This is a genomic window from Rhodococcus sp. 852002-51564_SCH6189132-a, from assembly GCF_001665495.1.
GTDB classification, from domain to species: Bacteria; Actinomycetota; Actinomycetes; order Mycobacteriales; family Mycobacteriaceae; genus Rhodococcus; species Rhodococcus pyridinivorans.
Genome location: NZ_LZMJ01000015.1, coordinates 1 through 53,073 on the forward strand (window position 1 = coordinate 1; position 53,073 = coordinate 53,073).

Here is a 53,073-nt window from a genome sequence, read left to right on the forward strand (position 1 = left end):
CCCGTGCCCCCCGCCGCGGGCCCCCCCCCCCGCGGGGGGCCGGCCCCCGCCCCCCCCCCGCCCCCCCACCCCGTGGGGCCGGGCCCCCGGGGGGCCGCCCCCTCCCACTGAACCGGTTTCCGTTACTGCTGTTGCGGCGGCTCGGCCGGCTGCTCGGATGCGTCGTTCGTCATCCAGCGCTGCGCCGGCGGCGTTGCGGGCAACGCCGACTGTCCTTCACCGGCACCCCCCTGCGTCCCCTCCGTGGCGAGACCCGTCCGCACTGCGGGGTCGACCGGCTTGCGCGCGACCGCCTCGGCTTCGGCGACGGCCTGGGCCACCTCGGGGTCGCGCTTGGTCGCGAACCAATCCTCGACCTCGGCACTGTCGTCCTCGGGCCGTTGCAGTTCCTCGTCGACAGGACTCGGCTCGAAGCGGAAGACGCCGTCCTCGCCGGGCGCGCCGAGCGTCCGCGCGAATCCTTCGAGCGCCTTGCCGAAGTCGCTCGGCACCACCCACATCTTGTTCGCATCGCCCTGGGCCATCTGCGGCAGGGTCTGCAAGTACTGGTAGGCGAGCAGCTCCGGAGTGGGCTTGCCGGCCTTGATCGCGGCGAAGACCTTCTCGATGGACTTCGCCTCGCCCTGGGCCTCGAGGTAGCGCGCCGCGCGATCACCCTGCGCGCGCAGGATCCGCGACTGCCGGTCGGCCTCGGCTTCGAGGATCGCGGCCTGCTTCGCACCCTCGGCGGAGAGGATGCGCGACTGCTTGTCGCCCTCGGCGGTCTTGATCGCGGATTCACGGTGACCCTCGGCCGTGAGGATCATCGCGCGCTTCTCGCGGTCGGCCTTCATCTGCTTCTCCATCGATTCCTGGATCGACGGCGGCGGATCGATGCTCTTGAGTTCGACCCGGGCGACACGCAGGCCCCATCGGCCGGTCGCTTCGTCGAGCACACCGCGGAGCTGACCGTTGATGGAGTCGCGGGAGGTGAGCGTCTCCTCGAGGGTCATTCCGCCGACGACGTTGCGGAGCGTGGTGACGGTGAGCTGCTCGACCGCGGCGATGTAGTTGCTGATCTCGTAGACCGCCGCCTGCGGGTTCGTCACCTGGAAGTACACGACCGTGTCGATGCTCAGCGTCAGGTTGTCCTGGGTGATGACCGGCTGCGGCGGGAACGAGACGACACGTTCGCGTAGATCGACCTTCGCGCGGATGCGGTCGACGAAGGGCACCAGGAAGGTGAGCTGACCCGACGCCGTCCGGTAGTACCGGCCGAGACGTTCGATGACCGCGGCCTCCGCTTGCGGTACCAGCGATACCGATTTGGCCACGACCACCACGACCAGTGCCACCACTACGGCGAGCACGATCAGAGCTTCCATCCTCAGACACCCCTCCACACGACGGCAGTCGCGCCGTCTATCTGCATCACTGTCACTGTCGTTCCCGGCCCGTACACCTCGGTGGCGTCCAGCGGCCTGGCGGTCCACACCTCACCGTCGATCTTCACGCGCCCGGAATGCTCCCCCACCTGCTCGAGGACCAACGCGTGCTTACCCGGGAGAGCGTCGATCCCGGTGTGCAGAGCGGGCGGCTGGGAGTACCGGCGCCTCAGCATCGGCCGGACACCGAGCAGCAGAACCAGCGAGGTCACGGCGAAAATCACCGCGTCGACCCAGACGGGCAGATCGGTCACCGCGGAGACACCGCCGGTGACGAGCGCTGCACCGCCGAGCATCAGCAGCGCGAAATCGCCCGTGAGCGCTTCGCCGGCCGCCAACGCCACTCCGGCGATCAACCAAATCAATGCGGCCACGATCACCATCGAACCACAAATCGGACATCCTGGCAGATGCCCTGGTGGAGGAAGCGGTCTTGGCCCCTCGTCCTCGAGGCTGCTTTCCGCAGGGAAGATCTCAGGTCGGTAATTCTATATTCTTCGGCTTTCCGTCCCGACCGGAATGTCACCCCGGCTTCATAAGTGGAGGCAACCGAAACGCATCCTTTTGCCGTTGTGAAATCGGTGATACCGTCCCCGAACTACCGGCATCACCCCCGCGCGTTCGCTCCTCGTGGGAGCTCGATCAGCTCGTCACGCGGTTCCACGCGGCCATCGACGACATCGAGGACCCGTACGAGCGCGCCGTCGAATGGATCGTCGAAGCGGTCCGCACCGTTCGCTACCACCCGGTCGCACGACGATTCGTCGACAACGAAGCCGCCCTCCCCCTCCACCGACAGCTGATGTCCGCATCCGTTCCCCAGGCTTCGCACCCGAGGAGTCCGGCAATGGAAGTCACTCCCGCACAGCGCGTTCGCGCAAACATCGAGGACGATGTACCCGTCGCCGACCGCACCTTCGTCCGGTCGCCGGCAGACCGCCGCATCCGGCCGATGTTCCTGTTCCGGGCGCTGTCGCTCCAGGGCACCCACCCCACCGTCATGGTTGCGCTCGGTCAGCCCTCGTCGGGTTCGGTGACGAAGTCGACGAGGCGCTCCACGGCGCCGATGAGGTGCGATTCGAGATCGCGGAAGGAGTTCACGGCGTTGTAGACGCGCCGCCAGCCGTCCTGCGGCGTGCCCCAGCCGAGTTCACGGCAGACGCCGGTCTTCCAGTCCTGTCCGCGCGGAATGGAGGGCCAGGCGTCGATGCCCACGGCCTTCGGTTTCACGGCCTGCCACACGTCGATGTAGGGATGGCCGGTGACCATCACGTGCGGACCTAGATTCGCGGTGAGATGCTCCTCCTTGGACCCGGTGACGAGGTGGTCGGCGAGCACACCGACGCGTCGGCCCGAGCCGGGTTCGAACTCGGCCAGCCTGGCGCCGAGATTGTCGAGGCCTTCGAGTTGTTCGACGACCACGCCTTCGACCCGCAGGTCGTGCCCCCACACCCGTTCGACGAGGGCGGCGTCGTGCACGCCCTCCACCCAGATCCGGCTCCCCCGCGCCACGCGTGCGCGCAGACCGTCCACCCGGGTGGACCCCGAGGCGGATCTCGTCGGTACGGAGGCGGGACGGATCTTCGGTTTGACGAGGGTGACGGGTGCTCCGTCGACCAGGAAGGCCGCAGGGCGCATCGCGAACAACCGGGTGCGCCCCTGTGCGTCCTCGAGCCGCACGAAGTCGCCGTCGTAGGTCTTCTCGATCCCCACGATCGCGCCGCACCAGCCGGATGCGGCGTCCTCGACGACGACACCGCGCTCCGCCGCGAGTTCGGGGACGGCCTTCTTCTTGGTGCGGACGTGACCGGCATAGATGTCGCCGCCGTAGATATCGCGTGGGCTCACGCCAGTCCACCCTAGGACATTGCGCGGGACCGCTCACGCTGCCACGCCGGACCGCTGCACCGGGTCGCCGTATGCTTTCGGGGTGAGTTCTCCGAGCCTGACGCTGACCGTGTGGGCGGGGTCGTGGCTGTCCGGTCACGCCTCCCCCGACGATGTGATCGATGCGCTGCACGAGTGGGCGCCGATGCATCTCGTGGGTGCCCACGACGCGGCGACGGCCTCCGCGGCGGGTCTGCCCGACCGGGGTGTGGCCGACGGTGCCGCCCTGCTGCTCACCCTGATCCGCCGCGTCGATTCCGCCGCCGGCGCCGGTCTGCATCTCGTCCTTCCCGCCCCGGGCGACGTCCGCGCGTTGCCTGCCGGTACGGCGTTCGCCTCCGCGGCGCTGGCTGCCGGTGAAGGCGTCGTCGTGGGAGCGCCCGGAACCCCGGGGCTGGGTCTGGTACCCGTGATCGAGGGTCCGGACGTCCTACGGTGGAACGTCTTCACGCTGCCGGCGGTACCCGAGATCGCGGTCGACGGTGGTCTCGGTGCGGCCGAGTTCGCGATCCGCGAGGCGGTTCGTGATGCCGCCTCCGCGTTGAGCGGAATCCCGACGGTGGGCACCGACGGGCGCCGCACCGATCCGCGGACGGAGATCGCCGAGAAGGTCGCCGAACTCGCGCGGCACCGCTATCCCCCGTCACTGCCCGCACGTGCCGTGCGCGTCCTCGACACCGCAGACCAGGTCGCGGCGATCCTCACCGTGGCCGGCCGCGGAGGGGGTCTGCGGGCCGGTTCGGTGTCCGCCGCCACCGGCCGCGAGGGCGCGCTGCAGCCGCTGTGGGCCGCGGTCTGCGAGGCCCGCACCGGTGCGGTCGCGGCGGCTCTGCGGGCCGAGCACCATCACTGACCGCGGCCGACAGTGCGCGTCGACTCCAGTGCGCGTCAACTCCGTTGCGCGGTGACCAACAGGTACTCCCAATTCATCGCTCCCCCACCGAGATCGTGACGTTGGGCGAGTTCGAGCAGGTCGAGATCGAGAGCCGCGACCCGATCGTGGTCGTCCGCGATGTTGCGGTACACCGCGATGGTGGGGCCGTAGGCGGACTTGAAGAACTCGCGGAAGTCCTCCCCGGTCGCGAAGCGTTCGACGCGCAGGTTCTCGGTGCGTGCCTGCAGGTCGGTGACACGGTCGCCGATCAGCTCGCGCACGTGCACCTCGTCGCCCCACAGCGGCGGCGGCTGTGCACCCGGCGGGGGCGGTGGCGCATACGGTTTCATCGTCGCGAACATCTGCCCGATGAAGCCGGTGGGGGTCCAGCTCAGTAGCCCGATACGTCCGCCCGGGCGGGTCACCCGGAGCAGTTCGTCGGCCGCGGCCCGGTGGTGGGGCGCGAACATCACTCCCACGCAAGAGATCACGGCATCGAAGCTCGCATCGTCGAACGGGAGCGCTTCGGCATCGGCTTCCTGCCAGTCGAGCGTCGCACCTGCCGCTTCGGCGTCACGGCGGCCGACCTCGAACAGTTCCGGGGTCAGGTCGGTCGCGAGCACCGTCGCACCGGTGAGCGCGGCGGGGATCGACGCATTGCCCGATCCGGCGGCGATGTCCAGGACACGGTCGCCCGGACCGATTCCGGTCGCGGCCACGAGAGCGGGGCCGAGTTCGGCGATGACCTCGGTCGCCACCGCTGGATAGTTGCCGAGTGCCCACATCGCCCGGTGCTTGGCCTTCAGGGCGAGATCGGCGTCGTGTGTCGTGGAGATGTCGGTCATCAGAGGATTCCTCCTGTCGAGGGACCCGGCTTCGGCACCGTCTCGGAAGCGGTCCGGGTCACAGATCGACTGTAGGAACGCGGGCGCAGTGTCCTCCAGTACACAATCTGTACTGCACGGCCGCACATTCGTGCTGGTCACCGCGGTCCGACCGGCCTACGATCCGATCATGGGCCCGCCCTACCACCAGTTCTGTCCCGTCGCCAAGGCGATGGAACTGTTCGACGAGAGGTGGACGCTGCTCGTGGTGCGCGAACTCGTGCTCGGCAGCGAACGGTTCAACGATCTCCGACGCGGCCTGCCCCGTATGTCGCCGACCTTGCTGTCGAAGCGACTGCACCAGCTCACGGCAGCGGGCATCGTGCGGCGCCTCGAGGACGGGGCCGACGTCCGATACGTGCTCACACCCGCGGGACGCGATCTCGAGGCCGTCGTCGACGCACTCGGTGCGTGGGGCACGCGGTGGACCGGGAAACTCGGCGAGGTCGACCTCGATCCGCGACTGCTGATGTGGGACATGCACCGGCACGTCGACCATGCGGCCCTGCCGGAATCCCGGGTGGTCGTGGAGTTCGTCTTCCCGACGGTCACTCACGCGTCGCGCCGGTGGTGGATGGTCATCACGCCGCACGACGTCGACGTGTGCGACGAGGATCCGGGATTCGAGGTCTCGATCCGGGTGACGGCGGGGATGCGGGAGCTGACCGAGATCTGGCGTGGCGAAGCCACCTGGCCGGACGCACTACGTTCGGGCGCCGTGGTCGTCGACGGTCCGAGCGCTCTGCGCCGGTCTCTGCCGCGCTGGTTCGACTCTCCTCTGGCCTCACCGGCCGGGCACGCCACCCGGTGAGGCGGGGGGATCTATCGGTTCGCGGCCGGCCGGGACGGGCGTTTCGGCGGCTCGCAGCATCCCACGGCGCACAGGCTCCCGTTGCACGCGGACCCGAGCAGCGGTTCGGTGCCGCAGCGGCGAGCGGTGACCCCCTCGCGCTGTTCCTCGACGAGTTCGCGGACCAGCTGCGCGAAGCGCGGGTCGGTTCCGGCCGTCGCCGCACGCGAGAAGCCCATGCCCAGTTCGGCCGCACGGTCGCGGGCCTCGGTGTCGAGATCCCACACGACCTCGAGGTGATCGGAGACGAATCCGACCGGCACGACCACGACGGCGCGGACCCCCCGTTCGTGCAGGGCGTCGATGTGGTCGACGATGTCGGGCTCGAGCCACGGCACCTGCGGCGGACCGGATCGCGACTGCCACACCAGGTCGTAGTCGTCCTCGCCGAGAGCCTCGGCCACCAACCGCGCCGCTTCGGCGACCTGCCGACTGTAGAGACGGCCACCCTCCTCCGGCGGACCACCGGTCGCGTCGAAGGAGGTCGGCACGGAGTGGGCGGTGAACACCACACGCGCGGAATCGCGCACCTCGTCGGCGAGTTCGACGCGGGCGGCGCGCACGGCGTCGGTGACGGCGTCGAGGAACAACGGGTGGTCGTAGAAGTGCCGGAGCTTCGTCAGCCGGGGCGCGTTCTCGACGGCATCCCGCGCCCGGGCGATGTCCTCGTGGTACTGCCGGCATCCCGAGTAGCCGCCCCATGCGGAGGTCGCGAACACCAGGGCGTTACGGATCCCGTCGTCGCGCATCCGCGCGACGGTGTCCTCGACCATGGGATGCCAGTTGCGGTTGCCGAAGTAGATCGGCAGATCGATACCGTGCGTGTCGAACTCGGCGCGGACGTCGTCGATGATCGCCCGGTTCAGGGCGTTGATCGGCGAGACACCCCCGAAGTGCAGATAGTGCTGCGCGACCTCGTCGAGTCGTTCCGGCGGGATCCCACGTCCGCGGGTGACGTTCTCGAGGAACGGCCGCACGTCGTCGGGTCCTTCCGGTCCGCCGAACGACAGCAGCAGCAGCGCGTCGTACGCCCCGGGGGTGTTCGTCATGGAAGTGCCTTCCGTGGTGCGGTCAGCTACCGAAGCCGACCTGGGAGTGGAAGCCACCGTCGACGTAGACGATGGATCCCGTGGTCCCGGGTAGCCAGTCGGACAGCACCGCACACACGGTCTTCGCCACAGGCGTCGGATCGTCGACGTCCCAGCCGATCGGGGACGCGGCCGACCAACCCTCGTTCAGTCGGTTCATCTCCGCGCCCGGGCCGGTCGCGTCGCCCGCGATGGCCTTGGCGGCGAGCGTCTTGATCGGGCCGGCGGCGACGAGGTTCGAACGGATACCGCGCGGGCCGACCTCCTTGGCCACGTAGCGGTTGACCGACTCGAGCGTCGCCTTGGAGACACCCATCCAGTTGTAGAACGGAACGGCCCGGGACGGGTCGAAGTCCATTCCGACGATCGAACCGCCCTCGTTCATGACGGGCAGGACGGCCTTGGCGAGCGCGCCGTAGGAGTAGGCCGACACTTCGAGCGCCACCGCGACGTCCGTCCACGGCGCGTCGAGGAACGGGCTGCCCAGGCACGACCGGGGTGCGAAGCCGATGGAGTGGACGACACCGTCGATCCCCTCCGGTGCGAGTTCGCGGATCTTGTCGGCGAGACCGTCGAGATCCTCCTGGTTCTGCACGTCGAGGCTGATCGCCGGCGGCACCGGCTGCGGGAGACGCTGTGCGATCCGGTCGATCAACCGGAGTCGCTCGAAGCCGGTGATGATCACCTTCGCGCCCTGTTCCTGCGCGGCCTTCGCGGTGTGGAAGGCGATCGAGGCATCGGTGATGATGCCGGTGACGAGAATGGTCTTGCCCTCGAGCAGTCCGCCCATGAGTGTGTCGGTCCTCCAGTGAGATTCGGATGTGGTCGCGAGACCGTCAGTGGCCCATGCCCATGCCGCCGTCGACCGGGATCACGGCGCCGGAGACGTAGGCGGAGTCGTCGGAGGCCAGGAAGCTGACGACGGCTGCGACGTCCTCGGGCTTGCCGAGTCGCTGCAGCGGGATGAACTTCTTCGCGGTGTCGCGCAGGTCGTCGGACAGATCCGCGGTCATGTCGGTCTCGATGAAGCCGGGAGCGACGACGTTGGCCGTGATCGATCGCGAACCGAGTTCGCGGGTGACCGAGCGGGCGAGACCGATGATGCCGGCCTTCGAGGACGCGTAGTTGATCTGGCCGGCCTGGCCGGCGAGGCCGACGACGGAGCCGAGGAAGATCATGCGACCCCAGCGGGCGCGGAGCATCGCGCGGTTGGCGCGCTTGGCGCACCGGAAGGCGCCGGTGAGGTTCGCGTCGATCACCGAGCTGAACTGGTCCTCGGTCATGCGCATCAGCAGGGTGTCGTCGGTGATGCCCGCGTTCGCGACGAGCACCTCGACGGGGCCCTGATGCTCCTCGACCTCCTTGAACGCGGCGTCGACCGAGTCGGCGTCGGTGACGTCGCACCGCACACCGAACAGGCCGTCGGGCGCGCCCGAACCGCGGTGGGTGACGGCGACCTTGTGGCCGTCCGCCTGCAGGCGACGGGCGACGGCGAGGCCGATCCCGCGGTTTCCACCGGTGACGAGGACGGATCGGGGGGTGACACCCGCGCGCGTGGACGCTGCGGCACTATCTGCGTCAGTCATGCATTCCAACCTATCTGGTGGCCTGGCCGGGACGGAAAACGCTCCGTGAGCGTGCACAAGGTGGATCAGGGCAGCCGCTGGCGCAACACCATCGCCGCGCCGAGCCCCGCGATCACCGACAGCGCTCCGAGCATGAGCCACGGACGGCTGGCATCGCCACGGGTCGTCTCGAAGCCGATCTGCTCCTCGAGCGTGTTGTAGGCGTCCTCGAGTTCCTCGAGGCTGGCGGCCGTGAAGAAACTCCCGCCCGAGAGATTCGCGATCTCCTTGAGCGACGGATCGTCGACGGGCACGGGGATCCGATCGTCCTCGATGGTGACGGTGCCCGTCTGGGTGCCGAAGGAGATGGTCGAGACCGGAATCCCCTTCTCCGCCGCCTGTCGCGCCGCGGTGAACCCACCGCGGGGATCGTCGGGACTCTCGGGGACGGTCTGCTTGCCGTCGGACAGCAGCACGATCCGCGCGGGCGGCGCCTGGTCGCTGCCGCCGAGCACGGCGGCGAGCGTGTCGATCGACTGCATCGCCGTGAAGATCGCCTCACCGGTCGCGGTGCGCTCGCTCAACTGCAGGTTGTCGATCGCGGACTTGGTCGCCTCCCGATTGGTGGTCGGCGAGACCAGGACCGAGGCGGTCCCCGAAAATGCGACGAGACCGAGGTTGATGCCGGGCGTCAGGTCGTCGGCGAACTGTTTGGCCGCCTCCTGCGCGGCCGCGAGTCGCGTGGGCGCGACGTCCGTGGCCTCCATCGACAACGACACGTCGATGACAAGCACGACCGTGGCCCGGTTGCGCGGCACCCGCTGTTCGGCGGTCGGGCCGGCGAGCGCCACGGTGAGGAAGACGAGGCCGACGAGCAACAACGCGACGGGGATGTGCCGGGCGCGTCCCGGGCGGGCGGGTGCGACCTTCTCGAGCAGCTCGAGATTGGTGAAGCGCAGCGTGTTCGTCTGGCGCCGGCGTTGGACCAGCACGTAGGCGCCGCCGAGGGCAGCGACGACGAACAGCAGCAGCAACCACCACGGTGAGGTGAAACCGGACAGGCTCATCGTCCCCCCTGCCGTGCGGGTGCGCCGAAGCTGTGTCGCCGGGCCGCGACGAACCGGACGACGTCGCCGATCCAGTCGCGGTCGGTGCGCAACGTCAGCACGGGTGCACCGGAACTGCGCAGCGCCTGGTGCACGGCCGCGCGATGTTCGGCGGCGGCCTGCGCGTAATCGGCCCGCAGTTCGGGAGTGGTCGTGAATTCGCGGGTGCGGCCCGTCTCCGGGTCGTGCAGCACCACGTCGCCCAGATCGGGCAGTTCGAGGTCGCGGCGGTCGATGATCTCGACGGCGAGCAGTTCGTGCCGGCCGGACAGCGCCCGCAGGGATCGCTCCCAGTCGAGCGGACCGAGGAAATCACTCACCACGACAGCCAGACCGCGGCGGCGCTGAGGACGTCGCAGCGACTCGACGAGCCCCTGGAGATCGCCACGGGTCCCGTCGGGTGCGTGCGGGGTGGTCGCGACGGTACGCAGCAACGATTGGGCGTGCAGCCGTCCGCCGCGCGCGGGGACGCGGATCGTCTCGCTGCCGGTGGAGATCACCGCGCCGATCCGGTTTCCACCGCCGGTGGTCAGATGTGCGAGCGCGGCCACCGCTGCGATCGCCAGGTCGCGCTTCTCGCACATGCCGGTACCGAAGTCCAGGCTGGCCGACAGGTCGACCGCGAGCCACGTCTCGAGTTCCCGGTCGGCGACCGTCTGCCGCACGTGCGGGTGCGTCGTGCGCGCGGTGACCGACCAGTCCATCTGCCGCACGTCGTCGCCCGGTTGGTACTCGCGGGCGTCCCCCGGTTCGGAACCCGGGCCCGGGATCAGACCGAGGTGGTCGCCGTGCAGGACGCCGTCGAGACGGCGCCGCACGGTGAGCTCGAGGGTGCGGAGCGCGGCGGTGAGCGCGGGATCGCGCAGTTCACCGGAGCGGAACCGCGGTGGCGACCCGTCGTGAGGACGTGTGCTCACCGCGCGCCTGCACCTCCCTGCGGACCGGGTGCACCGACGGGCGCCTGCTGACCGGCAACGGCCCGCGGATCTGCGGGCGCCGGGCCGGGAGTCGCGGTCGGTACGGGTGCGTTGGCCTGCGGGGCGACCTGCGGAAGACCCACGGTCTGCAGGATGCGCGTGATGATCTGGTCCGGGGAGACATCGTCCGCGAGCGCGTCGTAGGACAGCACCAGGCGGTGACGGAGCACATCGGGAATGACGTCGACGATGTCCTGCGGCACCACGTAGTCGCGGCCGCGCACGAGCGCCAGGGCACGCGCCGAGGAGATGATGCCGAGCGTCGCGCGAGGCGAGGCACCGTAGGCGATCCAGCCCTGCACGTCGTGCAGGCCGAGCTCGGCGGGCCGACGCGTCGCGAAGATGACCCGCACGACGTAGTCGACGAGCGCGTGGTGCACGAACACACGTCCGGCGATCTTCTGCAGGCGCAGGAGCTGCTCGTTGTCGAGCACCTGCTTCGGTTCGGGAGCGGCGACACCCATCCGGTAGACGATCTCGCGTTCCTCCTCCACCGTCGGGTAATCGACGAGGACCTTGAAGAGGAAGCGGTCGCGCTGCGCTTCCGGCAACGGGTAGACGCCCTCGTTCTCGATGGGGTTCTGCGTCGCCATCACGAGGAACGGCTCGGGCATCGGGAAGGTCTTGCCGCCGATGGTGACGTGGCGTTCGGCCATCACCTCGAGCAGCGCCGACTGCACCTTCGCCGGGGCGCGGTTGATCTCGTCGGCGAGCACGAAGTTCGCGACGACGGGTCCGAGTTCGGTGTCGAACTCCTCGCGTCCCTGCCGGTAGATGCGGGTACCGACGAGGTCGGTCGGCACGAGGTCGGGAGTGAACTGCACGCGGGAGAACGACCCACCGACGACCTTCGCGAAGGTCTCGACGGCCAGCGTCTTCGCGACACCGGGAACGCCTTCGAGCAGCACGTGCCCGCGCGCGAGCACACCGACCAGCATCCGCTCGACCAGCAGGTCCTGGCCGACGATCACGCGCTTGACCTCGTAGATGGCCCGTTCGAGGAGACGGACGTCGTCGGCGGGGTCGTACGCCTTCGCAGGAGCGTCGCCGGGTTTCCGCATGTTCGCGCCGGACACCTGCGGAGCCGGACCGTTCGCACCGGCCGCCTTCGGCGCCGGCGCGGCACCCGCCGCAGCCTGGTTGTTCTTGCGTCCGTCGTTACCGCCCTGGTCGCCCGGCGTTGCCGAACCGGACGTCCCACCCTCGCGTGAGGTCACCAACAATCCACCGCTTTCGCCTACGTCGCTCCGCTGGAAACACCTGCTGCACCACTATTGCAGGTGCCGGCTCGGTGTGTCGTCGCCCCTGCACCGACCGGGAGACGGCACCCGGAAACGACCGGATGGCACCCGCCCTCGGTGGTACGAGGGCCGCGGCAAACCTCGCCCTCACGACACCATGCGCACCACGTACGGTGTCATGCCGCCCCAGCGTACCGGCGAGATCTTCACGAACGATCCCGACTGCGGCGCCTCGAGCATCTGCCCGTCGCCGAGATACAGCGCGACGTGCTGGCTGGCGTTGGGCCCGTAGAAGATCATGTCGCCCCGTCTCATCTGCGACGACGGAACCTGGGTACCGGCCGTGTACTGGTAGCCGGTGTAGTGCGGGAGCGAGATGCCGATGCCCGCGAACGCGTAGATCATCAGTCCGGAGCAGTCGAAGCCGACCTTGGCGTAGTCGCCGTGGACATCGGCGACGCCGCCGTCGCGGATACCGCGGGTCGGGCCGTTCTCGTTGCCACCACCCCACGCGTACGGGACGCCGATCTGGGACATCGCACGGTCGATGACGATCTCCACCGCAGCGGGACCGGTGACGGACGGACGCGACGGGATCCCGGGCGTCGAATTCGGTGTGGAGGGGCGGGAACCCGATCCCCCGGTCCCCGATCCGGGGGTCTCCACGACGGGGTCGCCCGGATCCGGGTTCTCCCAGTCGATCCCACCGTCGTCGCCGCTGTCCTCGTCTTCGTCCTCGTCGGGGATCGTGCCGCTGTCGGTGCCATCCGGGACGGATCCATCGTCGGTACCGTCTGGGACGGTTCCACCGTCGGTACCGTCCGGGACCGTGGCGTCGTCGGTGTAGTCCGGTGCAGCCGTGTCGGTGCCACTCGTATCGGTGCCACTCGTATCGGTGCCACTCGTATCGGTGTCACTGCCGTCCGGCGCTCCGGATTCGGTGGTGACCTCACCCGGTGAGGCGACGTCGCTCTCGCCGGTCGACGGAGACTCCTCGATCAGCGTGTGGGGGCGACGGCCGTTGGCGAGTTCCGCCGCACGTTCCCGGGCTGCGGCGTCGGCGGCGACACGCTCGGCTGCCGCGGCTGCCGCGACCCGTGCCTCCTCGGCGGCCGCCGCGGCAGCTGCTTCCTCGGCTGCGCGGCGACGGTCCCAGTCCTGGTACTGCGCGCGTTGCCCTTCCAGGCCCGCAACGTTCACGCGGGCCCGGTCGAGTTCGCTCTGCGCGTTCGCACGTTCCTGCTCGATGCGCGACTTCTCCGCGGCCTGCCGACCGAGTTCCGCTCGCGCGACGGCAATCGCGGCCTCGGCCTCGGCCCTGCGCTGCTCGGCGGCTTCCGCCGCCGCGTCGGCCTCGAGCTTGGCCGCGCGTGCCCGCGAGTGGGAGTTGGCCTCCTGTGCCCGGGCGCGCTGGAGCGCATCGAGCACCGCGGCGCGCCCTGCGGATAGCAACCGCATGACCTGGGCGCGGTCGAGCAGATCGTCGGGACCGTCGACGTCGAGGAAGGCCGCGAGGGAGACCGAGTTGGCGCCACGGGTGTAGCTGTCGCGGACGAACGCGTCGAAGTTCTTCTGGGCAGCGAAGATCCGGTCGGCGGCGTCGTCGAGTGCGCGGCGGGAATCCACGACCACCCGTTCGGCGAGATCCGCTGCGTCGCGCGCGCTCTGGAGATCGACGAGGGCGCGGTTGACGTCCTCGCGGCGGATGGCGACCTGCGCGTCGAGCTCGGCGAGCTGCTGATCCGCGCCGGCGATCCGGACGATCAGCTGCCCGACCCGGTCGATGTTGGCCGCGACGGCCGCACCAGCGCGGTCGATCTCGGCGTCCGAAGGGTTCGGCGGCGGGGGCGGTGCGGCGGACGCCGTCGTGGTCACGGTAAGGAGCACGGCTGTGACCAACCCCAAACCGGCGAGGAGCGTGCCGGCGCGCGTCCGCGGGGTGCGACCGGGCGTCGGACCGTCGGGTCGACGGCCTGCAGTGAGCGTCGTGGCGGTGCCGTCCGGCCCCGACCGTCGCGGAATCCCTCCGTGGATACCGAACCGTCTCACTTGCATCTCCCTCGGTCGCACCTGGTGGCCGAGACATCCGGCCGGACGACCCGAGGAAGGCAGGCAGCATCCGCTCGCCGTGGGTGCCCCACGGCTCACACGCTGCAGTCGTACACCGGCTGCGGACAGCGTCCCCACGAGCCGGGTTGTGACACACCTTCCCCAAGAGCGTCATGAAAACCGTACGACACCTCAGGGGTATGTCGCATGACAGTCACGAAGATCGGCCGGAAGAACTCCGAAAGAACACGGTGCGGACACCGAGGAACACCGTGAGGACACCGAACGATCTTCCCTGCCGGATTCCGTCACGGTCGGGGCGAGGACAACCCGGAGACGATCTCCGCGGTGACGGAAAGAGACCTCAGACGTCCTTGGCCGATGACGATCCGTTACCTCCGGCAACGGTCGCGTCACCGTCCGCGCGGCGGCGTTTGGCGAGCCAGGTCGCGCCGGCCGCAAGGGCGACCACTGCGACGATCAGCAGCGTCATCAGCGTCCAGGGCGGTGACGGCTCGAGCACCGAGTCGACGAAGTTGCGTGTGGAGACCACCGGATCGCCGGTGTAGGTGCGATCCTGGGCGGCCTCGAGAGTGACGCGGTCGAGATCCTCGCTGAATGTCCCGACCCATCCCGGACTGAGGACCAGCACCGTTCCGCCGTCCTCGGCGCCGACCTCCGTCGCGAGGTCGCGCAGCTGCGAATCCATACGGGGGTCCCGGTCGAGCACGACCACGCTGAGGTCGATCCCGTTCTCCTGCGCGCGCTGCACCTCGGCGACGAGGTCGTCGACGTACTGCGAGGGCGCCGCCACCTGGTCGTCGGCGAGATCGGCGAGCACTTTTTCGACCGAGACCCCGGCGGGAAGATCCGTGAGCGCAGGGCCCGGTATACGAAGCAGTGGCGCAGACATCTCTCTCCGGTGGTGCTGGGGCAGAAGCCGGGCGATACGGCGATCCGGCCGTGCAGAGACGACACGAAGAGCCACACCCGTGGGCAAGGGAGAACATTACGCGATCGCGCGACGGCGGCTCGAAGCACTCGTCGCGAGCAGGACCGATGCCGGCGGGACGCTTCGTCGACACGACGGACCCGACTTCGGTTCAATACAGGACAAGCGTACTGTTAGAATCGAGGGCGAGACGCCACGACTACTGCATCCGGGCCACGGGCCGCGGGCGGACGTCGTGTGCCTCGCTTCAGCCGTCGACACAGCCCCGTCGGCGGCCAGCCGAAACGACGAGTGGAGCTGACGTGAGCACCAGTAGTGATTCGTTCGGCGCCAAGGGTTCGCTGCAGGTCGGAGACAACTCCTACGAGATCTTCCGCCTGTCGGCCGTCCCCGGCACCGAGAAACTTCCTTACTCTTTGAAGGTCCTGGCCGAGAACCTGCTGCGCACCGAGGACGGTGCCAACATCACGGCCGATCACATCCGGGCCATCGCCAACTGGGATCCCTCCGCCGACCCGAGCATCGAGATCCAGTTCACGCCCGCACGCGTGATCATGCAGGACTTCACGGGAGTCCCCTGTGTCGTCGACCTCGCCACCATGCGTGAGGCCGTGACCACCCTGGGCGGCGACCCGAACAAGGTCAACCCCCTCTCCCCCGCCGACATGGTCATCGACCACTCGGTGATCCTCGACTACTTCGGTCGCGCCGACGCCCTCGAGCGCAACGTCGACCTCGAGTACGAGCGCAACGGCGAGCGCTACCAGTTCCTGCGCTGGGGCCAGGGCGCCTTCGACGACTTCCGCGTCGTCCCCCCGGGCATGGGCATCGTCCACCAGGTCAACATCGAGTACCTCGCCCCGACCGTCATGGTCCGCAACGGGCAGGCCTACCCCGACACCTGCGTCGGCACCGACTCGCACACGACGATGGTCAACGGCCTCGGCGTGCTCGGCTGGGGCGTCGGCGGCATCGAGGCCGAGGCCGCGATGCTCGGCCAGCCGGTCTCCATGCTCATCCCGCGCGTGGTCGGCTTCAAGCTCACCGGTGAGATCCAGCCCGGCGTGACCGCGACCGACGTCGTGCTCACCGTCACCGACATGCTGCGCAAGCACGGCGTCGTCGGCAAGTTCGTCGAGTTCTACGGCGCCGGCGTGGCCGAGGTCCCCCTCGCCAACCGCGCGACCCTCGGCAACATGAGCCCCGAGTTCGGTTCGACCGCAGCGATCTTCCCGATCGACGGCGAGACCATCAACTACCTGCGCCTGACCGGCCGCAGCGACGAGCAGCTCGCTCTCGTCGAGGCGTACGCCAAGGAGCAGGGCCTGTGGCACGACCCGAGCCGCGAGCCCGAGTTCTCCGAGTACCTCGAGCTCGACCTGTCGACGGTCGTCCCGTCGATCGCCGGCCCGAAGCGCCCGCAGGACCGCATCCTGCTGTCCGAGTCGAAGGTCGCCTTCCGCAAGGACATCCACAATTACGTGGAGGAGAACCTCCCGGCCGAGCACACCAAGCTCGACGAGGCCGTCGAGGAGACCTTCCCGGCGTCCGACCCGGCCGTGCTGTCCTTCGCGGACGACGGTGCCGTCGACGTCCACTCGGCCGCCAACGGTGCCCACGGACGTCCGTCGAAGCCGGTCAAGGTCGTCTCGGAGGAGCGCGGCGAGTTCGTCCTCGACCACGGCGCCGTCGTGGTGGCGGGCATCACCTCCTGCACCAACACCTCCAACCCGTCGGTCATGCTCGGCGCCGCGCTGCTCGCCCGCAACGCCGTCGAGAAGGGCCTGTCCACCAAGCCGTGGGTCAAGACCAACATGGCTCCGGGTTCGCAGGTCGTCAACGACTACTACGAGAAGGCCGGCCTGTGGCCGTACCTCGAGAAGCTCGGCTTCTACCTCGGTGGCTTCGGTTGCACCACGTGCATCGGTAACACCGGGCCGCTGCCCGAGGAGATCTCGAAGGCCGTCAACGACAACGACCTCTCGGTCACCGCGGTGCTCTCCGGCAACCGCAACTTCGAGGGTCGTATCTCCCCCGACGTGAAGATGAACTACCTGGCCTCGCCGCCGCTGGTCATCGCGTACGCGCTCGCGGGCACGATGGACTTCGACTTCGAGACCGACGCGCTGGGCAAGGACAAGGACGGCAACGACGTCTTCCTGAAGGACATCTGGCCTTCCGCCCAGGAGATCGACGACACCATCAAGTCGGCGATCAACCAGGACATGTTCCGCAAGTCCTACGCCGACGTCTTCAAGGGCGACGAGCGCTGGCAGAACCTCGAGACCCCCGAGGGCGACACCTTCGCGTGGGACGAGGACTCGACGTACGTCCGCAAGGCTCCGTACTTCGAGGGCATGACGATGGAGCCGGACGCGGTCAGCGACATCAAGGGCGCTCGCGTCCTCGCGCTGCTCGGCGATTCGGTCACCACCGACCACATCAGCCCGGCCGGTCCGATCAAGCCGGGTACCCCGGCCGCGCAGTACCTCGACGCCCACGGTGTCGAGCGCAAGGACTACAACTCGCTCGGTTCGCGTCGTGGCAACCACGAGGTCATGGTCCGCGGCACCTTCGCGAACATCCGTCTGCAGAACCAGCTGCTCGACGGGGTCTCCGGTGGTTACACCCGCGACTTCACCCAGGACGGTGCTCCGCAGGCGTTCATCTACGACGCCTCGCAGAACTACCAGAAGGCCGGCATCCCGCTGGTCGTCCTCGGTGGCAAGGAGTACGGTTCCGGCTCCTCGCGTGACTGGGCCGCCAAGGGCACCCGCCTGCTCGGCGTCAAGGCCGTCATCACCGAGTCCTTCGAGCGCATCCACCGCTCGAACCTCATCGGCATGGGCGTCATCCCGCTGCAGTTCCCGGCGGGCGAGTCGGCCGCGTCGCTGGGCCTGACCGGCACCGAGGTCTTCGACATCGAGGGCATCGAGAAGCTCAACGAGGGCGTCACGCCGAAGACCGTCAAGGTCACGGCGACCAAGGACAACGGCGAGAAGGTCACCTTCGACGCTGTCGTCCGCATCGACACCCCCGGTGAGGCGGACTACTACCGCAACGGCGGCATCCTGCAGTACGTGCTGCGGAACATGATCCGCGGCTGAGAGCAGTGCTCGTGACCCGATCGGTCACATCCGTGTGAAGCGGCGGGCCCGGGACGAGACTCGTCTCGGGCCCGCCGTCTCCATCGAGCCGAAAGGAAGTGGCGCGTGCCCAAGGTCAGTGAGGACCATCTCGCCGCGCGGCGCAGGCAGATCCTCGACGGTGCCCGTCGCTGCTTCGCCGAATACGGTTACGACGGCGCGACCGTGCGACTGCTCGAAGATGCCACGGGTCTGTCCCGTGGCGCGATCTTCCACCATTTCAAGGACAAGGACGGACTGTTCCTCGCCCTCGCCCAGGAGGATGCGAGACGGATGGCCGACGTCGCGGCCAACGAGGGTCTCGTGCAGGTCATGCGCGACATGCTGTCCTCCCCCGACCAGTTCGACTGGCTCGGGACGCGGCTCGAGATCACGCGTCGCCTCCGCACCGACCCCGAGTTCGCGAAGGCGTGGATGCAGCATTCGGCCGAACTCACCGAGGCCACCGTCGGACGTCTCGAACGGCAGCGGGAAGCGGGCCGGCTGCGCGACGACGTACCGACCGAAGTCGTCCTGGGTTATCTCGACCTCGTGCTCGATGGGCTCGTCGCCCGCCTCGCTTCAGGCCACACCGAACAGGACCTCGTCGCGGTTCTCGACCTCGTCGAGGAATCCGTGCGCCGCCGCGACTGACGCGCCGGATCCGTTCCTCACGCCTTCTCGTCGCTCGCTGCCGCCCGACGACGGTTCGGGCCGCCGCGGCCCCTCAGCCGCACCTGCGACTCCACGAGAACGTTGTGCACGAAACCGTAGGATCGACCGGTTTCCTGCGCGAGCCTCCGAATGCTCGCGCCCTCCTCGTAGCGGCGCTTCAGATCCTCCTGCAAGCGGTCCCGCGATTCCCCTGTAACTCGGGCTCCCTTCGCGTAGGTCGTCTCTCCACCACCGGAATTTCGCGCCATCGGATCCTCCCTGCGCCCTCGCCAAAGGTCCCTTTCCCAGGCTAGAGGACTGTCAGGTTGCGCGGACGCAGATCGGACCAGCGGGAGCGGATCGGGGGACGGATCCGACCGGAGGCCCGATCAGGCGAGCTGGATGAGCTCGAGGTATTCCTGGGACCAGTGGTCCTCGGTTCCGTCGGGAAGCAGGATCACACGTTCCGGGTCGAGGGCCTCGGCCGCACCCGGATCGTGGGTGACCAGCACGACGGCACCCTCATAGCTGCGCAGGGCGTCGAGCACCTGCTCGCGCGAGACGGGATCGAGGTTGTTGGTCGGTTCGTCGAGGAGCAGCACGTTCGCTGCGGACGAGACGAGCCCCGCCAGGGCGAGTCGCGTCTTCTCACCGCCGGAGAGTGTTCCGGCCGGCTGCTCTAGCTGCGGACCGGTGAACATGAACGCGCCGAGCAGTCCCCGCAGGTCCTGTTCGCCGGCGTCGGGAGCGGCGTGCCGGATGTTCTCCCATACCGTCGCCGAGTCGTCGATGGTGTCGTGCTCCTGCGCGAAGTAGCCGATCTTCAGACCGTGGCCGGGCACGAGTTCGCCGAGATCCGGCTGCTCCACACCGGCGAGCAGTCGCAGCAGCGTCGTCTTGCCGGCACCGTTGAGGCCGAGGACGACGACGCGGCTGCCCCGGTCGATCGCGAGGTCGACGCCGGTGAAGATCTCCAGGGAGCCGTAGACCTTGGTCAGTTCCTTGGCCATCAGCGGGGTTTTTCCGCAGGCGGCCGGTGTGGGGAACCGGATCTTGGCCACCTTGTCGGCGACGCGCACGTCGTCGAGGTCGGAGAGCAGCTTCTCGGCACGCTTGGCCATGTTCTGGGCGGCCGTGGCCTTCGTGGCCTTCGCTCCGAGCTTCGCGGCCTGCTTCTGCAGGGCGGACGCCTTCTTCTCGGCGTTCGCACGCTCGCGCCGGCGCCGCGCCTCGTCGGTGGCGCGTGCGTCGAGGTACTTCTTCCAGCCCATGTTGTAGACGTCGGCCTCGCCGCGCACCGCGTCGAGGAACCACACCTTGTTCACCACGTCGGCGAGCAGGTCGACGTCGTGGCTGATGACGATGAGCCCACCGTCGTGGTTCTGCAGGAAGCCGCGCAGCCAGGTGATCGAGTCGGCGTCGAGGTGGTTGGTCGGCTCGTCGAGCAGCAGCGTGGTGTCGGACTTCCCGCCGGAGCCGTCCGAGGCTGCGAACAGGATGCGGGCGAGTTCGACACGGCGGCGCTGACCACCCGACAGCGTGTGGAGGGGTTGGCCGAGGACCCGGTCGGGCAGGCCGAGGCTGTGGCAGATGCTCGCAGCCTCGGATTCGGCGACGTATCCGCCGAGCGTCGCGAAACGCTCTTCGAGCGAACCGTACTTGCGCACGGCACGGTCGCGGATCTTCTCGTCGACGGCCTCCGCCATGAGCGCCTGCTGCTTCTCCATGCTGCGGAGGATCTCGTCGAGACCTCGCGCCGAGAGCACCCGGTCCTTGGCGAGGACGTCGAGATTGCCCTCCTTGGGATCCTGCGGCAGGTAACCGATGTCTCCGGAACGGATCACGGCGCCGGCGTAGGGTTCGCCTTCACCCGCGAGGATCCGCAGGGTCGTGGTCTTGCCGGCACCGTTACGTCCCACGAGGCCGATCCGGTCCCCGGCCTGCACCCGCAGCCCCGAGCCGGGGGCGGTGAGCAGCGTCCGCACGCCGGCGCGGACTTCGAGGTCGGTAGCGGTGATCACGCACGGGCTCCTAGAACGAAGGACGATGGATGGGTGCCATGTTGGCAAACAGCCGGGCACACGAATCACCCATTTTACAGTGACAGCACCTCTCTCCCACGGTGAGATGCACTACCCCTCGCCACGCGCGGCCGGGTTCTCCCCGTGCGCAACCTAGGCTGGCGCCCGTGACCCACCTTCCCTCCACCGACCTCGTCGTGGCCGGACTCGGCCCCGCCGGCCGTGCATTGGCGTTCCGTGCCGCCGCGGCCGGGTTGTCGGTGACGGCCGTCGACGTGCGTCCACAGCGTCGGTGGACCGCGACCTACGCGGCGTGGGCCGACGAACTGCCCGCCTGGCTGCCCGACGAGGTGGTGGCAGCACGCATCGACAGGCCCGCGGCGTGGACGACCGAGCCCCGGATCGTCGATCGTGCCTACCGGGTGCTGGACACGGCGTGCCTGCAGGACTTCCTCGCCCTCGACGCCGTCACGGTGGTCACGGGTCGGGTACGCGACGTCGATGCGGACGGCGTGGTCCTCGGCGACGGACGCCGGGTGACTGCCCGCTACGTCGTCGATGCCCGCGGGGTTCCCGCCGAACCGGAACGTGCCCAGCAGACGGCATTCGGGCTGATCGTCGACGATACGACCGCAGCTCCGGCACTCGACGGCCACGACGCCTGGTTCATGGACTGGCGCCGCGACAACGGCACGGGCCCCGACGACGTGCCGTCCTTCCTGTATGCGGTGCCGGTCGGCGACGGACGCACGATCCTCGAGGAGACCTGCCTCGTCGGTCGCCCGGCGCTCGGTCTCGGCGAACTAGAACGGCGCCTGCACATCCGCCTCGCGGCGCGAGGCGTGCGCACGACCGGCGACGAGCAGGTCGAACGGGTGCGCTTCGCCGTCGAGAGCGCACCGACGGCACCCGGGGTGATCGGCTTCGGCGCTCGCGGTGGTCTCATGCATCCGGCCACGGGATACGCGGTGGCCACCGCCCTGTCCACCGCGGATGCGGTGATCGACGCGGTGCGCCTCGGCGAGGACCCCCAGCGCGTCCTGTGGCCGGTGCGCGCCCGCTCGGTGGCGACCCTGCGGCAGATGGGACTGCGGGTCCTGCTGCGACTCGACGCACGCGGAGCGATCGAGTTCTTCGACGCGTTCTTCGCTTTGCCGGTCGAGCAGCAGCGCGCCTACCTGTCCGGTCGCGACGACGCGACTGGCGTGGCGGCCACGATGTGGCGGCTGTTCCGGGTGCTGCCGACGGGTGCGCGCGGAACCATTCTGCGTTCGCTCCGCTGATCCGCCGGGTGCGGCGTGTGGCGAAGGGCTCGGCGAACCGCCCGGTGAGTTTCGCAGCTTTCCAGCGTGCTCCCGAGGTGTCGATCATGATGGACACATGCGGTCGATCTGGAAAGGCTCACTCGCGTTCGGCCTCGTCAACGTGCCGGTGAAGGTGTACTCGGCGACCGAGTCGCACGACATCTCCTTCCACCAGGTGCACGCGAAGGACGGTGGACGGATCAAGTATCAGCGTGTGTGTACCGAGTGCGGGGAGGTCGTCCCCTACCAGGAGATCGACAAGGCGTACGACTCCGAGGACGGCGAGCGGGTCGTGCTCACCGACGAGGACTTCGAGAAACTCCCCGCCGCCGAGAAGCACGAGATTCCGGTGCTGCAGTTCGTGCCCACCGAGCAGATCGACCCGATCCTGTTCGAGAAGTCCTACTATCTCGAACCCGATTCGTCGTCGCCGAAGGCCTACGGCCTGCTCGCCGCGACTCTCGAGCAGAGCGACCGGACGGCGCTGGTGCATTTCACCCTTCGTCAGCGCACCCGGCTGGCGGCCTTGCGTACCCGTGACGGTCTGCTCATCCTGCAGACCCTGCTGTGGCCCGACGAGGTTCGCGCAGCCGAGTTCGAGTCGCTCGACGACATCGAGAAGCCGAAGCAACGCGAACTCGCGATGGCCGAGACCCTCGTCGAGTCGATGTCCGACGATTTCGATCCCACCGAGTTCACCGACGAGTACCAGGTGGAACTGCGCACGCTGATCGACGAGGCCCTCGCCCGCGGCGGCGAGAAGGTCTTCCAGGTCGCCGAACACGACACCGGCGAAGAGGACGCCGAGGTGCTCGACCTCGTGGCGGCCCTGCAGCGCAGCGTCGACGCGGCGGGCAAGAAGGTCCCGTCCGGTTCGTCCTCCGGCGGGAAGAAGTCCTCGAAGAATGACGAGGATGAAGACGAGGACGCGAAGAAGGCCCCCGCGAAGAAAACGGCGTCGAAGAGTTCGGCGGCCAAGAAGAGTCCCGCCAAGAAGAGCACGGCGAAGAAGACCGCGTCCAAGAGTTCGGCGTCGAAGAGCACGGCGAAGAAGAGTCCCGCCAAGAAGACGGCCGCCAAGAAGACCTCCGGCGAACGCAAAGGCGCCTGACCTCCGACGAGAAGTCGAAGATCAGGCGCCGAGGCTCGGAGCCGGAGACAGCCGGATCAGACGGTGAAGCCGAGTGCGCGCAGCTGCTCGCGTCCGTCGTCGGTGATTTTGTCGGGACCCCACGGCGGCATCCACACCCAGTTGATGCGCAGCTCGTCGCAGAGGCCGCTGCGCACGAGTGCGCCCTTGGCCTGCTCCTCGATGACATCGGTGAGGGGGCACGCCGCCGAGGTGAGCGTCATATCCACGGTCACGGTCTCGTCGACCTCGGAGATCCCGTAGATGAGACCGAGATCGACGACGTTGATGCCGAGCTCGGGGTCGACGACGTCGCGCAGCGCTTCCTCGAGTTCGTCGAGGCGGCCCGGATCCAGCGGCGGGGCCGTGGCCGCGACCAGCGTCGAGGTCTCGTCCGCGCCGGCGTCGGCCGTCGGATTCTCGTCGGTGTTCACGGTGCCCGGTGCGGGTTCGGTCATCAGTTCTGTCCTCCGCTCGAAAGGGTGTGCGCGCCGCCCGCCAGGTCGGCGGGGGCTGCGTCCACGGTCTGCGCGACCGCGTCCTTGAAGGCCATCCAGCCCAGCAACGCGCACTTCACGCGCGCCGGGTACTTCGCGACGCCGGCGAACGCGATGCCGTCGCCGATCAGGTCCTCGTCGCCTTCGACAGTGCCGCGACTGCCGACCATCTCGACGAACCCCTCGACGATCTTCAGTGCATCGCCGAGCGGAACGCCGATCACCTGGTCGGTGAGCACGGACGTCGACGCCTGGCTGATCGAGCAGCCCTGCCCGTCGTAGGAGACGTCGGCGACGGTGTCACCGTCGATGTGCACGCGCAGGGTCACCTCGTCGCCGCAGGTCGGGTTGACGTGGTGCACTTCGGCGCCGAACGGTTCGCGCAGTCCGCGATTGTGCGGGTGCTTGTAGTGGTCCAGGATCACTTCCTGGTACATCTGCTCCATCCGCATCGGATCACGCCTCCCCGAAGAACTTCTGGGCGCGCCGGATCGCCGCGCCGAGTGCCTGCACCTCGTCCGGCGTGTTGTACACGGCGAACGATGCGCGGGCGGTCGCGGCCACCCCGAAGCGGCGGTGCAGCGGCCAGGCACAGTGGTGTCCGACCCGGATCTCCACGCCCTCGTCGTCGAGGATCTGGCCGAGATCGTGCGCATGGATTCCGTCCACGACGAACGACACCGCCCCGCCCCGCTGTTCGGCGGTCGTGGGTCCGATGATGCGCACGCCGTCGATGCCGCCCAGCTCGGCGAGCGCAGCAGCGGTCAGCTCGTGTTCGTGTGCAGCGACGGCGTCCATCCCGATGTCCTGCAGATAGCGCACAGCGGCACCGAGGCCGACGGCCTGCGAGACCATGGGCGAACCGGCCTCGAATCGCTGCGGCGGTGCGGCGAAGGTCGTGGCCTCCATCGTCACCGTCTCGATCATCGAGCCACCGGTGATGAACGGCGGCACGTCGGCGAGCAGGTCGCGGCGACCGTAGAGAACGCCGACGCCGGACGGACCGAACATCTTGTGTCCGGAAAATGCGGCGAAGTCGACTCCGAGGGCGCGGAAGTCGACGGCCATGTGCGGCACCGACTGGCACGCGTCGAGCACGACGATCGCGCCGATCTCCTTCGCGCGTCGCACGATCTCCTCGACGGGGGCGACCGCGCCGGTCACGTTCGACTGGTGCGTGAACGCCACGACCTTCACAGCGTCGGTCAGCGTCAGCGAGTCGAGATCGATGCGGCCGTCGTCGGTGACGCCGTACCAGCGCAGGGTGGCACCCGTGCGCCGCGCGAGTTCCTGCCACGGAACGAGATTCGCGTGGTGCTCGAGCTCGGTGACGACGATCTCGTCACCGGGTCCGAGCCGGTGCGGGAACCGGTCGTCGGCGAAGGCGTAGGCGACGAGGTTGAGCGACTCGGTGGCATTCTTGGTGAACACCACCTCGTCGACGTCGACCCCGACGAAAGACGCGATGACAGCGCGGGCGTCCTCGTACGAGTCGGTCGCCTCCTCCGACAACGCATGCGCACCGCGGTGCACGGCCGCGTTCCGCGTCGCCAGGAACTCACGCTCGGCGTCGAGCACCTGCACCGGACGCTGGGAGGTGGCCCCCGAGTCGAGGTAGACCAGGGGTTTGCCGTCGCGCACCGTGCGCGCGAGGATCGGGAAATCCGCCCTGATCCGGGCGATGTCCAAGGTCCGCACCGGCACCGTCATCCGATCACGCTCCTTGCGTTGCTGCCTGGGTGAAACGAACGTAGCCGTTGGTCTCGAGCTCGTCGGCGAGCTCGGGGCCACCGGACTCGACGACGCGGCCACCCACGAAGACGTGCACGAACTGCGGCTTGATGTAGCGCAGGATGCGGGTGTAGTGGGTGATGAGCAGGACGCCGCCGTTCTCGTTCTCCTGGTAGCGGTTCACGCCCTCGGAGACGACGCGCAGCGCGTCCACGTCGAGGCCCGAGTCGGTCTCGTCGAGGATAGCGATCTTCGGCTTCAGCAGACCGAGCTGCAGGATCTCGTGGCGCTTCTTCTCGCCACCGGAGAAGCCCTCGTTGACACTGCGCTCGCCGAAGGCCTGATCGATGTCCAGCTCGGACATCGCCTGCTTGACCTCCTTGACCCAGTGGCGCAGCTTGGGAGCCTCGCCGCGCACGGCGGTCGCGGCGGTGCGGAGGAAGTTCGACATCGACACGCCGGGCACCTCGACCGGGTACTGCATCGCGAGGAACAGGCCGGCGCGGGCGCGCTCGTCGACGCTCATCTCGAGCACGTCCTCACCGTTGAGGGTGATACTGCCCGAGGTGATCTCGTACTTGGGGTGGCCGGCGATCGCGTACGACAGGGTGGACTTTCCGGAGCCGTTGGGGCCCATGATGGCGTGCGTCTCACCCGAGCGGACCGTGAGATCGACGCCCTTGAGAATGTCGATGGGTTCAGCGTTCTCGTCGTTCTGAGCGACGCGGACGTGCAGGTCCTTGATCTCGAGGACGTTCGAAGGTGTGGACATCGAAATGCGTTTCCTTAGTGGAGAGGTATCGGGAGTACGGGGAGACGGCCGTCAGGCGCCGACGGCGGCGAGTTCCGCCTCGATGGCGGCCTCGAGCCGTTCGCGGACCTCGGCGACCGTGATGCGCTCGAGCAGCTCGTGGAAGAAGCCGCGGACGACGAGGCGACGCGCTTCCTCCTCGGGGATACCGCGAGCACGCAGGTAGAACAGCTGCTCGTCGTCGAAGCGGCCGGTCGCCGACGCGTGTCCGGCACCGACGATCTCACCGGTCTCGATCTCGAGGTTCGGCACGGAGTCGGCGCGCGCACCGTCGGTGAGCACCAGGTTGCGGTTGAGCTCGAAGGTGTCGGTGCCCTCGGCCTCGGCGCGGATGAGCACATCGCCGATCCACACGGTGTGCGCGTCGGGCTTGCCGGAGGCCGGATCGCCCTGCAGCGCACCCTTGTACACGACGTTCGACTTGCAGTTCGGCTGCGAGTGGTCGACGAGCAGGCGCTGCTCGAAGTGCTGGCCGGCGTCGGCGAAGTACAGGCCGAGCAGTTCGGCGTCGCCGCCGGGGCCGTCGTACTTGGTGGTCGCCGACACGCGCACGAGATCGCCGCCGAGCGCCACGGTGAAGTGGCGCAGCACGGCATCGCGGCCGACGCGAGCGTGGTGCGCGGCGACGTGTACGGCGTCGTCGGCCCAGTCCTGCACCGCGACGACCTTCAGCTGTGCGCTGTCGCCGAGCACGAACTCGATGTTCTCGGCGTAGGTGCCGCTGCCGCGCTGGTCGATGACGAGCGTGAGGTTGGCGAACGCCTCGAGCCGGATCTGCACGTGACCGTAGGCGACGGCGCCCTCGCCCGGTCCCGTGATCGTCACGGTGACGGGCTCGGCGACCTCGACCTCGCGGCCGACGGTGAGAACGGTCGCGGTCTCGAACGACGAGTACGCCTGTGCTGCGATCCGGTCGAACGGCACACCGGCCTGTCCGAGTCGCGCGTCGTCGCGCGCCACGGTCTCGACCTGCACGCCGTCGACCGGGGTGACCTCGACGGTCGCGGTGCCGGTCGCGGGAGCGGTGCCGTCGTGCAGACCGCGCAGGCGGCGCAGCGGGGTGAACCGCCACACCTCGTCGCGACCCGACGGAATCTCGAAGGCGTTCACATCGAAGGACGTGAAGACCTCACCCTTGTTGATTGCCGGCACCCGGTTCTCGGCACGCACGGCATCCTGCACGCCCGTCGCTGTAGCCGGCGTGTTCTTCGCTTCCGCAGTCATTTAGCCGACTGCCCCTTCCATCTGCAGTTCGATCAAGCGGTTGAGTTCGAGGGCGTACTCCATCGGTAGTTCCTTGGCGATGGGCTCGACGAATCCGCGCACCACCATGGCCATGGCCTCGTCCTCGTCGAGTCCGCGGCTCATCAGGTAGAACAGCTGGTCGTCGCTCACCTTCGAGACGGTCGCCTCGTGACCCATCGTGACGTCGTCCTCACGGATGTCGACGTACGGGTAGGTGTCGGAACGGCTGATCTGGTCGACGAGCAGCGCGTCGCACTTGACCGTCGACTTCGAGCCGTGGGCGCCCTTGTTGACCTGCACGAGGCCGCGGTAGGAGGCACGTCCACCGCCGCGCGCCACCGACTTCGACACGATGGTCGAGGAGGTGTGCGGAGCCAGGTGCAGCATCTTCGCGCCGGTGTCCTGGTGCTGGCCCTCGCCGGCGAAGGCGACGGAGAGCACCTCACCGCGAGCGTGCTCGCCCATCATCCACACTGCCGGGTACTTCATCGTCACCTTGGAACCGATGTTGCCGTCGATCCATTCCATCGAGCCGCCGGCCTCGACCTTGGTGCGCTTGGTCACCAGGTTGTAGACGTTGTTCGACCAGTTCTGGATGGTCGTGTAGCGGCAGTGGCCGCCCTTCTTGACGATGATCTCGACGACCGCGGAGTGCAGCGAGTCGGACTTGTAGATCGGGGCGGTGCAGCCCTCGACGTAGTGCACCGAGGCGCCCTCGTCGACGATGATCAGGGTCCGCTCGAACTGGCCCATGTTCTCCGTGTTGATGCGGAAGTAGGCCTGCAGCGGAATGTCGACGTGCACACCCGGCGGGACGTAGATGAACGAGCCACCCGACCACACCGCGGTGTTCAGGGCGGAGAACTTGTTGTCGCCGGCCGGGATGACCGTGCCGAAGTACTCCTTGAACAGCTCGGGGTGCTCGCGCAGGCCCGAGTCGGTGTCGAGGAAGATCACGCCCTGGCTCTCGAGGTCCTCGCGGATCTGGTGGTAGACCACCTCGGACTCGTACTGGGCGGCGACACCGGCGATGAGGCGCTGCTTCTCCGCCTCCGGGATGCCCAGCCTGTCGTAGGTGTTCTTGATGTCCTCGGGGAGCTCGTCCCAGCTCGCGGCCTGCTTCTCCGTCGAGCGCACGAAGTACTTGATGTTGTCGAAGTCGATTCCGTCGAGGTTCGAGCCCCACACCGGCATCGGCTTCTTGTCGAAGGTGCGCAGCGCCTTGAGGCGGATATCGAGCATCCACTCAGGCTCGTTCTTCTTGGCGGAGATGTCCCGCACGACCTCTTCGGACAGGCCGCGCTGCGCCGTGGCGCCCGCGGTGTCGGGGTCCGCCCAGCCGTATTCGTAGTGGCCGAGAGAATCGATCGTCTCTTCCTGCGTCAGCGGCGCGGTTCCGGACGTCTGATCCGATGCGACGGTCATGCGAGCTCCTTCCGGAGTCTGGTGGGCGTCGGCGCGGGCTGTGCGTCGACGGTCGACGGGTGGGTGGATGTCTTCCTGATGTGCCCTGGTTCGCGGAGCACTCGCGGTGGGATCGTCACGTAGGCGGCTCCGGACGGGGCGCGTCCGCTTTGGAGAGAACGGGCACGTGTGTCGTGCAGAAGGCGTCGCCGTTCGCGATCGTCGCCAGGCGTTGCACGTGGGTTCCGAGGATCCGCACGAAGGCCTCCTGCTCCGCCTCGCACAGTTCGGGGAACTGCTCCGCGACGTGCGAGACCGGGCAGTGGTGCTGGCAGATCTGCACGCCGGTGCCGACGCGGCGGGTCGAGGCGGCGAAACCGGAGGCGGTGAACGCCCCGGCGATCTCCTCGGCGACGCTCTCGACGTCGTCGAGGTTCTCGTCGGCGGGCGCGATGGTGCCGAGGATCGAGTCCACACGGCGGCGTGCGAAGTCCTCCACGGCAGCGTCGCCGCCGAGTTCGCGGAGGTGCCGCATGGCGGCGGTGGCGAGATCGTCGTAGGAGTGCCCGAGGCGGGCGCGTCCGACGGCGGTGAGCTGGAAGCGGCGGGCGGGGCGGCCACGACCGCGTCCTTGCCTGCGCGGCGGCGCGGCGGCCTGCGCCTCACCGGACTCGATGAGCGCGTCGAGATGGCGTCGCACGCCCGCGGCGCTGAGCCCCAGACGCTCGCCGATCTCCGGCGCGGTGATGGGACCTTCTTCGAGCAGCAGCTGCACGACGGCGGCGCGGGTCTGACCCTCCGGGATCTCGCGGCCCGTCGAAGCAGGACTCTTGCGGGTGTCCTCGACGCGCGACGCCGTCGCGGCAGGTGCGTGACCTGCGCGTTCTGCGGTGTCGGTGGTGTCGGACGGGTATTTCACAACACCAGTGTGACGGAATTCGGAAGGACGGTCCACCAAGGGTGCCCTTTGTTACACCTCGTGACGGAGCCGTCGGAGACCACCCTCGTCGTCCCGTTACGCTTCTGACGTGCCGTCGACTCCTCCCCTGTCCGCCCCGCACACGACGTCTCCGTCGCCGGGCCGATCCGGGGTCCGCGAACGGCTGCACGTGTGGATCCGACGCGCTCTGGGCCTCGATGCCCCGGGACCACACGCCGATGTCTCGGTCGTCCTGCACGGCGACGAGATCGAAGGTCGCGGACTCGACGCGATCGAGAACGTCTACCTCCACCGCATCCGGCTGCTCGGCGCCACCGGTGCCGTCCTCATGGCAGTCGGGGCACTCGGCGCCGGCGCCCAGCCGGTCCTGCAGAACCCCGTGCAGGGCGTCCGCGCCCTCGGACTGGCGGCACGCATGCCGAGCGCCGCCCTCACGACGACCATGATCGGCACGGCGCTGGTGATCCTCGCCTGGTTGCTGCTCGGCCGGTTCGCGATCGGCCGGGGCGCACCGGACGGTCCCGTGCGCCGACTGTCCCGGTCGCAGCTCGACCGCACCTTGCTGCTGTGGATCCTTCCGCTGGTCGTCGCTCCGCCGATGTTCAGCAAGGACGTCTACTCGTATCTTGCGCAGAGCGAGATTGCCGCGCGCGGGCTCGATCCCTACGCGATCGGTCCGGCCGGCGCGCTGGGGGTCGACCACGTCCTGACCCGGACGGTGCCGAACATCTGGCGCGACACCTCGGCCCCCTACGGCCCGGCCTTCCTGTGGATCGGCGAGAAGATCACGTACCTCACGGGCGAGAACATCGTGGCCGGCATCTTCGTCCACCGGCTGCTCGCGCTCGTGGGTGTGGCCCTGATCGTGTGGGCGCTGCCGCGGCTCGCCCGCCGGTGCGGCGTTGCGTCGGTGAGCGCGTTGTGGCTCGGTGCCGCGAACCCGCTGTTGCTCTTCCACCTGGTCGCGGGCATCCACAACGAGGCACTGATGCTCGGGCTCATGCTCGCCGGTGTCGAGCTCGCGCTGCGGGCCGTCCACCCGGACGACGAGGCGGCCTCGCGCCTGCGTCTCGCGGGGTGGCTCGCGGCCGGCACCGCGCTGATCGCCCTGTCGTCGATGATCAAGGTGCCCTCGCTGCTCGCACTCGGATTCGTCGGCATGGCCCTTGCCCGCAAGTGGGGTGGCGGCTTCCGCGCCGTGCTCGCCGCCGCCGCGATCCTCGGCATCGGGACCTGCGTCGTCATCGGCGCTATGAGCTGGGGCAGCGGCCTGGGCTTCGGCTGGACGAAGACCCTGGGCACCGCCACGGAGGTCCGCAGCTGGATGTCGATCCCGACCCTGCTCGGCATGGGTACCGGCCTCGGCGGCGTGCTGCTCGGTCTCGGCGACCACACGACGGCCGTGCTGTCCATCACGCGCCCCATCGCAGCGCTGGTGGCCGCTTTCGTCACGATGCGCATGCTGCTCGCGGTGCTCATGGGACGGATCCATCCGGTCGGTGCGCTGGGGGTCTCGCTGGGCGCGATCGTGCTGCTCTTCCCGGTCGTGCAACCGTGGTACCTGCTGTGGGCGGTGATCCCGCTCGCGGCCTGGGCGACCCGCCCGGTCTTCCGGATCCCCACCATCGCGTTCTCGTCGGTTGTCGGCATGATCCTCATGCCCAACGGCAGCGAATACCAACCGTTCATCATCGTCCAGGCGTCGATCGCGACCATCGTCGTGGTCGGTCTGATCATCGTCGCCACACGCTCCCGGCTGCCGTGGCGGCTGCAGGAGCGCACACCACCGCGTCCGGCGGAAACCGCGGACGCCTAGGCTGGAACCCTGTGACCCCGAGTTCTCCCGCCGGTGCGGTACCGGCCGTGCGCCTGGACGGCGTCGTCAAGACCTACGGGGGCGTCACCGCCGTGAACGGTCTCGATCTGACCGTCGAACGCGCCCAGGTGCTCGCCCTCCTCGGCCCGAACGGCGCCGGTAAGACCACCACTGTGGAAATGTGCGAGGGGTTCGTCACTCCCGACGTGGGCACAGTCCGCGTCCTGGGGCTCGATCCCGTCGCCGATTCCGACGCCCTCCGCCCCCGGATCGGCGTGATGCTGCAGGGTGGCGGCGCCTATCCCGGTTCGCGGGCCGGTGAGATGCTCGACCTGGTGGCGGCGTACTCGGCGGATCCCCTCGACCCCGACTGGCTGCTCCAGCGCCTCGGGCTCACCGACGCCCGCCGCACCCCCTACCGCCGATTGTCGGGCGGACAACAGCAACGCCTCGCGCTCGCATGCGCGCTGGTGGGGCGCCCCGAACTGGTGTTCCTCGACGAACCGACGGCGGGTCTCGACGCACAGGCCCGGCTGCTCGTCTGGGAACTGATCGACGCACTGCGCCGCGACGGTGTGAGCGTGCTGCTCACCACCCACCTCATGGACGAGGCGGAAGAGCTCGCCGACGAGATCGTCATCATCGATCACGGGCGGGTGGTCGCCGCAGGGACACCCGACGAAGTCACCCGCGACGGCGCCGAGGGCCAGCTGTGGCTGTCCGCGCCTCCGGGCCTCGACCTGAGTGCCCTGCAGTCCGCCCTGGCCGGCACCTACCGGATACGGGAGGACAATCCCGGGCGGTATCTCGTCGAGGGCACGATCGAACCGTCCGTCGTCGCGGCGGTGGCGACCTGGTGCGCGAATCTGGGCGCACTGGCAACCGAGATCCGGGTGGATCAGCGCAGCCTCGAGGACGTCTTCCTCGAGTTGACCGGTCGGGAGTTGAGAGGGTGAGCGTGACCCACGATCGTCTGGCGAACAACCGGTTTGCGGAAGGGACCTTCACCCCGCGACCGCAGCCGAACTCGCCGTCGAAGATGCTCGCGGCGCAGACCGCCATGGAACTCAAGTTGCTGCTGCGCAACGGCGAGCAGCTCCTACTGACCATGTTCATTCCGATCACGCTGCTGATCGGCCTGTCGCTGCTACCGATCGGCGATCTCGGCGACTCGCGGGTCGACAGCGTGCTGCCAGCGGTGATGATGGTGGCCGTGATGTCGACGGCGTTCACCGGTCAGGCGATCGCCGTGGGCTTCGACCGCCGCTACGGCGCCCTCAAGCGGATCGGCGCGACCGCGCTGCCCAAGTGGGGAATCATCGCTGGCAAGAGCGCGGCGGTGGGCATCGTCGTCGTCCTGCAGGCCGTGTTGCTCGGTGCCATCGGGCTGGCCCTGGGCTGGCGCCCCTCCCCCGTCGACCTGCTCATCGGGGCGGTCGTCATCGCCTTGGGCACGGTGATGTTCGCGACACTGGGGCTGCTGCTCGGTGGAACCCTGCGCGCCGAGATCGTGCTCGCCCTCGCGAACATCGTGTGGTTCGTGCTGTTGGGCATCGGCAGCGTCGTGGTGCTCGGCGACGTGATCCCCGAAGCGGTGGTCCACCTGCTGCGGATCGTGCCGTCGGGGGCGTTGACGCTCGCGCTCGAGAACGCCACCTCGGGTGTGTTCGACTGGTTGTCGATCGTCTCGCTGCTCGTGTGGACGGTGATCGGCGGCACCGCCGCGGCGCGCTGGTTCCGCTTCACCTGAGTCGTGGGCGGCCCGATCGGGCACGACCCAACTACAGCGTGTAGTGGTTCACGCCGTACCATCGAACCGTGTTGTATCGCGGCTACCTGAGCCTTGTCGACCGTCTCCCCCTGCCGTCGCTGCGGACGCAGAAGATCATCGCGTTCCTCACGATTCTCACCCAGGGCGGCATCGCAGTGACCGGCTCGGTCGTCCGCGTCACTGCCTCCGGACTGGGTTGCCCGACCTGGCCGCAGTGCTTCCCCGGGTCGCTGGTCCCGGTGGGTGTGTCGAGCGGGGTGAACACCCTGCACCAGGTGGTCGAGTTCGGCAACCGGCTGCTGACCTTCGTGGTCGTGGCCGTCGCAGCCGCGATCGTCCTGGCCGTCACCCGTGCGCGGCGCCGCAAGGAGGTCATCGCCTGGGCGTGGTTGATGCCGGCAGGCACCGTGCTGCAGGCGATCATCGGCGGCATCACCGTCCTGGCCGGTCTCGCCTGGTGGACGGTCGCGATCCACCTGCTCGCATCGATGCTCATGGTGTGGCTGGCGACAGTGCTCTACGCGAAGGTGAGCGAGCCGGACGACGGCACGGTGGTGCAGGTATTGCCCCAGCCGCTGCGCCGGCTCACCGCCTTGTCGGGTGTCGCGCTCGCCGTGGTCCTCGTGCTCGGCACGATGGTCACCGGCGCCGGCCCGCACGCCGGAGACAAGAGCGTCGACAGACCCGTCCCGCGCCTCGCGCTCGACATCACCAATCTCGTCCACCTGCACGCCGAAGCGCTCATCGGCTATCTCGCGCTGCTGATCGGCCTCACCTTCGCCGTCTACGCGGTCCATGCACCCCGAGCCGTCACGCTGCGTCTGAAGGTCGTCCTGGCCCTGGTGGTCGCACAGGCCGGCATCGGCCTCGTCCAGTTCTGGACGGACGTGCCTGCCGTGCTGGTCGTCTTCCACGTCGCCGGCGCCGGACTGTGCACGGCGGCGACCGCCGCGGTCTGGGCGGCCGGACGGACGCGCACGACCGCACCGGATCGCGAGCCCGTTCCGGCCTGACCGTTCGACGACGCGGCCCCTCCCCGGACTTCCGGGAAGGGGCCGCGTGTCGTCGTACGGATGTCGGGCCGGTCAGCGCTCGTTGCGGGCCTTGGGGAACTTCGTCTGACGTGCCACCCAACCGGCCATCTTCGCCCAGTGACCCTTCTGCGGGTTGGCGATGCTGGTGACCTCGCGGTCCCACTCGGAGACGGTGACGTCGGGGATCTCCTCGACGATGGCGCGCGCCGTCGGGAGGTCCTTCGCGACGCGGTCGCCGAGGGTGCCGTCGGCGGCGACCACGGTGATCCGGACGCCGGACAGACCGATCGGCTGCAGCACGGCCTTCCCGGAACCTCCGTGCTCGGCGACGAAGCTGCGGATGGACGAGACGATGTCGGCCGGTGCGGCCACGACCTGTGTTTCGACGCTCATGTCTGCAGAATACTGTGAGCGCTATGCACGCAATCGAAGTGGCACAGCACGGAGGCCCCGACGTCCTCGTCCCCGTCGAACGACCCGACCCCTCGCCCGGACCGGGTGAGCTGCTGGTTCGCACCGACGCGATCGGCGTCAACTTCATCGACACCTACTTCCGCACCGGCCTCTACGGCACGGAGCTGCCGTACATCCCGGGCTCGGAGGGCACGGGCACGGTCGTCGCCCTCGGCGAGGGTGTGCGGGACACGGCGGTAGGCGACCGAGTGTCGTGGTGCGAGGCACCCGGCTCGTACGCCGAACTGGTCCGCGTCCGCGAGCAGGTCGCCGTGCCGGTCCCGGACTCGGTGCCGGCCGAGCAGGCCGCCTCGGTCCTCCTGCAGGGCATGACCGCGCACTACCTGCTGAACTCCGTCCACCCGGCCCAGCCCGGCGAGACGGTGCTCGTCCACGCAGGTGCCGGTGGTGTGGGGCTGATCCTGACGCAACTCGCCGTCGCGAAGGGCGTGCGGGTGATCACCACCGTGTCCTCCGACGAGAAGGAAGCCCTGTCGCGGGAGGCCGGCGCCGCGGAGGTGCTGCGCTACGGCGACGACCTCGCCGAGAAGGTGCGCGAGCTCACCGACGGCGAGGGGGTGGCCGCAGCCTACGACGGTGTCGGTGCCGCGACCTTCGAGGCGTCGCTCGCGTCCGTCCGCGTGCGCGGCACGGTCGCGCTGTTCGGTGCCGCGAGCGGACCCGTCCCGCCCTTCGACCTGCAGCGGCTGAACCCGGCGGGTTCGCTGTTCGTCACGCGGCCGACCCTCGTGCACTACACCCGAGACCGCGAGGAGCTGCTGTGGCGGGCGGGCGACGTGCTCGCGGCGCTCGCCGACGGGTCGCTGAAGCTCCGCGTGGGAGCGAGCTATCCCCTCGCCGAGGCCGCCCGCGCCCACGCCGATCTCGAAGGACGCCGGACCACCGGATCGATCGTCCTGATCCCGTGATCTCCGGACCCGGCACGACGAACGTCCCGGCCGCTCGGCCGGGGCGTTCGTCGTGAAGCGTGGATCAGAAGTACGAGCCGATCGTCGGCAGTGCGAGCACGGAGTCGATCGCCAGGCCCAGGCACACCACCGCGAGGTAGTTGTTGGACTGGAGGAACAGCTTGAGCGGCTTGACCGACGCCCCGCCGCGCACACTGTTGAACAGCTGGTGCGCGACGATCAGGAACCAGGCGCCCGCGAGCAGCGCGACGGCCGCGTAGATCACACCGGCGGCCGGGACGATCACCAGCGTCGCGATCACGGTCGCCCAGGTGTAGAGCACGATCTGCTTCGTGACGTGCTGCTCGGTGGCGATGACCGGCAACATCGGCACGCCGGCTGCCTTGTAGTCCTCCTTGTAACGCATCGCGAGCGCCCAGGTGTGCGGCGGCGTCCAGAAGAAGATGACCAGGAACAACACGATGGGTTCCCAGCTCAGCGAACCCGTCACGGCGGCCCAGCCGACCATCACGGGCATACATCCGGCAGCCCCGCCCCAGACCACGTTCTGCCAGGTCCGGCGTTTGAGCACCATCGTGTACACGAGCACGTAGAACGCGATCGTCGCCACGACCAGCAGTCCGGCCAACAGGTTGGCGCGCCACCACAACCACGTGAAGGACGCGATGCCGAGCAGCATGCCGAAGACGAGGGCGTTGCGTGTCGGCACCGTCTGCCGGGCGAGCGGACGCAACGCCGTGCGTTTCATCACCTTGTCGATGTCGGCGTCGACGACGCAGTTGAGCGAGTTGGCGCTCGCCGCACCCATCCAGCCGCCGAACAGGGTGCTCAGGATGAGCACGATGTCGACGTTGCCGCGGTCGGCGAACAGCATCGCGGGAATGGTCGCGACCAGCAGGAGTTCGATCACCCGCGGCTTGGTCAACGCTATGTAGGCGAGGACGGTGCCGGAGATCCGGCCCCACGCGGTGTCGGGGCGCGGGGCGCTCGGCGCTTCGGGGGCGCCGAAGCCGTGTCCTCCCGGCCGTCGCCCTGCCCGCACACTGTCTCCTTGTCCCACGCGGATCCGCACCTTCGTTTCGCCCGTTCACGGTCGCCCGGTTCCGGACGCTCCTCTACTACGAACGATGGTAGACCGGACCGTTGCCCGGACCGAATCGACCCGTTCGGAGCAGCGCATTAGTCTGAAGTAGCGCGCGGGCCGACTTCCACCCGCCGGGACCCCGTACACCCATGTCAGGAGACTTCAAGCTCGTGTCGATCACAGACGAGATCCGCACCCTCACCCAGCCTGCGCATCCTGCCGACTGGACCGACCTGGACACCAAGGCCGTCGACACCGCGCGCGTGCTCGCCGCCGACGCCGTGCAGAAGGTCGGAAACGGGCATCCCGGTACCGCGATGAGCCTCGCTCCCCTCGCGTACACCCTTTTCCAGCGTGTGATGCGCCACGATCCGACCGACCCCGAGTGGGTCGGCCGCGACCGCTTCGTGCTCTCGTGCGGACATTCGAGCCTGACGCTGTACACCCAGCTGTACCTGTCCGGCTACGGACTCGAGCTCGCCGACCTCGAAGCGCTGCGCACGTGGGGTTCGCTCACCCCGGGCCACCCCGAGTACGGCCACACCGCCGGCGTCGAGATGACCACCGGCCCACTGGGTCAGGGTCTGGCCTCCGCCGTGGGCATGGCGATGGCCGCCCGCCGCGAGCGCGGTCTGTTCGATCCCGAGGCGCCCGCCGGCTCGAGCCCGTTCGACCACTACGTCTATGTGATCGCGTCCGACGGCGACATCGAGGAGGGCGTGACCTCCGAGGCGTCCTCGCTCGCCGGTGTCCAGCAGCTCGGCAACCTGATCGTCTTCTACGACGACAACAAGATCTCCATCGAGCACGACACCGCGATCGCTCTCGGTGAGGACGTCTCCAAGCGCTACGAGGCATACGGCTGGCACGTGCAGACCGTCGAGGGCGGCGAGAACGTCACCGCCCTGCTCGAGGCCGTCGAGGCCGCGAAGGCGGTCACCGACCGTCCGTCCTTCATCTCCGTCCGCACGATCATCGGCTACCCGGCGCCGACGAAGATGAACAGCGGCGACGCGCACGGTGCCGCGCTCGGCGTCGACGAGGTCGCCGAGATCAAGAAGATCCTCGGCTTCGACCCCGAGAAGAACTTCGACGTCGACCCGGCCGTGATCGAGCACGCCCGGCGTGTCGTGACGCGCGGCACCGAGGCACGCGCCGCATGGCAGGCCGACTTCGACGCGTGGGCCGCCCGCGAGCCGCAGCGCAAGGAACTGTTCGACCGCCTGCACGCCGGTGAGTTCCCGGAGGGCTGGGTCGACGCACTGCCGACCTACGAGCCCACCGAGAGCGGTCCCGCGACCCGCTCGGCGTCCGGCAAGGCCCTCGCCGCGCTCGGACCGGTACTGCCCGAGCTGTGGGGCGGTTCCGCCGACCTCGCCGGCAGCAACAACACGACGATTCCCGGTTCCGACTCCTTCGGTCCCGAGTCGATCTCCACGAAGGACTGGAACGCGCAGCCCTACGGACGCACCCTGCACTTCGGCGTCCGCGAACACGCGATGGGATCGATCCTCAACGGCATCGCCCTGCACGGCCCGACCCGCCCCTACGGCGGCACCTTCCTCGTCTTCTCCGACTACATGCGGCCCGCGGTGCGTCTCGCGGCCCTCATGCAGACCCCGGCGATCTACGTGTGGACGCACGATTCGATCGGTCTCGGTGAGGACGGCCCGACGCACCAGCCGATCGAGCACCTCGCGGCGCTGCGCGCGATCCCGAATCTCGCCGTGATCCGCCCGGCCGACGCCAACGAGACGTCGTTCGCGTGGAAGGCCGCGCTGGAGAACCGCACCGGCCCGACCGCTCTGGCGCTGACCCGTCAGAACGTGCCGGTGCTCGAGGGCACGCGGGAGAAGGCCGCCGAGGGTGTCGCCCGCGGTGCCTACATCCTGGCCGAGGCCTCGTCGGGCACCCCGGAGGTCGTGATCCTCGCGACCGGTTCCGAGGTCCAGCTCGCCGTTGCCGCCCGCGAGACCCTCGAGGCCGACGGTGTGCCCACCCGCGTCGTCTCCGTGCCGGTGCTCGACCGGTTCCTCGAGCAGGACCAGGCCTACCGCGACGAGGTGCTGCCCCCGTCGGTGCGCGCCCGCGTGTCCGTCGAGGCCGGTCTCGCGATGCCGTGGTACCGCCTCATCGGCGACGCCGGTGAGCCGGTCTCGCTCGAGCACTACGGCGCCTCCGCCGATTACAAGACCCTGTACCGCGAGTTCGGCATCACTGCCGAGGCCGTCGTCGACGCCGCGCGTCGCTCGCTGACCCGAGTGAAGGGATGATCCGATGACCCAGCAGACCTCCACGCAGAACGCTGCGCTGGCCGAACTGTCCGCCCAGGGTGTCTCGGTGTGGCTGGACGACCTGTCCCGCGACCTCATCGACTCCGGCAAGCTCGCCGAGCTCGTCGCGACCCGCAGTGTCGTGGGTGTGACGACCAACCCGTCGATCTTCCAAGCCGCCCTGTCGAAGGGCCATGCCTACGACGCGCAGATCCGCGATCTCGCCGCCGCCGGTGCCGACGCCACCGAGGCGATCCGCACCGTCACCACCGACGACGTGCGCGCGGCCTGCGACGTCCTCGCGCCGGTGTTCGAGGCCACGGACGGCCTCGACGGACGGGTGTCGATCGAGGTCGACCCGCGTCTGGCGCACAAGACGGACGAGACCGTCCAGCAGGCCCTCGAGCTGTGGCGCATCGTCGACCGCCCGAACCTGTTCATCAAGATCCCGGCGACGATGGCGGGTCTGCCGGCCATCGCCCGGGTGATCGGTGAGGGTGTCAGCGTCAACGTCACGCTGATCTTCTCGGTCGAGCGCTACGAGCGGGTCATCGAGGCCTACCTCGACGGCCTGACCGCGGCGAAGGCCTCCGGTCACGACCTGTCGAAGATCCGCTCGGTCGCGTCGTTCTTCGTCTCGCGTGTCGACACCGAGATCGACCCGCGCCTCGAGGAGATCGGCACCGACCGGGCGCTGGCTCTGCGTGGCAAGGCCGGTCTCGCCAACGCGCGGCTCGCGTACGGCGCGTACCAGCGCGCGTTCGAGGGCGGGACGCGGTTCGAGCAGCTCGCCGAGGCGGGTGCCGTTCCCCAGCGTGCGTTGTGGGCGTCGACGGGTGTGAAGAACCCCGATTACCCCGACACCCTCTACGTCACCGAGTTGGTCGCGCCGAACACCGTGAACACGATGCCGGAGAAGACCCTCGAGGCCGTCGCCGACCACGGTGAGGTCACGGGCGACACCGTCACCCGCAACATCGCCTCCTCCCAGCAGGTCTTCGACGCGCTGGCATCGGTCGGTGTGGATCTTCCCGACGTCTTCCGCAAGCTCGAGGACGAGGGTGTGGAGAAGTTCGTCGTGGCGTGGAAGGACCTGCTCGCGGCGACGGCGGAACAGCTCGCGGCTCACGCGCCGGGCGCGGAGGGCTGAACGTGCCCGAATCCGGTGCGGCGGAGTGGGTGAATCCGCTCCGGGACAACAGAGATCGCAGACTGCCCCGTATCGCCGGCCCGTGCGCGCTGGTGATCTTCGGCGTGACCGGCGATCTGGCCCGGCGCAAGTTGATGCCCGCCGTCTACGATCTCGCCAACCGCGGCCTCCTGCCGCCCGGATTCGCGCTCGTCGGTTTCGCCCGGAGGGATTGGGCCGACGAGGACTTCGGTCAGGTGGTCCACGACGCGGTGCGTGAGCATTCGCGTACCCCCTTTCGCGAGGAGGTCTGGCAGCGCCTCGCGGAGGGGATCCGCTTCGTGCAGGGCACCTTCGACGACGATGCGGCGTTCGCGGAGCTCGCGACGACCCTCGAGAAGCTCGACCGCGAACGCGGTACGGGTGGCAACCACGCGTTCTACCTGTCGGTTCCCCCGGACGCCTTCCCCGTGGTGTGCGGGCAGCTGTCGCGTTCGGGTCTGGCCGCGGAACGCGGCGGCTCGTGGAGCCGCGTCGTGATCGAGAAGCCGTTCGGGCACGACCTCGAGAGTGCGCGCGAGCTCAATTCGGTTGTCGGTGAGGTGTTCTCCGAGGAATCCGTCTTCCGCATCGATCACTATCTCGGCAAGGAGACGGTCCAGAACATCCTCGCGTTGCGTTTCGCGAACCAGATGTTCGAGCCGGTGTGGAACGCGCACTACGTCGACCACGTGCAGATCACGATGGCCGAGGACATCGGCCTCGGTGGTCGCGCCGGCTACTACGACGGCATCGGCGCGGCCCGCGACGTCATCCAGAACCATCTCCTGCAGCTGCTCGCCTTCACCGCGATGGAGGAACCGGTGAGCTTCGCGGCGTCGGAGCTGCACGCGGAGAAGATCAAGGTGCTGTCGGCGACCCGGCCGGCGGAGCCGTTCGACGAGACCACCGCGCGCGGCCAGTACGCATCCGGCTGGCAGGGCGGCGAGAAGGTCGTCGGACTGCTCGAGGAGAAGGGTTTCGCGGCGGATTCGACCACCGAGACGTACGCGGCCATCACCCTCGAGGTCGACACCCGCCGCTGGGCGGGTGTGCCCTTCTACCTGCGCACCGGCAAGCGCCTCGGCCGCCGCGTCACCGAGATCGCGGTGGTCTTCAAGCGGGCCCCGCACCTGCCGTTCGACAAGACCATGACCGAGGAGCTCGGTCAGAACGCGTTGGTGATCCGCGTGCAGCCCGACGAGGGCATCACGATGCGCTTCGGGTCGAAGGTGCCCGGCTCCGAGATGGAGGTCCGGGACGTGAACATGGACTTCAGTTACGGCCAGGCATTCACGGTCTCCTCCCCCGAGGCCTACGAGCGCCTGATCCTCGACGTGCTCCTCGGCGTCCCGTCACTGTTCCCGGTGGACGAGGAAGTCGAATTGTCCTGGAAGATCCTCGATCCGGTGCTCGAGCACTGGGCGGCGAACGGGCGACCGGAACCTTATGAGTCCGGCACCTGGGGTCCGCAATCGGCCGACGAGATGCTGCGGCGTACCGGCCGGGAATGGAGGCGTCCGTGAGGCTCCAGTTGCGCAACACCTCCGCGAATGCCATCAGTCGCAAGCTGGTGGAGCTGCGACGGTCGAGTGGAATGGTCACGCAGGGCCGTGTTCTCACGTTTATCGTGTGCGCCGGCGACGCGCGAGGCCTCGACGCCGCGATCACGGCCGCCACCGAGGCGTCGAAGGAACATCCCTGCCGCGTCATCGTCGTCGGTCGCGGACGACAGGACGGTCCGTCGCGGCTCGACGCGGAGATCCGGGTCGCCGGTGAAGCGGGTGCCTCCGAGGCATTGATCCTCGCCCTGCACGGCGAACTCGGTGAACATCAGGAATCGGTCGTGGTGCCTTTCCTCCTTCCGGACACCCCCGTCGTCGCGTGGTGGCCCAACCAGGCCCCCGCGGTCCCGGCCGAGGACCCGGTGGGTCGTCTCGCCGTCCGCCGCATCACCGACGTGACCAACTCCGACGACCCGCGTGCCGATCTCGCGACCCGCCTGTCCGGTTACCGGCCGGGCGACACGGATCTGGCCTGGGCCCGCATCACCTACTGGCGGGCGCTGCTGGTCTCGGCACTCGATCAGCCGCCCTACGAGCCAGTGCTCTCGGCACGCGTGTCGGGGCTGCGGACCGAACCGGCCGTCGATCTGATCGCGGGGTGGCTCGCGAGCCGTCTCGACTGCCCCGTCGAGCGATCCGTCGGCGAGCTGAGGGTGGAACTGCGCACGGCGTCGCAGACGATCGCCCTGGAACGCCCGCAGGAAGGTCGCGTGGCGACCCTCGAACGCACCCACAAGCCCGATTCGCTGATCAGCCTGGCGCGCCGGAACTCGGCCGAATGTCTCGCCGAGGAACTGCGTCGCCTCGATCCCGACGAAGTCTACGAAGCCGCGTTGTCGGCCCTGCCGAAGGTGGATTATGTCTGACACGGCCCGCACTCCGTCCGAGATCCGGCGTTTCGCCGACGCCGACGAGGTCGCCCGCGCCGCGGCGTCCGCCTTCGTCGATGCCGTCGTCGCCGCGCAGCGCGAGCGGGTGCAGGCCCACGTCGTGCTCACCGGCGGCGGTACCGGTATCGCGATGCTCGAGCACGTGCGTCGCGACCAGGGCGCCATCGACTGGTCGGCGGTGAACGTCTACTTCGGCGACGAGCGTTTCCTGCCGCCCGGCGATCCGGATCGCAACGAGGTGCAGGCCCGTGGGGCTCTGCTCGACCACGTGCCGATCGACCCGGCACGCATCCACACCATGCCGGCGCTCGGCGAGGACGGGTGCAGCACACCGGAGGACTCGGCCCAGCGGTACGCCGAACTCCTCGCGGCGCACTCCCCCGACGGCACCGTGCCGGTCTTCGACGTGCACCTGCTCGGCATGGGCGGTGAGGGACACATCAATTCGCTGTTCCCCCACACCGACGCGGTGCGCGAGTCGGAGCGTTTCGTGGTGGGTGTCGACGACTCCCCGAAGCCGCCGCCGGCCCGGGTGACGCTGACGCTGCCCGCCGTGCAGCGGGCGCGGCAGGTCTGGTTGCTGGTCACCGGTGCCGCCAAGGCGGAGGCCGTCGCGGCGGCCGTGGGCGGTGCCGCACCGGAGGACTTCCCATCCGCGGGCGCCCACGGCACCGAACGCACCGTGTGGTTCCTCGATCCGGCTGCCGCAGAGCAACTCCCGGCGCAGTGACCGGGCGGAGCGTCGGGAGTCCGACGCCGTGATCGGCGATCCGGCCGTCATGCGCCCGCGCCGTCGAAGTCGGGATCGTCGGCGTCGTCCGTCTCCACACGGCGCCCCTCCGAAGTACCGGCGGTGTCGCCGTCGTCGACACCGGTTCGCACACACCGCATCCGATTCATCGATCGCGGACCTGCCGTCGAGCGCAGTGCGCGCAACGGTGATCGGCCCGGGACACATCGCACCGTTCGTGGGTCCATGCCGGTGAGCTCCTCCCGTCGTGGACCGTTGTCGTCACGGCCCTCTGTCTCGTTCGACGCGCCGGGACGCCCGACGGTTCCACTCGGGACGAAATCGGCCGGTCCGATCCGGGATCGAGCGGTCAGATACCCCGTTCGATCACCGCGGCGGTGACGCGGTCGTCGATCGACGACACCGGGTTCTCCCGTGCCACCCAGGGGTCACCGTCGAAGTACTTCGCGAAGATCTTCTCGGCCGTGCGGGTGGCGATCGCCTGCGTCGTCAACGTCGGGTTCGGACCTCCGAGACTGTTGGCGAGCGCCGAGTTGTCGGCGACGAACAGTCTCTTCACCCACCGGGCCTCCGCGTCGGCGTCGAGCACCGAATCCCGGTCACTCACTCCCATCCGCATGCTCGACTGCGAGTGCAGGATCAGCGGTGGCCAGTCGCAGCGATGCACCCTCTTCGCGCCCGCCGCTCTCATCAACTCGACGGCCTTGCGGGTCGCGTGGTCACGATTGCGGCGGGTACGCGCCGAGCGCCGACGATGCTGCACGGTCACCCGCGGCGCCAGACCTGCTTCGTCCGGGTACAGGATCGGCGAAAGCGTCACGCGGTTGTCCGGTTCGACGTCGTCGTCCGAGATGACGAGCGCCGCGAGGACCCGGTCGGCGTCGGCCATCGTATCGAGCAGGTCGCGTCCGACGAGCCTCCCCACGCTGTCGGCCCCCGCGGAATCGACGACGCCTCCGGCACGTCCGTACCCGTGGATGCCGGAGTCGCTGAAGTTCAGCGCGTACGCGATCAATGCCGGGGGCAGGCCGACCTGCTCGATCCCGCCGTAGCCGGGCAGATCGACGCGCGCGTTGGAACCCGGGCCGCGCGTCTGCCCGGTGTACTCGTCGAAGACGCCGAAGACCGCGTCCATGTGGTGGTCGGTGAGGCCGCGGCCGACCCAGCCGTTCGGATTCGGCAGCGCCGAGTTCAGCCACAATCGTGGGCTCTCGATGCACCCGGCCGCCAGCACCACCACCGGGGCAGTCGCTTCGTGCTCGTCCTCTCCCGTCGTGAACCGCACTCCGCGCGCCACGGTCTCCCCGTTCACCTCCTCGACGAGGATCTCGAAGACCACTGCATCGGCGATCAGGGTGACGGCACGCCCCTGGGGGGACCACGCGTCCGCGGTGAGCATCATCGGCACGTACGAATTGTCGGTGGAGCGTCTGGCCTTGAGATTCCGCGGCGCCCCCAGCGGCAGATAGCAGCCCTGATAGCAGTGCCCGCACATCGTGCAGCCCCGCGCTTCGGGATGGTGCAGACGCGCACGGTCGCGGGTGCGGCCGGCGGTACCACCGGGTTGGAGGATCGCGTTCTGCTGTGCGCGGTGGGCGGCCACGGTGGTATCGAGCGAGGTCTGGTGTGGCAGACCCATGGCCGCTGCTCCCCGCAGGAACAACTGCTCCTTGGCGCCCATCGGGGCAGTCTGCACCGGCAGCGTGGCCTCCACCCGCTCGTAGTAGGGACGCAGTTCGTCGTATCCGAAGGGGAACAGGTGCGCCGTGTCGTACATGTCGCGGTCGGCGCCATCGTATCCGGAGAATACGCCGGGTGCCGCCCGCGGCGAGTTGCCGAAGAAGTGGAGCGTGGTGCCACCGACGCCGGATACCTGCCACACGAACGAATTCTGAGGCAGATCTCGGAGCCACGGCGTGCCCGAGCGGTCTCCCGGTCCGTGGCGGAACAGCCCGGTGATCGGATTGTTGAGGTCGTCCTCGAAATGGGTCCACTCGTTCTCCGGGTCGGCGAAGCGGGGACCTGCTTCGAGAACGAGCACGTCGAGCCCGCGCGCCGCGAGTTCCTTGGCCACGACGGGTCCGCCACCCCCGGCGCCGATGACGATGACGTCGGTCATCTATCCCTCCACCTCGTCGATTTCGCCGTAGTAGCCCAGGAACTCGTCCCACCCGTCACTCGGCCCTGCATAGCGGCTCAACTCCCAGCCGACCGGCCGCCCCGTGAGCTCGCGCCGAGTACGGTTGTACGCGGAGACCTCCGAGAACGCCGCGAAGGCCGCCAGCGTGGGAATCGCGTTGACCACGAATTTCAGCACCAGACCTTCGAAACGCGGGTCGGTGTCGAGCCATTCGAAGACCTGCGCCTTCGCGGCATGACTCAGGTTCGCGAACGGCGCTGCGAACGGACCACTCACCGAACGCGGGTCGGCGGTGACACCGAAAGTGTTGAGCAGCACCGCGATCGCCGCGGCGCCGGGCAGGTTGCCCGCCTCGGGTCCGAGCAGCGGCATCGGCGAGGCCTGGTCCAGGGTTCGCTCGAGGGATTCCGCGGTGCCGGCGGTGACGCCGCCGGGCCGGTCGGTCCACACGCCCTGTTGGTGCGAGTACGGGTCGTTGCCGGGTGCGACGAACGCGAGCACCCCGTTGATCGTGTCGCGTACGGGCGGCGTCTCGTTCAGCGGACTCGCGTCGGCTTCGCTCGCGAGCACCCCTGCGGTGCCGATCAACGCCGCCATCGTCGCGGCCGTCCCGGCGAGAAAACGCCGTCTGTTCCAGTACCCGTGCTGCGGGTCGTCCACGTCGCCCCCTCGTCGTTGCCGTGGTGCAGCGTACGAGATGTCGTGGAACGATTGCGGAATGTCGTCCGGATCGTCCGGCGGGTCGCACGGACCGGTGGAGCGATCCACGGAAATCGGGTAGCTCGCTACCCGTGCCGTCCGCGCACGGGGCGTGCAGGATTCGAACACGGCCGATCGGTGCGACGGGGTGGGAATCATGTTGCAGAAGAAGAGGGAGAGCAACCGGTTCGCGTCCGTCCTGGAGACACTCCGAGGCCGGGACGATGCTCCTGCTGATCGTCCCGGCGACGAGCGTCGCGCCGGCGTTCTTGCGCCGGCCTCGGACACGGCACCTTCCGGACTGCGCAATGCGACGCCTTCGCGATTGCACATCACCGACGCGGACGGCCGGACGCTCGTGTGCGCACCGCTCGAACGTCGCGTACCGACCGACCCGCAGCGGCAGTGGCCCTGGGAGGCGCTGATCCGCCACGGATAGGTCGTCCCCTCCGCGCCACAGCGGAGACACATCTCGGCGGCACCGAGGCTCGTTCCCGCCGCCGTCTGCACACTGTCACGTTGTGGTGCATGCTCGTGACCAGCGTGGCGGTGCCGGTGGCGGCTTTCGCCACTGGCTGGTGAGGATCGCGGAGGCTCCCGTCGTCGGTGAACCGGTATCCGTGAGGGCCGAAGTGCCGGACAACGACCTCCACGACTGCCGCCATCCGAGTTCGAGGATCTCGTCCCTGTACCGACGGTTCACCCCGCCGTGCCGATCGGGACGATCCTGTGAACGGATTCGAGCAGCGCACTACACAGCGGGAGGACCCATCGCGGTGAAACGGACCGCACCGGCAGCCGGATGCAGGACAATTTCGATAAGGCGAGCGCCCATCGAGAGGAGCCGTGATGAGCACGCCGAGGACGATCACAGGCGAAGTGAGCCCGGAGCGCGATTGCCCGAGCGACTCGTCGCTGGTGCGGTTGATATACCACCGCAACTTCCTGCTCCCGATCGGTGAGGTCTGGGCGGCACTCACCGATTCGGAGAAGCTGGGCCGTTGGTACGGCACGTACATCGGCGACCCCGCTACGGGCCGTGTGCTCCTGACCATGACGGACGACCACGATTCGGCCACCACCTACGTCGACATCCTCCGGTGTTCTCCCCCCGAGGGATTCGCCGTCGACGTGGACGGGTGGCAGCTCGAGGTGGTGCTGCGTCAGGTCGGGAAGGTCACCACCCTCGAGTTCACACACCGGCACGTCCCGCGCTCGGAGGCCGGAGAGATCGGGCCGGGGTGGCAGTACTACCTCGACCGCCTCGACGCAGCACTGGCCGGCACCCGCCCGCCGTTGTGGGACGACTACCTCGACCTGGTCGACGAATACCGCTGACCGGCGCCTTTCGCTGCAGTGATCCGCCCGACGAGCACCACCGGAAATCTCCATCGACGAGTACCGCAGGCCGTACAAGGTGGACGAGGTCGCCAACGACCGGATCGAGGAGGTCTGGTTCGCGGGCGTCCACTCCGACGTCGGCGGTGGATTCGAGGACTGCCGGAACAGACGAGCGCGACGGCGACGCCGACCCGGATGAGCCGCATCTGGTGGCTCATCGGGCGAGGAACTCGTGAGATCCTCGGCGGGGCACGATCGCCCGAAGGACTGAAGATCCACGAGAGCGTCGAGCTCCGGGAGGACGGTCTGGCGACCCGGCTACGGAATCCGCACTGGGTCGATCCGGAGTGGTACACGCCGAAGCGCTACGACCTCGAGGTATCCGGCCATACGAACCGCCGGACCGCGCCGCTCCGCCCCCATCGGAGGTCTCGGCGCACCGGGGTCGGTCACAACTCCCGTGAACGCGACAGCTCCGCCGACCTCGCCCTGAGGTGGCGCCGCTCGGGTTCGGTACCGGCGAGCTCGAGCGCCCGCCGATACGCTTCGGCCGCTTCACCTTTCCGGCCGACCCGAGCCAGCAACTCGGCTCGTGCCACCACGTACGGTCCGTAGTCGCGGATACTCGGCTCGTCGGCGAGTCCGTCGAGGAGTTCGAGTCCGGCCGCGGGCCCGTCGCGCATCGCGACCGCCACGGCGCGGTTCAGTGCGACGATCGGTGACGGGCTCAGGGCGGTCAGTACGTCGTAGAGGGCGACGATTTGCGGCCAGTCGGTGCTGTCGACGTCGCTCGCCTCGTCGTGCAACGCGGCTATCGCGGCCTGCACCCCGTACGGGCCGGGTGGTCGTCCGGTGAGTGCGGCGACCACCAATGCGCTGCCCTCCTCGATCATCGCGCGGTCCCATCGGGTGCGGTCCTGCACGTCGAGCAGCATGACGGCGCCGGTCGGGGCGGTGCGTGCGTCCCGGCGGGCATGGACGAGCAGCATCAGCGCGAGCAACCCGCTCACCTCCCGTTCCGTCGGCATCAGACGGTGCAGGATGCGGGTGAGGCGGACCGCCTCCTCTGCGAGGGCGAGGCGTTGCAGATGTTCACCGCTGCTCGCGGCATAGCCCTCGGTGAAGATCGAGTACAGCGCCGCGAGCACCACCGGCAGGCGCTCCGGCAGCTCGTCCGGTCCGGGTACCCGGAACGGGATGCGGGCACCGCGGATCTTCTTCTTGGCCCGCACGATCCGCTGGGCCATCGTCGGCGACGGGACGAGGAAGGCCCGCGCGACCTCGTTCGTCGTGAGACCACCGAGGCAGCGCAGGATCAGCGCGACGCGGTCGTCCGCCGCGAGGGCGGGGTGGGCGCACGTGAAGAACAGTTCGAGGCGGTCGTCCGTCAGTTCTCCGGCATCGGGCGGTTCGTACGACGCGCGACGTTCGGTGTCGACGGCGAGTTCCGCCAGTCGCGTCGCATACACGCGGTCGCGGCGCACCCGATCCAGCGCTCGGCGCCTGGCCGTGGTGAGCAGCCAAGCGCCCGGACGCTCGGGCACACCGTCGACCGGCCAGTGCACGAGCGCCGCCTCGAGTGCCTCCGATGCGACCTCCTCGGCGAGGTCGAGGTCGCCGAAGCGATGGACGAGCGCGGCGAGGAGCCGGCCGTGTTCCTCGCGGAACACCGACTCGACGGCCGAGGCCGGCTCCCCCATCGCTCAGTCCCCGAAGTCGGCGATCGGCCGCACGACGACCGTGCCGCCGTCCCGCGATCCGGGACAGCGTGCCGCCCAGTCGAGTGCCTCGTCGAGGCTGCCGACGTCGATGACGTCGTATCCGCCGAGCACCTCGCGGCTCTCGCCGAACGGTCCGTCGGTCACCGTGCGTCGTCCGTCCGCGTCGACCTGCACGGTCGTCGCGGTGACGAGATCCTGCAGGGCGTGCCCGGACACGAGGACACCCGCGTCGCGCATCGCCTTCTCGTAGTCCTGCCAGTCCTCGACGGTGCAGGTGGCCTCGTCGGTCGTGGATGCGTAGATCAACAGCATGTACTTCATGGCGGTCGCTCCCGTCTGTGTGGTGTTCGTCCTACACCATCACGACGAACGGACACCTGCCGGATCGACGCCCGACGAGAAATTTTTTCTAACCGCTGTTGCGCAACGCCGTGGCGAGACCGTTCATCGTGATCTGGATACCGCGCCGGACACGGTCGGTGTCCTCACCGGCACGGAACCGGCGCAGCAACTCGACCTGCAGGTGGTTGAGCGGTTCGAGATACGGGAACCGGTTGTGCAGCGACCGCTCGAGCGCCGGATTATCCGCGACGAGCGAGTCGTAGCCCGTGATCTGCCGGTAGGCGTCGACTGTACGGGCGTGCTCGTCGACGATGCTGCCGAACACCCGCTCGCGCAGTTCGGTGTCCTCGACGAGTTCGGAGTACCGGGCGGCCAGGCCGAGATCGGACTTGGCGAGCACCTGCGCCATGTTCGACAGCACCGAACGGAAGAACGGCCAGCGACGGTAGAGATCCTGCAGGGTCGCCAACCGGTCCGGATCACCGGCCACCCAGTCCTGCACAGCCGTTCCCGTGCCGTACCAGCCGGGGAGCATCACGCGGCTCTGGGTCCACGAGAGCACCCACGGGATGGCCCGCAGGTCGCTGATCGCCTTCGTCTGCTTGCGGGAGGCGGGACGGCTGCCGATGTTGAGGGCACCGATCTCCGAGACCGGCGTCGCGGTGGTGAAGTACTCGACGAATCCCGGTGTCTCGTGCACGAGTCGGCTGTACGCGGCGCGAGCGAGGTCGGCAAGTTCGTCGAGGATGCGGTAGGCCTCCGGCGCGTCCTTCCCGAGGCCTTCCACATCGAGCAGGCTCGACTCGAGGGTCGCCGAGACGAGCGCCTCGAGGTTGCGGCGGGCGAGCACCGGTTCGCGGTACTTCGCGGCGATGACCTCGCCCTGCTCGGTCAGACGCAACGAGCCCTGGACCGCGCCGGGAGGCTGGGCCAGGATGGCGTCGTAACTCGGTCCGCCACCGCGACCGACGGTGCCGCCGCGACCGTGGAACAGGCGTAGCCGGATCCCGGCGGTGCGCGCCGCCTCGACGAGATCGAGTTCCGCGCGGTAGAGCGCCCAGTTGGCGGTGAGATAACCGCCGTCCTTGTTGGAATCGGAGTAGCCGAGCATGATCTCCTGCAGTCCGTCGTGTCCGTCGACGAGGCTGCGGAACTCGGGCACGGCGAGGGCGGCGGTCAGCGTGGCGGCACCGCCGCGCAGGTCGTCGATCGTCTCGAACAGCGGGATGACCTGCACCGTGCTGCGCGGATAGCCGCGGTCGAGGTCGAGCAGCCCGACCTCCTTGAGCAGGACCTCGACCTCGAGCAGGTCGGACACCGAGGTGCACATGCTGATGATGTAGTGCTCGATGGCGGCCGGTCCGATGCGACGGACCACGTCGGCGGCAGCACGCAGGATGCCCAGTTCCTTGGCTGTCTCGTCCGACAGGTGGGCGTCGGGGGTGGTGAGCGGGCGGCGGATCCGCAACTCCGCGGTGAGCAGCGCGACCTTGTCGTCCTCCGGCAGGTCGCGGTAGCGGTCGGTGACCCCCGCCCAGGAGAGCAGTTCGGCGACGACGTTCTCGTGTACCTCGGAGTTCTGCCGCAGGTCGAGTGGCGCGAGGTGGAACCCGAAGACCTCGACGGCGCTGCGCAGGTGGGCGAGTCGGTCGTCGGCGATCACCGCGGCACCACCCGCACGCAAGGATGCGTCGACGATGTTCAGGTCGGTGTGCAGGCGGGCCGGGTGAGGATACGGTTCGCACGGGATGCGCACCGTGTGGGGCAGGTCGACGCCGGGCAGCAACCGTTCCGCGGTCGCGGTGAGGCGAGCGCGGATGCCGTGTACGGCGCGTCGGTACGGCTCGTCGCTGTGGGCGGGATTGTCGTCGCCCGAGTCGTCGGCGAGCTTCTTCAGGGCGCTGCTGATGGTCGCGGTGCGTTCGGACATCGACAGTTCGCGTTCGAGCGCGGCGAGTTCGGTGAGGTGATGTCGCAGCGCGGTCTCACAGGCGCGATTCGCGGCCGTGGTGACGACCTCGCCGTCGACGTTGGGGTTGCCGTCGCGGTCGCCGCCGATCCAGGTTCCCGGCCGGACCAGCGGTTCGGTGAGCACCGCCGCGTCGGGCCAGCGTCGCCGGAGTTCGCGTCGCACTTCGGCGTTGAGGGCGGGAACGACGTCGAACAGTGCGAGGTCGTAGTAGCGCAGACCGTTGTCGACCTCGTCGATGATCCTAAGGCGCGCGAGCCGGATGAGCGCGGTGTCCCAGAGGGTCAGGATGTGCCGGTACAGGGCGCGGTCGATTTCCTCGAGCGCGGCGGGTTCGTCGGTCCTCTCCCGGCGCCGCATGAGTTCGGTGACGGCGGTCTGGACGTCGAAGACGGTGCGTCGGCGGGTCTCGGTGGGATGAGCGGTGATGACGGGGGCGACGAGAGCCGACGCGAGCGCGTCGGTCACGGTGTCGGCATCGAGGCCCGGACCGGCGGCGTCGAGCTTGGCGTAGGTGGCGGCGAGGCTGCTGTCCTGCGGTGGGTCGCCTGCGCGCACGTGCAGGGCTCGACGTCGTTCGCGGTGCAGATCCTCGGCGAGATTGGCGAGCAGACCGAAATGGCTGAACGCCCGGGCGACGGGAATCAGGTCGTCGGTGGCGACGCCGGCGAAGCGTTCGGCGAGTTCGGTGCGGTCGATCTCGGAGCGCCGGATCCGGAAACTCTCCACCCGGGCCGATTCGACCAGGTCGAAGGTCTCGGGTCCTGCCTGCTCACGGATGACGTTGCCGAGGATGCCGCCGAGCAGGCGGATGTCCTCGCGGAGGGGTTCGGTAGCAGAGGCAGGCACAGTGTCCGTCATACGGCCAGTATCTGTGCCCGGCGGCCGGGGCGCGACCGCGGCAGCGTCCGTGCACGTGCGGGGATCAGCTGAACTTGATCTGCAGTCCGATGCCGAGGATCGAGATCACCCAGATGATGCCGGTGAAGACGGTGAGACGGTCGAGGTTCTTCTCCGCCACCGTCGAGCCCGAGAGATTGGACTGGACTCCGCCACCGAACAGGCTGGACAGACCACCGCCCTTACCGCGGTGCAGCAGCACCAGCAGGATGAGCAACAGGCTCGTGACGATCAGGAGGATGTCCAGGAACAGTTCCATGTCGGTGTTCGATGTCCTTCGGATGGTGGGCGACGTCGGCGTCAGCTTACCCGCTCGTCCTGTGGGGACGCTGCGGGTGTGCCGGGGACGCCGGGTGGGCGAAATGCGGGCGGGGGGGGGCCAAAACGCGGCGGAAAGGCAACCCCCCCCCCCCCGGGGCGCGATCGGGGCGGCGCCCCCCGCGCCGGCGCGCGCACGCGGGCGGAAAAT

At 68.9% G+C, this 53,073-nt stretch carries 48 protein-coding genes; 19 read left to right on the forward strand and 29 right to left on the reverse strand.

The features are described from left to right. Positions 1-122: 122 nt before the first annotated feature. The 3 genes from A5767_RS03100 to A5767_RS03115 all read right to left on the reverse strand — a co-directional run bounded on the left by A5767_RS03100 (position 123) and on the right by A5767_RS03115 (position 3,272). Positions 123-1,364, reverse strand: coding sequence for an SPFH domain-containing protein (locus tag A5767_RS03100; protein WP_024100834.1), 1,242 nt, complete (start codon positions 1,362-1,364; stop codon positions 123-125). Between the two features lie 2 nt (positions 1,365-1,366). Continuing rightward, a complete protein-coding gene (locus A5767_RS03105; RefSeq protein ID WP_064851627.1) occupies positions 1,367-1,807 on the reverse strand; it encodes an NfeD family protein in 441 nt (146 codons plus the stop codon). A 631-nt stretch (positions 1,808-2,438) separates the two neighbouring features. Further along, entirely contained in the window at positions 2,439-3,272 is an 834-nt protein-coding gene (locus A5767_RS03115; protein WP_064851628.1) for a DUF3097 domain-containing protein, read from the reverse strand. Positions 3,273-3,354: 82 nt separating this feature from the next. Here A5767_RS03115 and A5767_RS03120 point away from each other — a divergent pair, with 82 nt between their 5' ends. Further along, on the forward strand, positions 3,355-4,164 hold the full coding sequence (locus tag A5767_RS03120) for a hypothetical protein (RefSeq protein ID WP_064851629.1): 810 nt from the start codon (positions 3,355-3,357) through the stop codon (positions 4,162-4,164). Positions 4,165-4,199: 35 nt separating this feature from the next. Here A5767_RS03120 and A5767_RS03125 read toward each other — a convergent pair whose 3' ends face one another. Then, entirely contained in the window at positions 4,200-5,030 is an 831-nt protein-coding gene (locus A5767_RS03125) for a class I SAM-dependent methyltransferase (RefSeq protein WP_019289307.1), read from the reverse strand. 169 nt (positions 5,031-5,199) lie between these two features. Between A5767_RS03125 and A5767_RS03130 the strand changes: the two genes are divergently transcribed. Further along, positions 5,200-5,880 carry a winged helix-turn-helix transcriptional regulator gene (locus A5767_RS03130; RefSeq protein WP_064851637.1) on the forward strand — a complete coding sequence of 227 codons (681 nt, stop codon included), beginning with the start codon at positions 5,200-5,202 and terminating at the stop codon, positions 5,878-5,880. An 11-nt stretch (positions 5,881-5,891) separates the two neighbouring features. Here the strand turns inward: A5767_RS03130 and A5767_RS03135 are convergent, their stop codons facing one another. The 8 genes from A5767_RS03135 to A5767_RS03170 all read right to left on the reverse strand — a co-directional run bounded on the left by A5767_RS03135 (position 5,892) and on the right by A5767_RS03170 (position 14,858). Then, on the reverse strand, positions 5,892-6,968 hold the full coding sequence (locus A5767_RS03135) for a ferrochelatase (protein ID WP_059381415.1): 1,077 nt from the start codon (positions 6,966-6,968) through the stop codon (positions 5,892-5,894). A gap of 22 nt (positions 6,969-6,990) precedes the next feature. Beyond that, positions 6,991-7,797: an NADH-dependent enoyl-ACP reductase InhA gene (inhA, locus tag A5767_RS03140; protein ID WP_016694069.1), complete on the reverse strand. Its 807-nt coding sequence runs from the start codon at positions 7,795-7,797 to the stop codon at positions 6,991-6,993. A 46-nt stretch (positions 7,798-7,843) separates the two neighbouring features. Next, positions 7,844-8,593, reverse strand: a complete 750-nt coding sequence (fabG1, locus tag A5767_RS03145; protein WP_064851630.1) for a 3-oxoacyl-ACP reductase FabG1 — start codon at positions 8,591-8,593, stop codon at positions 7,844-7,846. A gap of 65 nt (positions 8,594-8,658) precedes the next feature. Then, positions 8,659-9,639, reverse strand: a complete 981-nt coding sequence (locus A5767_RS03150; protein WP_059381413.1) for a VWA domain-containing protein — start codon at positions 9,637-9,639, stop codon at positions 8,659-8,661. Further along, positions 9,636-10,595 carry a DUF58 domain-containing protein gene (locus A5767_RS03155; RefSeq protein ID WP_059381412.1) on the reverse strand — a complete coding sequence of 320 codons (960 nt, stop codon included), beginning with the start codon at positions 10,593-10,595 and terminating at the stop codon, positions 9,636-9,638. The genes A5767_RS03150 and A5767_RS03155 overlap by 4 nt, the downstream gene beginning before the upstream one ends. Further along, the gene (locus tag A5767_RS03160) at positions 10,592-11,872 is read right to left on the reverse strand and encodes an AAA family ATPase (RefSeq protein ID WP_156665113.1); all 1,281 of its coding nucleotides are present in this window, start codon (positions 11,870-11,872) and stop codon (positions 10,592-10,594) included. Before A5767_RS03160 ends, A5767_RS03155 begins: the two co-directional genes overlap by 4 nt. A gap of 171 nt (positions 11,873-12,043) precedes the next feature. Then, positions 12,044-13,945: an NlpC/P60 family protein gene (locus A5767_RS03165; RefSeq protein WP_064851631.1), complete on the reverse strand. Its 1,902-nt coding sequence runs from the start codon at positions 13,943-13,945 to the stop codon at positions 12,044-12,046. Positions 13,946-14,309: 364 nt separating this feature from the next. Continuing rightward, entirely contained in the window at positions 14,310-14,858 is a 549-nt protein-coding gene (locus A5767_RS03170) for an Rv1476 family membrane protein (RefSeq protein WP_024100824.1), read from the reverse strand. A 341-nt stretch (positions 14,859-15,199) separates the two neighbouring features. On the opposite strand from A5767_RS03170, the gene acnA reads away from it, so the two are divergent. Beyond that, the gene (gene acnA, locus A5767_RS03175; protein ID WP_016695699.1) at positions 15,200-18,004 is read left to right on the forward strand and encodes an aconitate hydratase AcnA; all 2,805 of its coding nucleotides are present in this window, start codon (positions 15,200-15,202) and stop codon (positions 18,002-18,004) included. Positions 18,005-18,109: 105 nt separating this feature from the next. Beyond that, positions 18,110-18,676: a TetR/AcrR family transcriptional regulator gene (locus A5767_RS03180; protein ID WP_016691734.1), complete on the forward strand. Its 567-nt coding sequence runs from the start codon at positions 18,110-18,112 to the stop codon at positions 18,674-18,676. A 17-nt stretch (positions 18,677-18,693) separates the two neighbouring features. Here the strand turns inward: A5767_RS03180 and A5767_RS03185 are convergent, their stop codons facing one another. Next, positions 18,694-18,945 (reverse strand): helix-turn-helix domain-containing protein, encoded by a 252-nt coding sequence (locus A5767_RS03185; protein WP_026061044.1) that lies wholly within the window; start codon positions 18,943-18,945, stop codon positions 18,694-18,696. Positions 18,946-19,065: 120 nt separating this feature from the next. Further along, positions 19,066-20,697 (reverse strand): ABC-F family ATP-binding cassette domain-containing protein, encoded by a 1,632-nt coding sequence (locus A5767_RS03190; RefSeq protein WP_039587163.1) that lies wholly within the window; start codon positions 20,695-20,697, stop codon positions 19,066-19,068. 167 nt (positions 20,698-20,864) lie between these two features. Here A5767_RS03190 and A5767_RS03195 point away from each other — a divergent pair, with 167 nt between their 5' ends. Both A5767_RS03195 and ku read left to right on the forward strand, forming a co-directional pair. Further along, positions 20,865-21,980, forward strand: a complete 1,116-nt coding sequence (locus A5767_RS03195) for a lycopene cyclase family protein (RefSeq protein ID WP_064851632.1) — start codon at positions 20,865-20,867, stop codon at positions 21,978-21,980. 97 nt (positions 21,981-22,077) lie between these two features. Continuing rightward, a complete protein-coding gene (gene ku / locus A5767_RS03200; protein WP_019289299.1) occupies positions 22,078-23,112 on the forward strand; it encodes a non-homologous end joining protein Ku in 1,035 nt (344 codons plus the stop codon). A 56-nt stretch (positions 23,113-23,168) separates the two neighbouring features. On the opposite strand, the gene A5767_RS03205 is transcribed toward ku, so the two are convergent. The 7 genes from A5767_RS03205 to A5767_RS03235 all read right to left on the reverse strand — a co-directional run bounded on the left by A5767_RS03205 (position 23,169) and on the right by A5767_RS03235 (position 29,773). Continuing rightward, positions 23,169-23,588, reverse strand: coding sequence for a metal-sulfur cluster assembly factor (locus A5767_RS03205; RefSeq protein WP_006551506.1), 420 nt, complete (start codon positions 23,586-23,588; stop codon positions 23,169-23,171). After that, the gene (gene sufU, locus A5767_RS03210) at positions 23,588-24,079 is read right to left on the reverse strand and encodes a Fe-S cluster assembly sulfur transfer protein SufU (protein ID WP_026061042.1); all 492 of its coding nucleotides are present in this window, start codon (positions 24,077-24,079) and stop codon (positions 23,588-23,590) included. The genes A5767_RS03205 and sufU overlap by 1 nt, the downstream gene beginning before the upstream one ends. Positions 24,080-24,083: 4 nt before the next feature. Then, a complete protein-coding gene (locus tag A5767_RS03215) occupies positions 24,084-25,337 on the reverse strand; it encodes a cysteine desulfurase (protein ID WP_064060314.1) in 1,254 nt (417 codons plus the stop codon). 4 nt (positions 25,338-25,341) lie between these two features. Further along, positions 25,342-26,130 (reverse strand): Fe-S cluster assembly ATPase SufC, encoded by a 789-nt coding sequence (gene sufC / locus A5767_RS03220; protein ID WP_064060313.1) that lies wholly within the window; start codon positions 26,128-26,130, stop codon positions 25,342-25,344. 51 nt (positions 26,131-26,181) lie between these two features. Further along, complete coding sequence (gene sufD / locus A5767_RS03225) at positions 26,182-27,393, reverse strand: Fe-S cluster assembly protein SufD (protein WP_064060312.1); 1,212 nt, start codon at positions 27,391-27,393, stop codon at positions 26,182-26,184. Further along, positions 27,394-28,839 (reverse strand): Fe-S cluster assembly protein SufB, encoded by a 1,446-nt coding sequence (sufB, locus tag A5767_RS03230; protein ID WP_024100815.1) that lies wholly within the window; start codon positions 28,837-28,839, stop codon positions 27,394-27,396. 115 nt (positions 28,840-28,954) lie between these two features. Further along, positions 28,955-29,773, reverse strand: a complete 819-nt coding sequence (locus A5767_RS03235) for a helix-turn-helix transcriptional regulator (protein ID WP_064851633.1) — start codon at positions 29,771-29,773, stop codon at positions 28,955-28,957. Positions 29,774-29,846: 73 nt separating this feature from the next. On the opposite strand from A5767_RS03235, the gene mptB reads away from it, so the two are divergent. From mptB to A5767_RS03255, 4 genes are all read left to right on the forward strand, one after another. Further along, positions 29,847-31,574, forward strand: coding sequence for a polyprenol phosphomannose-dependent alpha 1,6 mannosyltransferase MptB (gene mptB, locus A5767_RS03240; protein WP_442978720.1), 1,728 nt, complete (start codon positions 29,847-29,849; stop codon positions 31,572-31,574). An 11-nt stretch (positions 31,575-31,585) separates the two neighbouring features. Next, complete coding sequence (locus tag A5767_RS03245; protein WP_039587157.1) at positions 31,586-32,530, forward strand: ABC transporter ATP-binding protein; 945 nt, start codon at positions 31,586-31,588, stop codon at positions 32,528-32,530. Further along, on the forward strand, positions 32,527-33,324 hold the full coding sequence (locus tag A5767_RS03250) for an ABC transporter permease (RefSeq protein WP_006551497.1): 798 nt from the start codon (positions 32,527-32,529) through the stop codon (positions 33,322-33,324). Before A5767_RS03245 ends, A5767_RS03250 begins: the two co-directional genes overlap by 4 nt. 68 nt (positions 33,325-33,392) lie before the next feature. After that, positions 33,393-34,358 carry a COX15/CtaA family protein gene (locus A5767_RS03255; RefSeq protein ID WP_024100811.1) on the forward strand — a complete coding sequence of 322 codons (966 nt, stop codon included), beginning with the start codon at positions 33,393-33,395 and terminating at the stop codon, positions 34,356-34,358. 72 nt (positions 34,359-34,430) lie between these two features. Here A5767_RS03255 and A5767_RS03260 read toward each other — a convergent pair whose 3' ends face one another. Further along, the gene (locus A5767_RS03260; protein ID WP_006551494.1) at positions 34,431-34,772 is read right to left on the reverse strand and encodes a hypothetical protein; all 342 of its coding nucleotides are present in this window, start codon (positions 34,770-34,772) and stop codon (positions 34,431-34,433) included. 23 nt (positions 34,773-34,795) lie between these two features. On the opposite strand from A5767_RS03260, the gene A5767_RS03265 reads away from it, so the two are divergent. Further along, the gene (locus tag A5767_RS03265; protein ID WP_006551493.1) at positions 34,796-35,761 is read left to right on the forward strand and encodes a quinone oxidoreductase family protein; all 966 of its coding nucleotides are present in this window, start codon (positions 34,796-34,798) and stop codon (positions 35,759-35,761) included. A 64-nt stretch (positions 35,762-35,825) separates the two neighbouring features. Here A5767_RS03265 and A5767_RS03270 read toward each other — a convergent pair whose 3' ends face one another. Beyond that, on the reverse strand, positions 35,826-36,803 hold the full coding sequence (locus A5767_RS03270; RefSeq protein WP_064851634.1) for a heme o synthase: 978 nt from the start codon (positions 36,801-36,803) through the stop codon (positions 35,826-35,828). Between the two features lie 212 nt (positions 36,804-37,015). Between A5767_RS03270 and tkt the strand changes: the two genes are divergently transcribed. The 5 genes from tkt to pgl are packed head-to-tail and all read left to right on the forward strand — an operon-like array spanning position 37,016 to position 43,471. Beyond that, entirely contained in the window at positions 37,016-39,118 is a 2,103-nt protein-coding gene (gene tkt / locus A5767_RS03275) for a transketolase (protein WP_064851639.1), read from the forward strand. 4 nt (positions 39,119-39,122) lie between these two features. Next, positions 39,123-40,268, forward strand: a complete 1,146-nt coding sequence (tal, locus tag A5767_RS03280) for a transaldolase (protein ID WP_006551490.1) — start codon at positions 39,123-39,125, stop codon at positions 40,266-40,268. A gap of 2 nt (positions 40,269-40,270) precedes the next feature. Beyond that, complete coding sequence (gene zwf, locus A5767_RS03285) at positions 40,271-41,812, forward strand: glucose-6-phosphate dehydrogenase (protein WP_006551489.1); 1,542 nt, start codon at positions 40,271-40,273, stop codon at positions 41,810-41,812. Next, positions 41,797-42,717, forward strand: coding sequence for a glucose-6-phosphate dehydrogenase assembly protein OpcA (gene opcA / locus A5767_RS03290; protein WP_006551488.1), 921 nt, complete (start codon positions 41,797-41,799; stop codon positions 42,715-42,717). The genes zwf and opcA overlap by 16 nt, the downstream gene beginning before the upstream one ends. Next, complete coding sequence (gene pgl, locus A5767_RS03295) at positions 42,710-43,471, forward strand: 6-phosphogluconolactonase (RefSeq protein WP_019289290.1); 762 nt, start codon at positions 42,710-42,712, stop codon at positions 43,469-43,471. Before opcA ends, pgl begins: the two co-directional genes overlap by 8 nt. A 370-nt stretch (positions 43,472-43,841) precedes the next feature. Here the strand turns inward: pgl and A5767_RS03300 are convergent, their stop codons facing one another. Both A5767_RS03300 and A5767_RS03305 read right to left on the reverse strand, forming a co-directional pair. Continuing rightward, the gene (locus A5767_RS03300; protein WP_064851635.1) at positions 43,842-45,611 is read right to left on the reverse strand and encodes a GMC family oxidoreductase N-terminal domain-containing protein; all 1,770 of its coding nucleotides are present in this window, start codon (positions 45,609-45,611) and stop codon (positions 43,842-43,844) included. Beyond that, a complete protein-coding gene (locus A5767_RS03305; RefSeq protein ID WP_231780697.1) occupies positions 45,612-46,400 on the reverse strand; it encodes a hypothetical protein in 789 nt (262 codons plus the stop codon). 88 nt (positions 46,401-46,488) lie between these two features. Between A5767_RS03305 and A5767_RS22930 the strand changes: the two genes are divergently transcribed. The 3 genes from A5767_RS22930 (at position 46,489) to A5767_RS24090 (ending at position 47,871) form a co-directional block, all read left to right on the forward strand. Next, entirely contained in the window at positions 46,489-46,770 is a 282-nt protein-coding gene (locus A5767_RS22930; protein WP_147430321.1) for a hypothetical protein, read from the forward strand. Positions 46,771-47,180: 410 nt separating this feature from the next. After that, a complete protein-coding gene (locus tag A5767_RS03310; RefSeq protein WP_019289288.1) occupies positions 47,181-47,669 on the forward strand; it encodes an SRPBCC domain-containing protein in 489 nt (162 codons plus the stop codon). A gap of 52 nt (positions 47,670-47,721) precedes the next feature. After that, positions 47,722-47,871, forward strand: coding sequence for a phospholipase effector Tle1 domain-containing protein (locus A5767_RS24090; protein WP_082937583.1), 150 nt, complete (start codon positions 47,722-47,724; stop codon positions 47,869-47,871). Between the two features lie 250 nt (positions 47,872-48,121). Here the strand turns inward: A5767_RS24090 and A5767_RS03315 are convergent, their stop codons facing one another. The 4 genes from A5767_RS03315 to secG form a co-directional block, all read right to left on the reverse strand. Then, a complete protein-coding gene (locus tag A5767_RS03315) occupies positions 48,122-49,372 on the reverse strand; it encodes an RNA polymerase sigma factor (RefSeq protein ID WP_024100803.1) in 1,251 nt (416 codons plus the stop codon). Positions 49,373-49,375: 3 nt separating this feature from the next. After that, positions 49,376-49,714: a YciI family protein gene (locus tag A5767_RS03320; RefSeq protein WP_019289286.1), complete on the reverse strand. Its 339-nt coding sequence runs from the start codon at positions 49,712-49,714 to the stop codon at positions 49,376-49,378. A gap of 88 nt (positions 49,715-49,802) precedes the next feature. Continuing rightward, positions 49,803-52,565, reverse strand: coding sequence for a phosphoenolpyruvate carboxylase (gene ppc / locus A5767_RS03325; protein ID WP_064851636.1), 2,763 nt, complete (start codon positions 52,563-52,565; stop codon positions 49,803-49,805). A gap of 64 nt (positions 52,566-52,629) precedes the next feature. After that, positions 52,630-52,863 carry a preprotein translocase subunit SecG gene (gene secG, locus A5767_RS03330; protein ID WP_006551479.1) on the reverse strand — a complete coding sequence of 78 codons (234 nt, stop codon included), beginning with the start codon at positions 52,861-52,863 and terminating at the stop codon, positions 52,630-52,632. Between the last annotated feature and the right edge of the window lie 210 nt (positions 52,864-53,073).

Bases quoted from the DNA above. Each gene is read 5' to 3' on its own strand.
- A5767_RS03100 (WP_024100834.1), bottom strand. From the start codon at position 1,364: ATGGAAGCTCTGATCGTGCTCGCCGTAGTGGTGGCACTGGTCGTGGTG.
- A5767_RS03105 (WP_064851627.1), bottom strand. From the start codon at position 1,807: ATGGTGATCGTGGCCGCATTGATTTGGTTGATCGCCGGAGTGGCGTTG.
- A5767_RS03125 (WP_019289307.1), bottom strand. From the start codon at position 5,030: ATGACCGACATCTCCACGACACACGACGCCGATCTCGCCCTGAAGGCC.
- A5767_RS03130 (WP_064851637.1), top strand. From the start codon at position 5,200: ATGGGCCCGCCCTACCACCAGTTCTGTCCCGTCGCCAAGGCGATGGAA.
- A5767_RS03135 (WP_059381415.1), bottom strand. From the start codon at position 6,968: ATGACGAACACCCCCGGGGCGTACGACGCGCTGCTGCTGCTGTCGTTC.
- inhA (WP_016694069.1), bottom strand. From the start codon at position 7,797: ATGGGCGGACTGCTCGAGGGCAAGACCATTCTCGTCACCGGCATCATC.
- fabG1 (WP_064851630.1), bottom strand. From the start codon at position 8,593: ATGACTGACGCAGATAGTGCCGCAGCGTCCACGCGCGCGGGTGTCACC.
- A5767_RS03150 (WP_059381413.1), bottom strand. From the start codon at position 9,639: ATGAGCCTGTCCGGTTTCACCTCACCGTGGTGGTTGCTGCTGCTGTTC.
- A5767_RS03170 (WP_024100824.1), bottom strand. From the start codon at position 14,858: ATGTCTGCGCCACTGCTTCGTATACCGGGCCCTGCGCTCACGGATCTT.
- A5767_RS03185 (WP_026061044.1), bottom strand. From the start codon at position 18,945: ATGGCGCGAAATTCCGGTGGTGGAGAGACGACCTACGCGAAGGGAGCC.
- ku (WP_019289299.1), top strand. From the start codon at position 22,078: ATGCGGTCGATCTGGAAAGGCTCACTCGCGTTCGGCCTCGTCAACGTG.
- A5767_RS03205 (WP_006551506.1), bottom strand. From the start codon at position 23,588: ATGACCGAACCCGCACCGGGCACCGTGAACACCGACGAGAATCCGACG.
- sufU (WP_026061042.1), bottom strand. From the start codon at position 24,079: ATGCGGATGGAGCAGATGTACCAGGAAGTGATCCTGGACCACTACAAG.
- A5767_RS03215 (WP_064060314.1), bottom strand. From the start codon at position 25,337: ATGACGGTGCCGGTGCGGACCTTGGACATCGCCCGGATCAGGGCGGAT.
- sufC (WP_064060313.1), bottom strand. From the start codon at position 26,130: ATGTCCACACCTTCGAACGTCCTCGAGATCAAGGACCTGCACGTCCGC.
- sufD (WP_064060312.1), bottom strand. From the start codon at position 27,393: ATGACTGCGGAAGCGAAGAACACGCCGGCTACAGCGACGGGCGTGCAG.
- sufB (WP_024100815.1), bottom strand. From the start codon at position 28,839: ATGACCGTCGCATCGGATCAGACGTCCGGAACCGCGCCGCTGACGCAG.
- A5767_RS03260 (WP_006551494.1), bottom strand. From the start codon at position 34,772: ATGAGCGTCGAAACACAGGTCGTGGCCGCACCGGCCGACATCGTCTCG.
- A5767_RS03265 (WP_006551493.1), top strand. From the start codon at position 34,796: ATGCACGCAATCGAAGTGGCACAGCACGGAGGCCCCGACGTCCTCGTC.
- tal (WP_006551490.1), top strand. From the start codon at position 39,123: ATGACCCAGCAGACCTCCACGCAGAACGCTGCGCTGGCCGAACTGTCC.
- opcA (WP_006551488.1), top strand. From the start codon at position 41,797: ATGGAGGCGTCCGTGAGGCTCCAGTTGCGCAACACCTCCGCGAATGCC.
- pgl (WP_019289290.1), top strand. From the start codon at position 42,710: ATGTCTGACACGGCCCGCACTCCGTCCGAGATCCGGCGTTTCGCCGAC.
- A5767_RS03300 (WP_064851635.1), bottom strand. From the start codon at position 45,611: ATGACCGACGTCATCGTCATCGGCGCCGGGGGTGGCGGACCCGTCGTG.
- A5767_RS22930 (WP_147430321.1), top strand. From the start codon at position 46,489: ATGTTGCAGAAGAAGAGGGAGAGCAACCGGTTCGCGTCCGTCCTGGAG.
- A5767_RS03310 (WP_019289288.1), top strand. From the start codon at position 47,181: ATGAGCACGCCGAGGACGATCACAGGCGAAGTGAGCCCGGAGCGCGAT.
- A5767_RS03315 (WP_024100803.1), bottom strand. From the start codon at position 49,372: ATGGGGGAGCCGGCCTCGGCCGTCGAGTCGGTGTTCCGCGAGGAACAC.
- A5767_RS03320 (WP_019289286.1), bottom strand. From the start codon at position 49,714: ATGAAGTACATGCTGTTGATCTACGCATCCACGACCGACGAGGCCACC.
- ppc (WP_064851636.1), bottom strand. From the start codon at position 52,565: ATGACGGACACTGTGCCTGCCTCTGCTACCGAACCCCTCCGCGAGGAC.
- secG (WP_006551479.1), bottom strand. From the start codon at position 52,863: ATGGAACTGTTCCTGGACATCCTCCTGATCGTCACGAGCCTGTTGCTC.